This window comes from Streptomyces sp. NPDC001822, from assembly GCF_042892135.1.
Lineage (GTDB): Bacteria > Actinomycetota > Actinomycetes > Streptomycetales > Streptomycetaceae > Streptomyces.
Window position 1 is genome coordinate 1 of record NZ_JBIATW010000009.1, and the last position, 54240, is coordinate 54240.

Below are 54240 nucleotides of genomic sequence, written 5' to 3' on the forward strand. Positions count from 1 at the left end.
TTCCGACTCTATCAGACTCTTTCGTGTCCGATTCCCGGTCGAAGCGGGATAATACTTTTCCGCTTTCCAGTTCTTCGCTTTCGCGTTTCCCTTTCGGCGTGCCACTACGTTAACCGATTTCCGCTGCGACTCATAATCGAGCCGTTGGGCACATTCCGGCATGCCGAAAATGCACCCGCCAGGGGTGAATCGTAGGTAGTGGTTGGCCCTCTCACGATGCTGCGACCCGGTCCGATGGACCGTGCCGACACCTGCATCCGTTCAAGCGGCTCGGACTACATTAGGGAAACAGTGGGGGCGAGTCAAGTCGCGTCGCCCTGACGGGCATCACGCACCCCCGCCGGCTCACCGGCGCGCGTAGTCCCGGGCAGTGGCCGCAGCGGCTCAGGTTCCGCCGGACGGCTTGGCTCTCGGGCTCAGACGATAGGCGGAGACCGTCGGATCACCGGCCAGGTAGAAGCGGTGCTGCCAGTCGTGGGCCTTGCTCACGCCCACCCGTGGACCGGCCCGGACGAGCGCCGCGGGTACCGGCTCGCCCTCGGACAGCGCGACGGGGCCGCCTGCCAGCAGGTCCGCACCGTCGTGCTCCGCCGTGATGCCGAGCGCCCGGCAGAAGTTCCCCGGACCCCGCGCGAGACGTGCGCTCTCGACCTTGTCCCCTCGCCGCTCGCGGGCGAGGTCCTCCCCCTCGACGACCCTGCCCGCCCGGATGAGGACGGCGGTGGCGGTCCCCTCCGTGCCGGTGACGACGTTGGCGCACCAGTGGAGTCCGTGGGACCGGTACACGTACAGGTGTCCGGCGGGTCCGAACATGACCGCGTTCCGGGGTGTCCTGCCCCGGTAGGCGTGGGAAGCGGGGTCGGCCGAACCGGAGTAAGCCTCGGTCTCCGTGACGGCGATGCTCACGGTTCCCTCGGGTGTCTCGTGGGTGAGGACGGCGCCGAGCAGTCTGGGGGCGACTTCCTCCGCGGGGTGTGCGAGCTTCCCGACGTTCATGGTGACCTGCCTGACGTGCCTGGGTGAAGCGGAGGTGCGCATGCCCGGCTCGGGGGCCTGGCATCGTGCCGGCGCGGGCGGTACCGCCCATGGCGTCCCGAGGGTACCGGGGTCGCCGTCCCGGGAACCGGCTACGGTCGTGGCGCGTATGTACGGGTCAGGACCTAGGAGGAAAAACATGGGCTTCAAGCGGCTGCTCGCGAGCATGGGTGCCGGCGGTGCTTCGGTGGAGACCGAACTGACCGAGGTCAACGTCGTGCCCGGCGGGGTCGTCCAGGGCGAGGTGCGGATCCAGGGCGGGTCCGTGGACCAGCAGATCGAGGGACTCTCGGTCGGTCTGCAGGCCCGGGTCGAGGTCGAGGGCGGGGACCAGGAGACCAAGCAGGACATCGAGTTCGCCAAGCTGCGTCTGGGCGGTGCCTTCGAGGCGCGGGCGGGCGCGGTGCACGTGGTGCCGTTCGGCCTGGAGATCCCGTGGGAGACCCCGGTCACCATGTTCGGCGGGCAGCAGCTGCGCGGCATGAACATCGGTGTGACGACCGAGCTGGAGATCGCCCGGGCCCTGGACTCCGGTGACCTCGACCCGATCAACGTGCACCCGCTGCCCGCGCAGCAGGCGATCCTGGACGCCTTCGGGCAGCTGGGCTTCGGTTTCCGGAGCGCCGACATGGAGCGCGGGCACATCCGCGGTACGCGCCAGCGCCTGCCGTTCTACCAGGAGATCGAGTTCTTCCCGCCGCAGCAGTACCGGGGCCTGCACCAGGTCGAGCTGACCTTCGTCGCGGACGACCGTGAGATGGACGTCGTGCTGGAGATGGACAAGAAGCCGGGGCTCTTCAGCGAGGGCAGCGACTCCTACCGCGCGTTCAAGGTCGGGCTGAACGACTACCAGGGCACCGACTGGGCGGCGTACCTCAACCAGTGGCTCGCGCAGGTCGGTGGACAGCGCAACTGGCTCTGACACCCCCTAGGGTCGGTGGGAGGACACCGCACAGACGATCAGGAGAGGTGCTGACGTGAGCCAGCCGAAGAGGGCCCCGCTGCCGCACGACTTCCATCCCGAGGTCCCTTCGTTCACCGTGGTGAGCGAGGATCTGGCGCCCGGCGCGGTACTGGCCGACGCCCAGGTGCACGCGGCGGGGAACACCTCGCCGCAGTTGCGGTGGGAGGGGTTCCCCGAAGGGACGAAGAGCTTCGCCGTGACGTGCTTCGATCCGGACGCCCCGACGGGCAGCGGATTCTGGCACTGGGTGCTCTTCGACATCCCGGTCTCCGTCACGGAACTCCCGGCGGGCGCGGGGAGCGGTGACTTCGCGGGGCTGCCCGCGGGCGCCGTCCAGGCCCGTAACGACTACGGGTCCAAGGACTTCGGCGGCGCGGCCCCGCCGGCCGGCGAGAGCCACCGCTATGTGTTCACCGTCTACGCGGTGGACACGGAGAAGCTCGGGCCGGACAGTGACACGCCGCCCGCGGCCGTCGGATTCAACCTGCGCTTCCACACGTTGGGACGCGCCCAGTTGATCGGGGAGTACACCGCTCCCACGAGCTGATGTTTCACCCGCTGTTTGCCCTGCCCCGGTCTTGGAGAGACCAGGGCAGGGCATTTTTTTATTGCGTTGTCCCTCACGGCTCGCCCGGCCAGAGTTGATCCGGGCCCGCGGACAGGCGGGCGGCACACGGGAGGTGGGCAGGATGCGGGACACACTGGTGCTCAACGCGAGCTTCGAACCGCTGTCGACGGTGACGCTCAACCGTGCGGTGGTCCTGATCCTGCAGGACAAGGCCGTCGTCGAGCAGTCGCACCCCGGGCTCCGCATGCGAGGAGCCGCCGTCGACATCCCGGTGCCCCAGGTGATCAGGCTCTGCCGGTACGTACGGGTGCCGTTCCGAAGACACGCGCCCTGGTCCAGACGGGGTGTGCTCATACGGGACCAGCACCGGTGCGCGTACTGCGGGCGGCGGGCCAGCACCGTGGACCACGTCGTGCCGCGCGCCCAGGGCGGTCAGGACACCTGGCTGAACACCGTGGCGTCGTGCGCGGAGGACAATCACCGCAAAGCGGCCAGGACTCCGGAGGAGGCGGGTATGCCCCTGCTGCGGGAGCCGTTCGTCCCGTCGCCCGCCGATGCGATGCTGCTGGCGCTGGGTGCCGGCGACCGTTCCGCACTGCCGGACTGGCTGGCGCGGACCGCGGCATGACGGCCCGGCGGTTCGTGGCCCGCGCGCGCTGACCGGGGCCCGTCCCCTCGTACGGGAGGGACGGGCCGCCGTGGTTCAGCGGAGCAGCAGCTGGACGATGGCGGCGCTGCCCACGACGACGATGAATGCCCGGAGGAACCGCGGGCTGAGACGGCGTCCGGTCTTGGCCCCGATCTGGCCGCCGATCGCCGATCCGGCCGCGATGAGCACGACGGCCGTCCAGTCGAAGTCCGCGACGAACAGGAAGAACAGTGCGGCGACGCTGTTGACGACCGCGGCGAGGACGTTCTTGACGGCGTTGAGGCGCTGCATCGTGTCGTCGAGCAGCATGCCCATCAGGGACAGGTAGATGATGCCCTGCGCGGCGGTGAAGTAGCCCCCGTAGACACTGGCGAGCGTCAGGCCGGCGAAGAGCACCGGCCCGCCGTCGGGCCTGGCCGGCGTGCCGGCCCTCTCGCGCCTGCGCTGCACCGCCTTGCTGATGCGGGGCTGCAGGACGACCAGGACGAGGGCGAGGCCCACCAGGACGGGGACGATCGTCTCGAACGCCGTGGAGGGCAGGGAGAGCAGGAGGGTGGCTCCGGTGAGGCCGCCCATCAGTGCGCCGATGCTCAGCTTGAGGATGCGGCGGCGTTGGCCGGCGAGCTCCTTGCGGTAGCCGATGGCTCCGCTGACGGAACCGGGGATCAGGCCGAGCGCGTTGGAGACGGTGGCGGTGACGGGCGGCAGGCCCGTGGCGAGGAGTACGGGGAAGGTGATCAACGTGCCGGAGCCGACGATGGTGTTGATCGTGCCGGCGCCCACCCCGGCCGCGAAGACCGCGAGCATTTCCCAGATGGACAAGGCCATCTCCTTCGATGGTCAGTGACGCCTCCCCGCCATGAAGGTCGAGGGGCCTCACTGATCATGCACGAAGGTGCCGCCCGGTCATTCGACCGGGGGCTGCTCCCGCCGCTGCTCGCCGATGTTGAAGCCGGGGGCGCCGCCTCCGAGGTTGCCGAACGCGCCGCTGAGTCCCTTGAGCGCGTCGCCGATCTCGCTGGGCACGATCCAGAGCTTGTTGGCGTCGCCCTCGGCGATCTTGGGGAGCATCTGGAGGTACTGGTACGACAGGAGCTTCTGGTCCGGGTCCCCGGCGTGGATGGACTCGAAGACGGTGCGGATGGCCTGGGCCTCGCCCTCGGCGCGCAGGGCCGACGCCTTGGCCTCACCTTCGGCGCGCAGGATCGCGGACTGCTTCTCGCCCTCCGCGGTGAGGATCGCGGACTGCCTGATGCCCTCGGCGGTGAGGATCGCGGCGCGCTTGTCGCGGTCGGCGCGCATCTGCTTCTCCATCGAGTCCTGGATGGAGGTGGGCGGTTCGATCGCCTTGAGTTCGACGCGGTTGACGCGGATGCCCCACTTGCCGGTTGCCTCGTCGAGGACTCCGCGCAGCGCGGCGTTGATCTCCTCGCGGGAGGTCAGGGTCCGTTCGAGGTCCATGCCGCCGATGATGTTGCGGAGCGTGGTGACGGTGAGCTGTTCGATCGCCTGGATGTAGCTGGCGACCTCGTAGGTCGCCGCCCTCGCGTCGGTCACCTGGTAGTAGATGACGGTGTCGATGTTGACGACGAGGTTGTCCTGGGTGATCACCGGCTGCGGCGGGAACGGGACGACCTGTTCGCGGAGGTCGATCCTGTTGCGGATCGAGTCGATGAACGGGACGACGATGTTCAGTCCGGCGTTGAGCGTGCGGGTGTAGCGGCCGAAGCGCTCCACGATGGCGGCACTGGCCTGCGGGATGACCTGGATCGTCTTGATCAGGGCGATGAAGACGAGCACCACCAGAATGATCAGGACGATGATGATCGGTTGCATCGTGTGCCTCGTGCCCTTCGGTTGCCGACGGATCGCGGTGATCGAGGTCGAACACTCATGACGGTCGCATTCTCATGATGATCGACTTCGAGTGTGGCAGACTGCGGCCTGCCGTGTGACCGGTTCGCTCACATGACGACGGCGGTCGCGCCGTCGATGTCCACGACGTCCACCTGCCGGCCCGGTTCGAATATCTGGTCACCGTCGAGCGGGCGGACCAGACCTCGCCGGCGAGCTTGATGCGTCCGCCGCTGCCGTCCACCTGTTCCAGGACGACGGCTTGACGGCCTTTCAGGGCGTCGATGCCGGTGGCGTGCGTGGAGCGTCCCACCCGCTGGCGCGCGGCGATCGAGCGTACGACCGCGATGAGCGCGACCGACACCACGACGAACACGAGCACTTGGGCGACGATGCCGCCACCGAGTGCCGCGACCACGGAGGCCGCCACCGCCCCGACGGCGAACATGCCGAACTCGGGCATCGCGGTCAGGACGAGGGGGATGCCCAGTCCCACCGCGCCGATCAGCCACCACACCCACGCGTCGATGTCCACATGGTCATCGTAGGACCGCGAGTGCCCTCCCCGACAGGGCGCCGGGGAGGTTGGCTGTGGTGCGACTACTGGCCGAGAGGCAGTCCGCGGGCGGTGTAGCGGTCGCCGTGGTGTTCGACGACGAGCGGGAGGCCGAAACAGAGGGAGAGGTTCCGGGAGCTGAGCTCGGTCTCCATGGGGCCGGCGGCCAGCACCCTGCCCTGACGGATCATCAGGACGTGCGTGAAGCCGGGCGCGATCTCCTCGACGTGGTGGGTGACCATGATCATGGAGGGGGCGTACGGGTCGCGCGCCAGCCGGCCGAGGCGGCGGACCAGGTCCTCGCGGCCGCCCAGGTCGAGCCCGGCGGCGGGTTCGTCGAGGAGGAGCAGCTCGGGGTCGGTCATCATGGCGCGGGCGATGAGGGTGCGCTTGCGCTCGCCCTCGGAGAGGGTGCCGAACTTCCGGTCGAGGTACTCGGTCATGCCGAGGCGGTCGAGGAAGGCGCGGGCGCGCTCCTCGTCGACGGCTTCGTAGTCCTCGTGCCAGGTGGCCGTCATGCCGTAGGCGGCGGTGAGCACCGTCTGCAGCACGGTCTGGCGCCTGGGGAGCTTTTCGGCCATGGCCACACCGGCGATGCCGATGCGGGGGCGGAGCTCGAACACGTCGGTGCCGACCCCGCCGAGCCGCTCACCGAGGATCTTGGCGGTGCCGGTGCTCGGGAAGAGGTAGCTGGAGGCGATGTTGAGGAGGGTGGTCTTGCCGGCGCCGTTGGGCCCGAGGATGACCCAGCGCTCACCCTCCTTGACCGACCACGAGACGTCGTCCACCAGAGCGCGTCCGTCGCGGACCACGGATACGTCCACCAGCTCCAGTACATCGCTCATGGCGCGTTGTCTCCCCATACAGTGTCGAGATCGTCGCGTGCCTGTGGGCACAGCTCCCAGGGAAAACCTACGCCACCCGGGGAGTGCTCAGGCCCGGGGGCTGTTCCCTAGGCTGTTCCCATGCTTTCGGAACCACGCTCAGGGCGGCTCGCCGCATGGGGAAACGCGCTTCTGGCCGGGCTGGCGTCGCCGGACGACGCCGCGCTCGCGATCGTCGGCGAGGACGCGGTGCACCGCGTCGAGGGGCTGCCGGGTGAGGCGGGGCCCGTCGGGCTCACGCTGGCACTCGGCCGGCTGAGGGGGCTGGGTGCGACCGGTTTCCGGGTGGCGCTGCCGGTCCCCGGGCACCCGCTGGGGCTCAGCGGGCCACCGGACTTCAACGCGCGTGCGCTGGAGGCGGAGGAGGCGGTCGTCACCTTCGGGGCCCCGTACGGCCTGGTGCCGGAGGTGACCGAGGCCGGGCCCCCGGGGGACCTGCACATCGAGGTGGTGTGGCGCTGTCTTCCCGTGCGGGAGGCGCCGCCGGCGGACGTGCCGTCGCTGGGCGAGGCCGAACGGGAGCTCGCCGAGGCGCTGCGGGACGCGACCGCGGTGCTGTCGCGGCTGGACGTGGCGGGCTCCGGGCCGGTCGCGGAGGCCGCGGTGGACGCCTACCGCGCGCGGGCGGAGCGCGGGCGCGAGGTGCTGGCGCCCGGGTATCCGCCGCGGGCGGTCCGGGTGCTGGAGCTGGCGCAGCGGGTGGGGCTGCTGATCTCGGTGGCCCACGAGAACGGGCACGGAGGTGCGGTGAGCGCCTCGGAGATGGCGGCGCGGGGCGAGGCCCTGCGTCCGGTCGAGCGGGTGGCCCGGCGCGCGCAGGTCGCGGCGTACAACGCGTACGTGGAGGAACGGGGCCGGTGAGGCGCCGCCCGCCGTGCCGGGCTCGGGTCGAGCCGGCACGGCGGGCGGGTGCGAGGCGTCGGTCAGTGGTTCAGGCCGAGGTTGCCGAAGGCCGGGTTGAGCAGGCCCACCACGTTGACCGTGTTGCCGACCACGTTCACCGGGACGCTCACCGGGACCTGGACGAGGTTGCCCGAGACGACACCCGGGGAGCCCACGGCCTGGCCGTGCGCACCGGCGCCTCCGTGGCCGTGGCCCGTGGCGGAGGCGGCTCCGGCACCGGCGGCGATGAGTCCGCCCGCGATCATGGTGACGGCGGCGGCCTTCTTCAGGTTCTTCACTTCAGGATCCTCCTCGCATCGCCGCGACCGATCGCCGCGGCACACAGGGAGAACGCCGTCACGCCGCCGGGGATACGCCGTACGGGTGACATACACCCGACAGTATGAATCTCGGATCGGAGTGGAACCGTCCGCTTGTATGACCGGGAGGGCGGGGTTCCGCACACCGGAGACCGTCCGGCGTGCCTGTGCGGGACGCCCGGGCAGGCCCGCCGGTCCTGGACACCCGGGAGAGGGCGCCGACGTCCCCGCACCCGGGGAGGCGCCGTCAGCCCGCCGCCCCGTGCCGCACCGCCCACAGTGCGGCCTGGGTCCTGTCCGAGACGTCGAGCTTCATCAGGATGTTCGACACGTGCGTCTTGACCGTCTTCTCCGACAGGACCAGCGCACGGGCGATCTCCCGGTTGGACCTGCCGTCGGCGATGAGGCCCAGGACCTCCCGTTCCCGCTCGGTCAGGGTGCTCCCCCGGCCCGTGCCGGCCCCGCCGTCGTCCTGGGCCAGCAGCGCCCCGGCCACCTCCGGCTGGAGCAGGATGTGACCGGCGTGGACCGAGCGGATGGCGCCGGCGAGAGCGTCCGGGTCCACGTCCTTGTACACATAGCCCGACGCTCCGGCCCGCAGGGCGGGCACGACCGTGCGCTGCTCGGTGAAGCTCGTGACGATGAGCACCCTGGCCGGGTTCTGCAGCTCCCTGAGCCTGCGCAGCGCCTCGATGCCGTCCGTGCCCGGCATCTTGATGTCCATCAGGACGACGTCGGGCCTCAGCTCCTCGGTCCGGGCGACGCCCTCCTCACCGTCCGACGCCTCACCGACCACCTCTATGTCGTCCTGGACCTCCAGGAACGTCCGCAGCCCCCGGCGGACCACCTGGTGGTCGTCCACCAGCAGCACCTTGATGATCCTGTCAGGCACAGGGGACCTCCATCCGGATCGTGGTGCCCTCACCGGGCTCCGATGCGACGGTGAGCCGGCCCCCCACGCTGCCGGCCCGGTGGCGCATGGAGACGAGTCCGAGGTGCCGGCCCGCGCTCCGGGTCAGGTGGGGGTCGAAGCCCCGGCCGTCGTCGGTGATCCGCAGCACGGTGGCCGAACCGTGCCGGGCGAGGCTGACGCCCACGTGCCCGGCGCCGGAGTGGCGCAGGGCGTTGTGCAGCGCCTCCTGCGCGACCCGGAGCATGGCCTCCTCCTGGGCGGAGGGCAGCGCGCGTACGCCGGCGCTGTCGAAGGTGACCCTGGCACTGTGCGCCCGGTCCATGACCTGGATCTGGGTACGGAGTGTGGCGACGAGGCCGTCCTCGTCCAGCGCGGCGGGACGCAGCTCGACGACGGCGGCACGCAGTTCGTCCACGGCTTCCCCCGCCAGTGCGGCGACCTGCTGGAGTTCGCCCTTGGCGCGCGCCGGGTCGCGGTCGACCAGGGCCGCCGCGGCCTGGGCGGTGAGCCGGAGCGAGAAGAGCTTCTGGCTGACGGCGTCGTGCAGCTCGTGGGCGAGCCGGGAGCGCTCCTCGGCGATCGTGAGCTCGCGGCTGCGTTCGTAGAGCCGGGCGTTGGTGAGGGCGATCGCCGCGTGCTGGGCGAGGATCCCGAGGAGTTCCTCGTCCTCCTCGGTGAAACCGCAGCCCCCGGTCGGCCTGGGGCAGCGCTTGTTGGCGAGGAAGAGCGCGCCGATGGTCTCGTCGCCGTCCTGGATGGGGAGTCCGAGGAAGTCGGACATCTCCGGGTGGGCGTCGGGCCACCCCTCGAAACGGGGGTCCTCGCGGACGTCGGCCAGGCGCTGGGGCTGTGGCTCGTGGAGCATCGCCGCGAGGATGCCGTGCTGCCGGGGCAGCGGCCCGATGGCCTTCCACTGCTCGTCGCTCACCCCGTCGACGACGAACTGGGCGAAGCCCCCGTGATCGTCCGGTACGCCCAGCGCGGCGTACTCGGCGTCGAGCAGCTCGCGGGCGGAGGCCACGATCGTCTTGAGGACGTCGCGCATGTCGAGGTGCCGGTTCATGGCGAGCAGCGCTGCGCTGACCGCCGCGAGGCCGGACGGAGGGCGATGGCTCATGTGCTCACGGTACCGGCGGGGCGGGAGGGGTCGTATCGGTCTCTGGACCGCTTCGGCACGGGGCTCCGGTCCTAGGCCGAAGTGCCGTCCGGCGCCGGGGCCGATGGACGAGGCGGCGGGCGGGGGCGGATTCCTAGGTTGGTGGCGACGGAGCACCACGGAGTTCGAAGGGGATGACTGTCATGCCGATCGCGATGATCACGGGTGGGTCGAGAGGGCTGGGCCGGGCGCTGGCCGGGGCTCTGGCGCGGGAGGGCTGGGACCTGGTGCTCGGCGCCAGGTCGCCGGAGGCCCTCGGGGCGGCGGCGCACGAGGTGAGCGGGCGGTACGGGACGAGGGTGGTGGCCGTGGCCGGGGACGTCACGGACGCGGGGCACCGCGAGGCGCTGGTGGCCGCAGCCGGGCAGCTGGGCGGGCTCGACGTGCTGGTGAGCAACGCGAGCGCGCTGGGCTGCGAACCTCTCGTACGGCTGGATGCACTGCCACTGGACGGGCTGCGGCAGGCGCTGGAGACCAATGTGGTGGCGGCGCTCGGGCTCGTGCAGGAGGCGTTGCCGCTGCTGCGGGCCTCGCGGGCCGGTGCCGTCATCGCCGTGAGCTCGGACGCGGCGGCCGAGCCGTATCCGACGTGGGGCGGGTACGGGGCCTCGAAGGCGGCGCTCGACCGGCTCGCGGCGGTGCTCGGGGAAGAGGAGCCCGGGCTGCGGGTGTGGGCGGTGGATCCGGGCGACATGGAGACGGACCTCTATACGGCGGCCGTGCCCGGGGACACGGAGCCCAGGCCGCGGCCGGACGCCGTCGCACCCGCCTTCGTCCGGCTGCTCGGACTGCGGCCTGCGAGTGGCCGGTACGTGGCCGCCGCGCTGCTGGACTCGGACGTCCGGGAGGGGCGATGACCGCGCTGGAGGCACTGCGGGTGCCGCCCGAGCTGTCGGCGCGGGTGCCGGCCGAGCGGCGGGGGGCCGGGCGGGACGACGTGCGGCTGCTGGTCTCCCGGGGCTCGGCGGTCTCGCACCGCGGGTTCCGGGAGCTGCCCGGGGAGCTGCGGGCCGGTGACGTGCTGGTGGTGAACACGTCGATGACGCTGGCGGCCGCGGTGAACGGCCGTCTGGGCGGCGAGCCCGTCGTCGTGCACTTCTCCACCCGGGGCGAGGACGGCCGGTGGGCGGTGGAGCTGCGACGGCCGGACGGGACGGGGACCACTCTGCCGCGGCCCGGGGGGCCAGCGGGGGCGGAGGTGCGGCTGCCCGGCGGGCGGTGGCTCGTCCTGGAGGACCCGCTGGGTCCTCCGGAGGGGGCACGGCTGTGGTGGGCGCGGGCGCCGCTGGACGTGCCCGCGCTCCTGGACGGGTACGGCCGGCCGATCCGGTACGCGTACACGGAGCGGGACCAGCCGCTGTCGGCGTACCGGACGGTGTTCGCCGTGCCGTCGCAGGACGGGAGCGGCTCGGCGGAGATGCCGAGTGCGGCGAGACCGTTCACGGCGGGGCTGGTGGCGGAGCTGGTGAGCCGGGGGGTGCAGTTCGCTCCGCTGACGCTCCACACGGGGGTGGCCTCGGCCGAGGCGCACGAGCCGCCCTATCCGGAACGCTTCGAGGTGCCCCTCACGACGGCGCGGCTCGTCGAGGCCGCGCGGGCGGGCGGGGGCCGGGTGATCGCGGTGGGGACCACGGCGGTGCGGGCGCTGGAGTCCGCGGTGGGTCCGGACGGCAGGCTGCGGGGCGCCGCCGGCTGGACGGATCTGGTGGTGACGCCCGAGCGGGGGGTGCGTGTGGTGGACGGGCTGATCACGGGGCTGCACGAGCCGGAGGCCTCGCACCTGCTGATGCTGGAGGCGATCGCGGGGCGCCGGGCGTTGCGCCACGGCTATGACGAGGCCTTGCGGCACCGCTATCTGTGGCATGAGTTCGGGGACGTGCACCTGCTCCTGCCGGGGGCCGCAAACCCCGCGAAATCCCCTCACGCTCTGCATCGCACAAGCAACGTTTCGTGAGCCCGGGGGGTACCCCGTGTGAGCCCAGGCATAGGACCCACGTCACTTACGAAGGAGGATAGTTGGCGTAAATCGGGCAACTCGCCTGGGCTCAAAACGGACAAGAAGGCACTAACGCGACCCTGAGCAACTACCCGGCTTCGTACGTCACACCTTTGCCAGGGCATTTTGCTGGCGCTAAGAATTGCAGCTGTCCCCGACGGGATGCGCTCCGGCGCTTCCGTCCGCGTCCTCGCCGAGGACCCCTGCTATTCGAAGAGGTACGACTGTATGTCCGTGTCCCGCATCTCCAGCCGTAACCGTCGCCTGAACAAGGCGCAGAAGCTCTCCGTCGCGGGGGTCTCGACCCTGGCCGCCGCCGCTGTCGCTCTCTCGCTCGCCCCGCACGACGCTTCGGCGACGACCGAGCCGCAGGCCGCAGCCGCGTCCGCGCCCGTCGCGTTCACCGGTGCGCAGACGAAGGCCGTCCAGGCCAGCTACATAGAGCAGAACTCGACCGCCGCTCAGCTGGTGAAGGCCGCCGACGCTGCCAAGGCCGCCGACACCGCCGAGAAGAAGAAGGACGCCGCGAAGGCCGAGGCGAAGGCCAAGGCCGTCGCCGAGGCCAAGAGCAAGGCCGCGGCGAAGAAGAAGGCCAGGGCCGAGGCGAAGAAGCGTGCCGCCAAGAAGGCCAGCCGCGCCGCCCACCGCAAGCCGGTCTACAAGAACAACCTGGACGGCTGGATCCGCGAGGCTCTCAGCATCATGCACAAGAAGCACATCCCCGGCACGTACGAGGGCCTGCACCGCAACATCATGCGCGAGTCCAGCGGTAACCCCCGTGCGATCAACAACTGGGACATCAACGCGATCAACGGCATCCCCTCGAAGGGTCTGCTGCAGGTCATCAAGCCGACCTTCGACTTCTACCACGTCAAGGGCACCAAGCACGACCAGTACGACCCGGTCGCCAACATCACCGCAGCCGCCAACTACGCGGCCGACAAGTACGGCTCGATCGACAACGTCGACAGCGCGTACTGAGCCGACGGCACACACCGAGCCGGAGGAACCAGCACGGCCCGGCATGGCGAAGAAGGCCGACCGGAGCGACGGCGCTCCGGTCACCACATGCCGAAGGGCGGCACCCCGCGGGGTGCCGCCCTCGGGCGTTTCCGGGACCGGACGGCCCCGGCGGGTCACTTGCGCATGACCTCCGGCTCGTGGCGCCGGAGCATCCGCGAGACCGCGACGAAGAGGATGGCGCTCATGAACAGCATCACCGTGATGTTGGCGCCCCACTGGCCGGCCGAGTGCTCCCAGAGCGGGTCCAGGTCGGTCGGGTTCTCGGGATCCCACGGCGGCATGAGGCGGGCGAGGTCCAGCGTGGTCCCGGCCGCGGCCACGGCCCAGCGCGACGGCATCAGCCAGGCGAACTGCTCCAGGCCCGGCGAACCGTAGACCTGGAAGAGCACGCCGGTGAAGACGACCTGGACGATGGCGAACATGACGAGCAGCGGCATCGTCTTCTCGGCGGTCTTCACCAGTGCGGAGATCAGCAGGCCGACCATCATCGAGGTGAAGCCGAGCACGATGATCGACAGGCAGATCTCCACGGCCGGGGACATGAAGAGGCCCTCCGCCGGCAGCTCACGGGTGGAGAAGCCGATCCCGCAGATGATCACGCCCTGGAAGGCGGTGATCACACCGAGGACGATCACCTTCGACAGGAGGTAGGCGGAGCGCGAGAGACCGGTGGCCCTTTCCCGCTCGTAGATCACCCGCTCCTTGATCAGTTCTCGTACGGAGTTGGCCGCGGCCGCGAAGCACATGCCGACCGCGAGGATCAGCATGATCGTTCCGGCCTTGCCGTTGAACCGGTGCGGCGGCTCGGGCTCCGCCAGGCCGAACTCGGCGGGGATGACCACGCTGACCACACCGAGCACCGCCGGCAGGAGCACCATCAGCAGCAGGAAACCCTTGTCGGACGCGATCACCGACACGTAGCGGCGCATCAGCGTCCACAGCTGGGCGGCCCAGCCCGAGGGCTTCGGGGGCCGGATCGACTGCGGCGGCGGCATGTGCACGGGCTGGACGGCGACGGCGTCGATGTCCGCCGCGTACATCTGGTAGTGCTGCGAACCGCGCCAGCGGCCCGACCAGTCGTAGTCGCGGTAGTTCTCGAAGGCGGAGAAGACGTCGGCCCAGCTGGAGTAGCCGAAGAAGTTCAGGGCCTCCTCGGGCGGGCCGAAGTAGGCCACGGATCCGCCGGGCGCCATGACCAGGAGCTTGTCGCAGATCGCCAGCTCGGCGACCGAGTGCGTGACGACCAGGACCGTGCGCCCGTCGTCGGCGAGTCCGCGCAGCAGCTGCATGACGTCGCGGTCCATGCCCGGGTCGAGGCCCGAGGTCGGCTCGTCCAGGAAGATCAGCGACGGCTTGGTCAGCAGCTCCAGGGCGACCGAGACGCGCTTGCGCTGGCCGCCGGAGAGTGAGGTGATCTTCTTGTCCCGGTGGATGTCGAGCTTGAGCTCGGCGAGGACCTCGTGGATCCGGGCGGTGCGCTCGGCCTCGGTGGTGTCCGCGGGGAAGCGCAGCTTGGCCGCGTAGCGCAGAGCCCGGGTGACCGTGAGCTCCTTGTGCAGGATGTCGTCCTGCGGTACCAGGCCGATGCGCTGGCGGAGCTCCGCGAACTGCTTGTAGAGGTTCCTGTTGTCGTAGAGGACGTCGCCCTGGTTGGCGGGCCGGTAGCCGGTGAGCGCCTTGAGCAGAGTGGACTTGCCGGACCCCGAGGGGCCGATGACGGCGATCAGGGACTTCTCGGGGACGCCGAAGGAGACGTCCTTGAGGATGTCCTTGCCGCCGTCGACGGTCACCGTGAGATGGCGGGCCGAGAAGGACACCTCTCCGGTGTCGACGAACTCCTCGAGCCGGTCCCCGACCAGCCGGAAGGTCGAGTGGCCGACGCCGACGATGTCGTTCGGGCCGATGAGCGCGGAGCCGGACTTGTGGAGCGGCTGGCCGTTGACGTACGTGCCGTTGTGGGATCCGAGGTCCCGGATCTCGAAGCGGCCGTCGGGCGTCGCCCGGAATTCGGCGTGCAGACGTGAGACCTGGAGGTCGGAGACGACCAGCTCGTTCTCCAGGGCACGGCCGATGCGCATGACGCGGCCGAGGTCCAGCCGGTGGAAGGTGGTGGGGCTCCGGTCACCGTAGACCGGCGGCGCCCCCGCCGCGCCGCCGTGACCACGCGCCGCGGAGGGGTCCGCGGGGCCCTGCTGGTGCGGAACCCTGGGCTGCCCCGCCTGCTGCGGACCCGGCTGCTGTGCGGGGGCGGCCGGCGGGCCGGCGGCTCCCTGCTGGGCCTGGTGCGGCGGCTGTACGGGATGAGCGGGCGCCTGCTGCGCCCCCGCGGCCCGCCCGCTGTGGACACCGGCCGCGGCCGCGGCGGTGAAGTTCAGCCTCGGCCCGTCGTTCGCGTTGCCCAGGTTCACCGGTGTTCCGGGGCCGATCTCCGTCTGCTGGACCCTGTGGCCCTGCACGTAGGTCCCGTTGGTGCTGCCGTGGTCCTCGATCTGCCAGCCGCGGCCGTTCCAGCTGATCGTGGCGTGCCGCCACGAGACCCTTGCGTCGTCGATCGTCACGTCGCCCTGCGGATCACGTCCGAGGGTGTACGGCCTGGACGGATCGAGCGTCCAGGTCCTGCCATTCAATTCCAGTACGAGTTCCGGCATTCCGCGCCCCACTAGTCGTCCCCCGAATCACCCCTGTCGCAAGGGGTCTAGGGATGCTGAACATCGTGGGGAACTATTCCAGGACCGGTCCCCCCACGGAAAGCCGGGCGGCGTGAAGACGGCGCGGAGGCTCCGCGTCCCGTCGGCCGTCCGGGGAGGAATGGGGATGGAGCGTGCCATCCGCGGCGCCGCCCGGAGTGCGCGGATCCGGCCGTCGTCCTGTCCGCCACTCGGGACGGGCTTCGGGGCCGCCCGGGTGCCCTATACGGTGGGAACACCATGAGCGCACCTCAGCAGCCACCTCGGTCACCCCGGTCTCCTGAGTCACCCGAGTCTCCTCCGGGCAGGGACACCCCCACGCTTCTCGTCAAGATCTTCGGGAAGGACCGCCCGGGTATCACCGCCGGGCTCTTCGACACCCTGGCGGCGTATGCCGTGGACGTCGTGGACATCGAGCAGGTCGTCACCCGTGGGCGCATCGTGCTGTGCGCGCTGGTGACCTCCCCCGCGCCCGGCGGCACCACGGAGGGCGACCTGCGGGCGACCGTGCACAGCTGGGCGGAGTCGCTGAAGCTCCAGGCCGAGATCATCTCGGGTACGGGCGACAACCGGCCTCGTGGCGACGGCCGTTCCCATGTCACGGTGCTGGGACATCCGCTCACCGCGGAGTCCACGGCGGCCATAGCGGCCATGATCACCTCCACCGGCGGCAACATCGACCGGATCTTCCGTCTGGCGAAGTACCCCGTCACCGCGGTCGAGTTCGCGGTCTCCGGCGCCGGGACCGAAGTGCTGCGGACCGCGCTGGCCACCGAGGCGGCGGGGATCGGCGTGGACATCGCCGTCGTCTCGGCCGGGCTCAGCCGCCGGGCGCAGCGCCTCGTCGTCATGGACGTGGACTCGACCCTCATCCAGGACGAGGTCATCGAGCTGTTCGCGGCCCACGCCGGCTGCGAGGCCGAGGTCGCGGCCGTGACCGAGCAGGCGATGCGCGGCGAGCTCGACTTCGAGCAGTCCCTGCACGCCCGTGTGGCGCTGCTGGCGGGACTCGACGTGTCGGTGGTGGAGAAGGTCCGTGCGGAGGTACGGCTGACGCCCGGCGCCCGCACGTTGATCCGTACGCTGAAGCGGCTCGGTTACCAGGTGGGTGTGGTCTCGGGCGGTTTCACCCAGGTCACGGACGACCTGAAGGAGCGCCTCGGCCTCGACTTCGCCTCCGCCAACACGCTGGAGGTCGTCGACGGCAGGCTGACCGGCCGGGTCGTGGGCGACATCGTCGACCGGGCGGGCAAGGCCCGGCTGCTGCGCAGCTTCGCGGCGCAGGCCGGGGTTCCGCTCGCGCAGACGGTGGCGATCGGCGACGGCGCGAACGATCTGGACATGCTGAACACGGCCGGCCTGGGCGTCGCGTTCAACGCCAAGCCCGTCGTCCGCCGGGCCGCGCACACGGCGGTGAACGTCCCGTTCCTGGACACGGTGCTCTACCTGCTCGGCATCACCCGCGAGGAGGTCGAGGCCGCCGACGGCCTCGTCGACTGACCGCGCGGGGCCCGTCCGTACGGGCCTCGGCAACACGGAGAAGGGCGCCGGCACATCGCGTGTGCCGGCGCCCTCGTGCGTGCGCGCTCAGTCGTTCGGTGTCCAGTACTCGACGAGCCTGCCCACCCCGTGCTCGAGGTCCTTCCAGGGGCCGGTGAACTCGACGACGGCGTAGGCGGCGGTCGGGAAGCCGTCCCGGGTCATACGGGCGAGCGTGTCGCCCTCGGCTCCGCCCGCGAGTGCGTCCGCGGCACCGTGCATGCCGGGATTGTGGCCGATGACCAGCAGGTTGTTCACATCGTCGGGGGTCTCGTTGAACAGGGCGATGAGTTCCCCGAGGGAGGCATCGTAGAGCCTCTCCTCGTACACGGTCCTGGGGCGCTGCGCGAACTCGTGGACCGCGAGCTTCCAGGTCTCCCGGGTCCTGGTGGCGGTCGAGCACAGTGCCAGATCGATGACGGTGCCCGAATCGGCCAGTTTGCGGCCGGCGACGGGGGCGTCCTTCCTGCCCCGTTCGGCCAGTGGCCGCTCGTGGTCGGACTCCTGCGACCATTCCGCCTTTGCGTGCCTGAGAAGGACGATCCTGCGAGGTGTATCGGCGCTCATACACCTCAGCTTCGCACGAATTGCACGTCCGGGCGCAGGGAGTTGACGTGCCGGCCCTGGACGGGTGGATGGCGTTCCGCGGGGTGTTCCGCCGCCCGTCAGAGGGCCAGGAACGCCAGGATGCGGCCGAGCAGACGCCCGAGTGCGGGGTCGCCGGCCGCCGCGTGCGCCTGGCCGGGCTCCAGGATCAGCAGGAGGAGCGCCGCGAACGCCAGGGCGGGCAGCGCGACCGCCCACCACGGCAGGGTGACCTCGATGGGCTCCTGTGCGGGGCGGTGGGTCCGGGTGTGGGTTCGGGCCGGCATGTCCGCCTCCGTGGGTCCTCGGCTGTCTCACCCAGAACCTACGGGCCGGGCGGTGGCCGTCCCATCCGGTGACCCACCCACTCGACCCTGAACCTGGCCCCCTAGGGGACAGGGGGGCTGGCCCCACCCCCCGGGGGTCAGGGCGAGGCGATCGTGGCGATCACTGCGATGACCAGGGAGATGAGCACCATCGCCCCGAACACGAGGAGGAGCTTCTTCTGACCGTTCTGGGGATTCGGATCGAGCACTGGCATGGGCACAGTCTCGCACCTCAGCATTCGTCCTCGATCGTCCGGTCCCTGCCGGCGAGCACCCCGGCCACCGTCTGCGGCACGAGGAGGCCGGCCATGAGGGCGATCGGCAGGCCCCAGCCGCCACTGTGCTGGTACAGCACGCCGACGAGCAGCGGGCCGGGGATCGACAGCAGATAGCCCGTGGACTGGGCGAAGGCGGAGAGCCTGACCACGCCGGCGCCGGTCCTGGACCGCATTCCGATCATGGTGAGGGCGAGCGGGAAGGCGCAGTTCGCGATGCCGAGGAGCAGAGCCCACAGCCAGGCGCCGCCTGCCGGGGCGAGGTAGAGGCCCGCGTAACCGAGAAGGCCGCAGCCGCTCAGGACGAGGACGATCGGTCCCTGGGTGCGCAGCCGGGTGGCGACCCGGGGGATGACGAAGGCGAGGGGGACGCCCATGGCCATGGTCACGGCCAGCAGCACGCCCGCGGTGCCCGCCGGGATCCCGGCGTCGCGGAAGATCTGGGGCATCCAGCCCATGGTGATGTAGGCGGCGGTGGCCTGGAGGCCGAAGAAGCAGGCGAGCGCCCAGGACGTCCGGCTCCGGGTGATCCGCAGCGCGGGGGGCGGCGGGGTCCCGGCGCCGGGTCCGGCGGTGTGGCCCCGGTCCTTACGGTCCCTGAGGAACGGGACCCAGGGCACGACCGCGACGGCGGCCAGCGCCGCCCAGACGGCCAGCCCGGTCTTCCAGCCGCCGCCCAGGGCGTCGGTCATGGGGACGGTGAGGGCGGCCGCGAGGGCGGTGCCGAGGGCCAGGGCCATCGAGTAGAGCCCGGTCATGGTCCCGACCCGGTCGGGGAACCAGCGCTTGACGATGACGGGCATCAGCACGTTGCTGACGGCGATGCCCATCAGGGCGAGGGCGCTGGCGGCGAGGAAGCCGGCGGTTCCTCCCACGAAGGGGCGGATCAGCAGCCCCGCGGCGATGGCCGCCATACCCGCGCAGACGACGGCGCTGGGGCCGAACCGGCGGGCGAGCCGGGGTGCGGTGAATCCGAAGACCGCGAAGCAGAGCGGCGGCACCGAGGTGAGGACACCGGCCACGCTGCCGCTCATGTGCAGCCCGTCCCTGACCTCTTCGAGGAGGGGGCCGAGGCTGGTGATGGCGGGGCGGAGATTGAGGGCGGTGAGCACGAGGCCGACGACGAGGATCCGCAGCACCCACGGGGACGGCCCGTCGGCGGACGGGGTCCGGAGGGGGGTGGCGGCCGGGCTCAGGGTCGGGGACTCGTCGTGACGCATGGGACCCATCATAGAATCATGGGATGATTGACTGTCCAGTCGGTCCCTTCCCTTCCCCGCCTGGAACAATGTGCGGGGACGACCGGGCTCTTCGCACCGATCGCGCCTCCCGGGCCGCCGGGCCCACGGCCCGGACCGGTCCGGGCCGGATCGCGGGGCCGGATCACCGCCCGCCACACGAGCAAGGAGCACCATGGCGCTGACGTCCCCCCGGCGTTCGGCACTCGCCGACCAGGTGATCGCCCAGCTGAGGAATCAGATCACCTCGGGCGAATGGCCCGTGGGGTCCCGGATTCCCACCGAGCCGGAGCTGGTCGAGCAGCTGGGCGTGGCCCGCAACACGGTGCGCGAGGCGGTGCGCGCCCTGGCGCACAACGGGCTGCTGGACATCCGCCAGGGCTCCGGGACGTACGTCGTGGCGACCAGCGAGCTGGCCGGGGTGATGCACCGGCGCTTCGCGGACGCCGACCCCATGCACGTCGCGGAACTGCGCTCCACGCTGGAGTCCTCGGCGGCCCGCCTCGCAGCCCTTCGGCGCACGGAGCGGGACATGCGGCAGCTGGACGCTCTCATGGCGCGGCGCGGGGCGACCTGGGCGGCGGGGGACGCGGAGGCCTTCGTCGCAGCCGACGCGACGCTGCACCTCGCGGTGGTCGCCGCCTCGCACAACGACGTGCTGACGGAGCTCTACGCCGACCTGAACGACGTGCTGCGCGACTGTCTCCGGGAGGACGTGGGTCCGGAGCTGCGTCCGGAGGAACTCATGGACCACTCGCGGCTGGTCGAGGCGATCCGGGCCGGTGACGCGGAGACCGCCGCCGCGGAGGCCGCCGCCCACGCGCTGGACTGCCTGCGCGAGCGGGCGCGCTGAGCGGGGTGCCGGACGCGGACCCTGCGCGTCCGGCGGTGACGGCGCGACCGAGCGCGGGTCGAGGTCCTAAGGGGTCACCGAGTGGCTGACCCAGGCCGAGCCGACCTCTTTCCAGCAGCGGTCCTCCAGCTTGACCGTCCGGCCCGGCTGCACCGCGACCGCCTCGCCGTCCGCGTCGACGTCCCACCAGCGGGCGCACTCGGTGTGGAGCCGGACGAGATCCGTGGTGGCGTGCGGGTTGTGGCAGTAGGCGGTCACCCGTGAGCCCTCGACCGCCGTACGGCATTCGGAGCCCGACGGCTCGGGGTCCGGCGTTCGCTGGGCCGAGGCACCGGCCGGCTCACCGCCGGCGCGACCGGACGCGCTGACGGCCACGGGGGCCAGGAGACCGAGGCCTACGGCAGCCGCGGCCATCAGGGCCCAGGACCTGCGACGTGTGGAGCGCACGGCGACCTCCTCCCCGCAGCCTGACCAGAAGTCCGGTTCACCACAGTCTGCGGTGGGGCGGCCATCTTTTCGACTCGAGCGCGGGACGGCCCGTGGGCCCGGCGGTCCGCGCGCTCACCCGAACGCGCGACGGCCGCGTGACGCCGCCGGGGAGGCGGGTACGCGGCCGTGGTCGGGCGTGTGCGAGGGGCGTGCGGGTCAGGCGCCCATCATGTGCACGCCGCCGTCGACGTGGATGATCTCGCCCGTCGTCTTCGGGAAGAAGTCCGAGAGGAGGGCGACGACACCGAGGCCGGCCGGCTCCGGGTCGGCCATGTTCCACTCCAGCGGGGAGCGGTGGTTCCAGACGTCCGCCAGCTCGCCGAAGCCCGGGATGGACTTGGCGGCCATGGAGCCGATCGGTCCGGCCGAGATCAGGTTGCAGCGGATGCTGTCCTTGCCCAGGTCGCGGGCGAGGTAGCGGGACGTGGCCTCCAGCGCGGCCTTGGCCGGGCCCATCCAGTCGTACTGGGGCCAGGCGAACTGCGCGTCGAAGGTGAGGCCGACGATGGAACCGCCGTCGGCCATCAGCGGCTTGCAGGCCATGGCGAGCGACTTCAGCGAGAACGCCGAGACGTGCATCGCCGTGGCCACCGACTCGAAGGGCGTGTTCAGGAAGTTGCCGCCCAGGGCGTCCTGGGGCGCGAAGCCGATGGAGTGCACGACGCCGTCCAGCGAGCCGAGCTCGTCCTTGACGAGTCCGGCGAGGCGGTCCAGGTGCTCGTCGTTGGTCACGTCGAGCTCGATGACCTTGGCGGGCTTCGGGAGCTTCTTGGCGATGCGCTCGGTCAGCGTCGGCCGGGGGAAGGCCGTCAGGATGACCTCGGCGCCCTGTTCCTGTGCCACCTTCGCCGTGTGGAAAGCGATGGACGACTCCATCAGCACACCCGTGATGAGGATGCGCTTGCCGTCGAGAATTCCGCTCATGGTGATCAGTGACCCATGCCCAATCCGCCGTCAACGGGGATGACGGCTCCAGTGATGTACGACGCGTCGTCGGACGCGAGGAAGCGCACCGCGGCCGCGATCTCGGCGGGCTGCGCGTAGCGGCCGAGCGGCACCTGGGCCACGATGCCCTTGCGCTGCTCGTCGGTGAGCACCTGGGTCATGTCGGTGTCGACGAACCCGGGCGCGACGACGTTGAACGTGATGTTCCGCGAACCGAGCTCGCGGGCCAGCGACCGGGCGAAGCCGACCAGGCCCGCCTTGGACGCCGCGTAGTTGGCCTGGCCCCCGGAGCCGAGGAGGCCCACGACGGAGGAGATCAGGACGACACGGCCCTTCTTGGCGCGCAGCATCGCGCGGTTGGCCCGCTTGACGACGCGGAAGGTGCCGGTGAGGTTGGTGTCGAGCACGGACGTGAAGTCCTCCTCCGACATCCGCATCAGCAACTGGTCCTTGGTGATACCGGCGTTGGCGACCAGCACCTCCACAGGACCGTGCTTCTCCTCGATCTCCTTGTAGGCCTGCTCCACCTGCTCGGTGTCGGTGATGTCGCACCGGACCGCGAGGACACCCGCGTCGGTGAGCTCCTGCGGCGGCTGCCCCGAGCGGTACGTGACGGCGACCTTGTCGCCGTTGTCGGCGAAGGCGCGGGCGATGGCGAGGCCGATGCCCCGGTTTCCTCCGGTGACGAGAACCGAGCGGCTCAACGGATCACCCTTTCCTTGGCGGTCTGGTACACCGAAAACCTATCGGTACGCCTGCTCAACCAGGGAATCGGCCTCTGACAGCGCCGCCGGGCCGCGACTGTGGGGTTCCCACAGTCGCCGGGGTCGCCCCCATCGCGACACGCCCGACGCGTCCGGGATCGGCAGCCGGACACCAGGAATGTCGAAACCCGACGTGCGCGGGGCGCGACTTCTTTCCGTGGAGCCTCGGGGTGTTCAGTCCAGGGCGACGGGCGTGGTGGGCTCCACGGCTCCGTTCTCCGTGACCAGCAGCAGGTCACCGACGGTCGCGTCATCCCCGAGTCCCAGTTCCGATACGGGCCGTGACCCCGGCATCTCCCGGGTGGCGATCGGCATGAGCCGAAGCTCGTCCTTCGTCCCCTGGAAGGCGAGCAGCACGCAGGTCTCGTCCTCGCGGGTCCTCGAAACCACGGCGCTCAGCCGGTCCGGCAGCACGGCGCAGACCACGGTCAGCCGCTGCCGCTGGGCCCGGGGAAACGCAGAGATCATCTGCAGCAGGCCAGGGGCGGAGAGAGTGCCTTCCAGCAGGCGCGCCACGCCCGCCCGGTCGGCTGACCGCTCGTCCTCCCGGGCGTGCACGAACCGCACGATCGGCAAGCCGTCGTCCAGCACCTGTTGCCAGCGGGGCAGCATGAAGTCGATGTGCAGGGCGTCCTCACGAGTCGCTCCGGCGTCGCCGACCCGCTCACCGAGACCGGCCAGCCAGGCGTTGACCTCGGCCCAGCGCCAGACGAGCGAGCGTCCGACCGTGCCCTCGGAGTCCGGGAACACGTCGGCGGCGCCCGCTCGCCGCTCGCCGTTCACCCATTGGAGGACGTTCTGCCGGCTGCGGCCCGTCCGCTCGGCGATGTCCGACACGCCCACCAGATCCGGGTCCAGACGCAGCAGCCGCAGCTGGGGCAGGGCGCTCCTCAGTCGTACGACCAAGCGGTGCGCGGCATCGATGGCGCTGTCGCCCGACTCGGACAGGTCCAGCAAGTGCTTGCCCCTGTGCTGAGTGAGCAGTCCGTCGAACTCGTCGAAAATGACACCGACCGCCTGGTCGTCGTCCACGCCGATGCCGTCCACAACGAAAAGGAACTCGTACTCCATCTCGCCCTCGCCCCCTTTGGCCGTGTTGTCACATGCCTGCGCGCCAGGGTTCGCCACCCTTGTGAAAGCAGGCTTACCCACGACCCCTGCGTTGTCAAACGACAACACCGGCGACGGGGGCACGGCGCGGGTCGCCCTCCGGGAGCGGGCAGAGTTTTGCGCGCCGCGCGAGATTGCGGGCCGCGCGCCCCGGGTTCTTCGGCGTGCCCGGGACCGGGATGGTGAGGCAGCCCCCTCCGGGACAGGAGCAGTAGAGGCGGCCCCAATGCCCCTCTTTACGCAGAGTCCAGCCGTCAGCCACGAGCTGCTTGAGGACCTGGCGGACCTCTTTGTCATGGTGGTCCGCCGGCGACAACTCTGACCCGACCATGCACCGTCTCCCCAACGCTCGGCGCCAGCAACACAGTTGAACGTCAACCCGGCGTGACGGAGAGACTACCCCCAGAGACCGACAACCGACGAAATCGCACGTCAATACGGCAATTGAACTGAGGTTCGATCAATTGCGGCCGGGCGGAAGCATCCAACGGGGCTGCTCGGCACGGGCGTCAGGGCGGGATTACGTGGGGCCGAAGGAGCGCCATGAGCGAGAGCGCGCGGCCTGGCCACGCTCGGGTTCCGCCGAGTGGTGGCCCCGCGGTGCGCGACGGCCGGAATCGTGAAGCCGCACCCGGTATCCGGCCGGACCCGGTCTCACCCTCGGCGGAGAGTGGTTCAGCAGGACAGGGCGCTCCCCTGCTCGGCGCATCGGGCGCAGAGGCGCGGCACCCGCGGACTCGGGAAACGTGTAGCCGCCCGGACGCCGTCCGGTGCATGGTTCACTCCGGAGTAGTCCAAGAGAAGAGGAGCCTTCGTGCCCCACGAGGTAGACCAATCGTTCCTGGCGCTGCCGTTGCGCGCCCTCGCCGACGCGGCGCTCGCCCGGGCCCGCGCGCTGGGCGCCGTCCACGCGGACTTCCGGTTCGAGCGGGTGCGGGGCGCCTCCTGGCGGCTGCGGGACGCCCGGCTCTCCGGGACGTCGGACAGCACCGACATCGGGTACGCGGTCCGGGTCGTGCACGGCGGGGCGTGGGGTTTCGCGTCCGGGGTGGACCTGACGATGGACGCGGCGGCGAAGGTGGCCTCGCAGGCCGTCGCCATGGCGAAGCTGTCGGCCAAGGTGATCGCCGCGGCGGGCTCCGACGAGCGGGTGGAGCTGGCCGACGAGCCGGTGCACGGTGAGCGGACCTGGGTGTCGGCGTACGAACGGGACCCCTTCGATGTGCCGGACACCGAGAAGGCCGGGCTGCTCGCGGAGTGGAGCTCCCGGCTGCTGGCGGCCGACGGGGTCGCGCACGTGGACGCCTCCCTGATGACGGTCCACGAGAACAAGTTCTACGCGGACACGGCCGGCACCGTCACCACCCAGCAGCGGGTGCGGGTGCATCCCCAGCTGACCGCGGTCGCCGTGGACGGCACGACGGGTGAGTTCGACTCGATGCGGACGATCGCGCCGCCGGCGGGCCGGGGCTGGGAGTACCTCACCGGCACCGGCTGGGACTGGGACTCCGAACTGGAGCGCATCCCGGGGCTGCTGGCCGAGAAGATGCGGGCACCGAGCGTCGAGGCGGGGACGTACGACCTGGTCGTCGACCCGTCCAACCTCTGGCTGACGATCCACGAGTCCATCGGTCACGCGACGGAACTGGACCGGGCGCTGGGCTACGAGGCGGCGTACGCGGGCACGTCGTTCGCGACCTTCGACCAGCTGGGCAAGCTGGCGTACGGCTCCCCCGTGATGAACGTGACCGGTGACCGCACCGCCGAGCACGGGCTCGCGACGATCGGTTACGACGACGAGGGCGTCGAGGCGCAGTCCTGGGACCTGGTGAAGGACGGGACGCTGGTCGGCTACCAGACGGACCGGCGCATCGCGAAGCTGACGGGCCTGGGCCGGTCCAACGGGTGCGCGTACGCGGATTCGCCGGAGCACGTGCCCGTGCAGCGCATGGCGAACGTGTCGCTCAAGCCGGATCCGGGCGGGCTGTCGACGGAGGACCTGATCGGCGGGGTGGAGCGCGGCATCTACGTCGTCGGCGACCGGTCCTGGTCCATCGACATGCAGCGATACAATTTTCAGTTCACCGGACAGCGGTTCTTCCGGATCGAGAACGGCAGGCTCGCGGGCCAGCTGCGGGACGTGGCCTACCAGGCGACGACGACGGACTTCTGGGGCTCGATGGAGAAGGTCGGCGGCCCGCAGACGTATGTCCTCGGGGGCGCGTTCAACTGCGGCAAGGCCCAGCCGGGTCAGGTCGCGGCCGTGTCGCACGGCTGCCCGTCCGCGCTCTTCCGAGGCGTGAACATCCTCAACACGACGCAGGAGGGCGGGCGATGAGCCGCGTCAGCAAGCCGTACGAGATCGTCGAGCGCGCGCTGGAGCTGTCCACCGCCGACGGCTGCGTGGTCATCGCGGACGAGAGCTCCTCCGCGAATCTGCGCTGGGCCGGCAACGCGCTCACCACGAACGGGGTGACGCGGGGCCGGAGCCTCACCGTGATCGCGACCGTCGACGGGGCCGAGGGGACGGCGTCCGGTGTGGTGTCGCGCTCCGCCGTCACCGCCGGCGACCTGGAGCCGCTCGTGCGGGCCGCCGAGGCCGCCGCCCGCGGCGCGGGGCCCGCGGAGGACGCCCGGCAGCTGGTCTCCGGCGTCCCGGCGTCCGCGGACTTCACCGAGGCGCCGGCCGAGACCGGCTCCGACGTCTTCGCCGGCTTCGCCCCGGCCCTCGGCGACGCCTTCGCCCGTGCCCGCGCGGGCGGCCGTGAGCTGTACGGCTTCGCCCACCACCAGCAGACGTCCACCTATCTCGGCACGTCGACGGGCCTCCGGCTGCGCCACGACCAGCCGAACGGGACCCTGGAGCTCAACGCCAAGTCACCGGACCGCACGCGGTCCGCCTGGGCGGGCAGGGCCACCCGCGACTTCAAGGACGTCGACCCGGCGGCCCTGGACGCGGAGCTCGCCAAGCGCCTCGGCTGGGCCGAGCGACGTATCGAGCTGCCCGCGGGGCGTTACGAGACGCTGCTGCCGCCGACCGCGGTGGCCGACCTGCTGATCTACCAGTACTGGTCGGCGGGGGCCCGGGACGCCGTGGAGGGCCGGACGGTCTTCTCCCGGCCGGGCGGCGGCACACGGCTCGGCGAGCGGCTGTCCGAGCTGCCGCTGACGCTGCGCAGCGATCCGCACGCGCCGGGTCTGGAGTCCGCGCCGTTCGTGATCGCGCACGCGTCGGGGGACGACTCCTCGGTCTTCGACAACGGGCTGCCGCTGGAACCGACCGACTGGATCAGGGACGGCAGGCTGGAGCGGCTGGCCACGACCCGTCACTCCGCGGATCTCACCGGCCTGCCGGCCGCCCCCGCCGTCGACAACCTCGTCCTGGACGGTGGCGGCGAGCGGTCGCTGGAGGAGATGGTGGCCGCGACGACCGGCCGGGCCCTGCTGCTGACCTGCCTCTGGTACATCCGGGAGGTGGATCCGGCGACGCTGCTGCTGACCGGCCTGACCCGTGACGGGGTCTATCTCGTCGAGGACGGAGAGGTCGTCGGCGAGGTGAACAACTTCCGGTTCAACGAGTCCCCCGTGGGGCTGCTGTCCCGGGCGTCGGAGGCGGGCCGTACGGAGAGGACGCTGCCGCGTGAGTGGGGCGACTACTTCACCCGGGCGGCGATGCCCGCGCTGCGCATCCCCGATTTCCACATGAGCTCGGTGAGCCGGGGCGTCTGATGTCCTGAGGGCTGTCCCGGGACAGCCCTTAGACTGAACCGCGCATTACCGCCGAACCCCCCGAGGAGAGAATCGACCGTGACGGACATCGTCGACGAGCTGAAGTGGCGCGGGCTGTTCGCCCAGTCCACCGACGAGGACGCATTGCGCAAGGCTCTCGCGGACGGCCCGGTCACGTTCTATTGCGGGTTCGACCCGACCGCCGCGAGTCTTCACGTCGGCCACCTGGTGCAGGTGCTCACCATGCGCCGGCTCCAGCAGGCCGGCCTGAGGCCGCTCGCCCTGGTCGGCGGGGCGACGGGTCAGATCGGTGACCCCCGCCCGACCGCCGAGCGCACGCTGAACGACCCGGAGACCATCGCCGCGTGGGTCCAGCGGCTGCGCGGGCAGATCGAGCCCTTCCTCACCTTCGACGGCCCGAACGCCGCCACGATGGTGAACAACCTGGACTGGACGGCGGGCCTCTCCGCGATCGAGTTCCTGCGGGACATCGGCAAGCACTTCCGGGTCAACAAGATGCTCACCAAGGACTCGGTGGCCCGCCGGCTGGAGTCCCAGGAGGGCATCAGCTACACGGAGTTCAGCTACCAGCTGCTCCAGGGCATGGACTACCTGGAGCTGTACCGGCGCTACGGCTGCACCCTCCAGCAGGGCGGCAGCGACCAGTGGGGCAACCTCACGGCGGGCATCGACCTGATCCACCGCCTGGAGCCGGGTGCCGCCGTGCACGCGCTGGCGACGCCGCTGATGGTGAAGGCCGACGGCACCAAGTTCGGCAAGTCCGAGAGCGGGGCCGTCTGGCTCGACCCGGAGATGACGACGCCGTACGCGTTCTACCAGTTCTGGCTGAACGTGGACGACCGGGACATCTCGACCTACATGCGCATCCTCAGCTTCAAGAGCCGCGAGGAGCTGGAGGAGCTGGAGCAGCTCACCGAGGAGCGTCCGCAGGCGCGCTCGGCGCAGCGGGCGCTGGCCGAGGAGCTGACGACGCTGGTGCACGGCGGCGCCCAGTGCGCGGCGGTCATCGCCGCGTCGAAGGCGCTGTTCGGCCAGGGTGAGCTGGGTGAGCTGGACGAGGCCACGCTGAGCGCCGCGCTGTCCGAGGTCCCGCACGCCAGGGTCGGCGAGCTCGGCCCGGTGGTGGACCTGCTGGTCGAAGTCGGGCTGTCCGCCAGCAAGTCGGCCGCCCGCCGCACCGTCAAGGAGGGCGGGGCCTACGTGAACAACGCGAAGGTCACGGACGGCGAGAGCGCCCCGGCGGTCTCGGAGCTGCTGCACGGCCGGTGGCTGGTGCTGCGCCGGGGCAAGAAGAATCTGGCGGCCGTCGAGGTCACGACCGGCTGAGGCCGCCCGCGCACACGACTGCGGCCGGCCACGCGTGACGCGTGGCCGGCCGCAGTCGTGTCCGGTCGGGTCAGGTGCTCTGCTTCTTGCCGCGGTCGCCCTTGACGGACTGCCAGATCATGTCCCCCACCCCCACGACGGCCACGGCACCGATCAGCTGAAGCACGTGCCGCGTCCAGTCGATGCCCTTGGTGTCGTTGACGCCGATCCAGGTGGCGACGGCGTTGCCGAGAATGCTGCCGAGGATGCCGAACACGACCGTCAGCCAGAGCGGGATGTCCTGTTTGCCGGGCAGGATCGCCCGAGCGATCACACCGAGCACCAGACCTACGATGATCGCCCACAGCCAGCCCATGTCGCCTCCTCGCGCGGCGCGGTGTGCGCACGCCCACCAGTCTCGGCTCGGCGGACGTACGCCGCATGCCGGACACGGCCGTACGTGGACCGGGGGTCCGGACCCGCACACGCCGGGCGCGCCCCGGTCTCGAAGCGCGTGCGGGGCGGGCGTACCGTGGGACCGGTCGCCCGGGTAGGTCCGGCACGGAGATCTGGTGGTGGAATCACGATGCGGAAGCAGAGCGGCGCGGAGGTCTTCCGTATCACGGGTGCCCGGCAGGGACTGGCCGAGGACGTGCGCGGCAGGCAGCGGCGTTACATCATCTCGATGTCCGTCCGCACCGTGTCCGTGGTGCTGGCCGCGACTCTGTGGAACGTGGAGAGGCATGTGGCCGTGGTGGCGCTCGCCCTGGGCGTTCTGCTCCCTTATGTCGCGGTCGTCATCGCCAACGCGGGCCGGGAGAACGCGCCTTCGCTCCCCACGACGTTCGTGCCCGCACCGATGCGGCCCGCGATCGGCGACTCCCGTACGGCGGGTCACGCGGAGCACTTCACGGGACCGGCCGCGGAGCCGGGACCGGCCTCACGCGCCGGGGACGCACGCACGGCGGACTGAGCGGGAACGGCGCGGAAAGCTCAAGAAGAGCTCAGATCAATCATGACGATCCGGTGCAACCGATCATGGTCGCCGTGCCATACTTCGGGTGCGCTCCGCATCCCCCGTCGGAGCGACGGACCGACGCCGGGCAGCTCCCCCCGTGGCTGCTCGGCGTCGCCCTTTCTCCGGCGGGGATGCGCCGAGAAGAGGCCGGAGTGCAGCCCTTAGGGTTGAGGTCGTGAAGCTCCCCGACACTCCCGCCGACAGCGCCACCGGCGCCCCCGTCTGCTCCGCCAAGGGTTGCCGCGCCGACGCCGTGTGGGTGCTGGCCTGGAACAACCCGAAGCTGCATACCCCCGAGCGCCGCAAGACCTGGCTCGCCTGCGACGAACACCGGGAGCACCTGTCCTCGTTCCTCGGGGTGCGCGGCTTCCTCAAGGACGTCGTGACGCTGCGGGAGTGGGAGTCCTCAGCCGCCGATGGCTGACATCGGGCGGTCGGGCTGCAGGAACGCGGGGTCGTCGAGGCCGGAACCCGCCTTCTTGCCCCACATCGCGAGCCGCCAGATCCGGGCGATCTCCTCGTCCGGGGCGTCGGAGCGCAGCGCGGCGCGCAGGTCCGTCTCCTCGCGGGCGAAGAGGCAGGTGCGGACCTGCCCGTCGGCGGTGAGCCGCGTCCGGTCGCAGGCACCGCAGAACGGTCTGGTCACGGAGGCGATCACGCCGACGCGATGGGGACCGCCGTCGACGGTCCAGCGCTCGGCGGGGGCGGATCCGCGCTCGTCGTCGCCCTCGGCGGTGAGCGAGAAGCGCGTGCGCAGCGAGGCGAGGATGTCGCCCGCCGTGATCATCCCGTCGCGCTTCCAGCCGTGCTGGGCGTCCAGCGGCATCTGCTCGATGAAGCGGAGTTCGTAGGCGTTCTCCACGGCCCAGGCGAGCAGCTCGGGGGCCTCGTCCTCGTTGAGCCCCGGCATGAGGACGGAGTTGACCTTGACCGGGGTGAGGCCCGCTTCCCGGGCGGCCCGGAGTCCGTCGAGCACGTCCTGGTGGCGGTCGCGGCGGGTCAGCGTCTTGAAGACCTCGGGCCGCAGGGTGTCCAGGGACACGTTGACCCGGTCCAGGCCCGCCGCCTTCAGTGCGGAGGCGGTGCGCTTCAGCCCGATGCCGTTGGTCGTGAGCGACATCTTGGGGCGGGGCTCCAGCGCGGCGCACTGCTCGACGATGGAGACGAGTCCGGGGCGCAGCAGCGGCTCGCCGCCGGTGAACCGGACCTCGGTGATCCCGAGGGCGGTGACGGCGATACGGACGAGCCGGACGATCTCGTCGTCGCTGAGCAGCTCCGTCTTGCCCAGCCACTGCAGGCCTTCCTCGGGCATGCAGTAGGTGCAGCGCAGATTGCACTTGTCGGTCAGTGACACACGCAGGTCGGTGGCGACCCTGCCGTAGGTGTCGACGAGCACTGTGGGCCCCCTCCCGCTGGTGTCCGCGGTTGCGGCTCTGACTCTTCCGAGGGTACGCGAGACCGGTGACATCCATGGTGCTCGGTTGACACGAGGTGTGACGGGGCCCCGTCGTAGGACTCTACGACGGGGCCCCGGGGCGGTGCGCCGGACGGGTCAGTGGGCTCCCGTGCCGGTGAGGGACTTGACCTCGAGTTCCGCGTACTTGCCCTCGTCCGGTTCCTCCTTGGAGAGGACGGAGCCCACCCAGCCGAGCAGGAAGCCCAGCGGGATGGAGATGAGGCCCGGGTTCTCCAGCGGGAACCAGGCGAAGTCGGCGTCCGGGAACATCGAGGTGACCTTGCCGGAGACGACCGGCGAGAAGAGCACCAGCAGGACGGACGAGGCGAGGCCGCCGTAGATCGACCAGAGGGCGCCCTGGGTCGTGAAGCGCTTCCAGAAGAGGCTGTAGAGGATGGTCGGCAGATTGGCCGAGGCGGCGACGGCGAAGGCCAGCGCGACGAGTCCCGCGACGTTCAGGTCGCGGGCGAGCGCGCCCAGGGCGATGGAGACGACGCCGATCGCGACGGTCGCCCACTTGGCGGCGCGCATCTCCTCCTTCTCGGTCGCGGTCCCCTTGCGGATGACGTTGGCGTAGATGTCGTGGGCGAACGACGACGAGGAGGCCAGGGTGAGGCCGGCGACGACGGCGAGGATGGTGGCGAAGGCGACGGCGGAGATGACCGCCAGCAGGATCGCGCCCCATGTGGTGCCGACCCCGCCGAGGTACTCGGCCAGCTGGGGTGCGGCGGCGTTGCCCGCCGGGTTCTTCGCCTTGATCTCGTCCGGCCCGATCAGGGCGGCCGCGCCGAAGCCGAGGGCGATGGTCATCAGGTAGAAGGAGCCGATGATCCCGATGGCCCAGTTCACGGACTTGCGGGCGGCCTTGGCGGTCGGCACGGTGTAGAAGCGGATGAGGATGTGCGGCAGGCCCGCGGTGCCGAGGACCAGCGCGAGGCCCAGCGAGATGAAGTCCAGCTTCGAGACGTCGGTGCTGCCGTACTTGAGTCCCGGCTCCAGGAACGCGGCCCCGTGGCCGCTCTTCTCCGCCGCGGTGCCGAGCAGGTCGGACACGTTGAAGTCGAACTTCCACAGCACCAGGAAGGTCATGAGCAGCGCGCCCGCGATGAGCAGCACGGCCTTGACCATCTGGACCCAGGTGGTCCCCTTCATGCCGCCGATGGTGACGTAGAGGATCATCAGCACGCCGACCAGCGCGACGATGAGGACCTTGCCCGCGTCGCTGGTGATGCCGAGCAGCAGGGACACCAGGACGCCCGCGCCGGCCATCTGGGCGAGCAGGTAGAAGATCGAGACGACGATGGTGGAGGTGCCCGCGGCGGTGCGCACCGGCCGCTGGCGCATGCGGTAGGCGAGGACGTCGCCCATGGTGTAGCGGCCGGAGTTCCGCAGCGGCTCGGCGACGAGCAGCAGCGCGACGAGCCAGGCCACGAGGAAGCCGATGGAGTAGAGGAAGCCGTCGTATCCGAAGAGCGCGATGGCTCCGGCGATGCCGAGGAAGCTCGCGGCCGACATGTAGTCGCCGGAGACCGCGAGACCGTTCTGGAAGGCGGTGAACTGGCGCCCGCCCGCGTAGAAGTCGGACGCGCTCTTGGTCTGCCGGCCGGCCCAGACGGTGATGCCCAGGGTCGCGGCGACGAAGACCGCGAAGAGGGTGATGATCAGCGGCCGGTGCTCGGCGGTCGACGAGGCGGCGAGCTGGATCACGGCGTGCGAGTCGTACGCGGCGCTCATGCGTCGGCCTCCATACGGGACTTGATGGCCGCCGCCTGCGGGTCGAGCTTGTTCGTGGCGTGGCGCGAGTAGAACCAGGCGATCAGGAACGTGGTGGCGAACTGGGCGAGGCCGAAGACGAAGGCCACGTTGAAGTTGGCGAAGACGATGGTGCCCATGAAGTCGCCGGCGTAACTGGACAGCAGCACGTACAGCAGGTACCAGGCGATGAAGCCGACGGTGAGCGGGAAGGCGAAGGAGCGGTGGGAGCGGCGCAGGGCGGCGAACTCCGCGCTGTTCTGCGCCTCGAGGAATGCCTCGGTGGTGGGCTGGACGGGGCCGTCGTCCTTACGGCCCTGGGGCGGCGGTGCTTCGGTGGCCACGGATTCTCCTCGCGACGCGGATGCGGTGGTCGGGGCGTTGGATTTCACGGGGAGTCCTCTGTGTGTGGGGGATGGTGCACGACTCCCTGTGCAACGGCACGGGGGCCGCGGCGAAGCGGTTCACCGGAGGTTCGGCCTGTTTCCGGACGTCCGCCCTCCGGCACGGAAAGCCTGTAAACCTGACTCCCATAGGTCACACCTCGAACTCACTTGCCCGTATTCGTTGATGCGCCGGGAAGATCAGCGATAGCTTCCTTGGTCATGTACCGGACCGGACACACCTGTGTCCGGTCCACTGGCACGGATGATGTGGAGAACCCATGGCTCATCTGGCATCCAGACGGACACGCGTCCTCACGCTGCCCGTCGGACTCGCGCTCACGGCCTCGCTCGGCTTCCTCCCGACGGGGACCGCGGCCGCGGCACCCGCGGACGAGCCGGCGGCGGCGGTTCCGGCGGACGGCCCCCAGCTGTCGTACGTCGTGAACACACGAGGGGGACACGGCACCGTCAAGCAGGTACGCAAGGCGATATCCAAGGCCGGCGGGACGGTCGTGACGTCCTACGACCGCATAGGCGTCATCGTCGTCCACTCGAAGAACCCGGACTTCGGCGCGACGATCCGCAAGGCCAGGGGCGTCCAGTCCGCGGGCGCCACACGCACCAGCCCGATCGTCCCGCAGGCGACGAAGGACATCGGGGTCCAGCAGCCCCTCGCCGCCGCGCAGGCGCGCACCGCAGCCGGGAAGGCGACCGCCGGCCAGGACCCGCTCGAACCGCTGCAGTGGGACCTGCCCGCCATCAAGGCGGACAAGGCACACCAGAAGTCGCTCGGCAGCAGCAAGGTCACGGTCGCCGTCATCGACACGGGTGTGGACGACACGCACCCCGACCTGGCCCCGAACTTCGACCGCAAGGCCTCGGTGAACTGCGTGTCCGGCGCCCCGGACACCACGGACGGCGCCTGGCGGCCCGCGGCCGGCGAGAGCCCCCACGGCACGCACGTCGCGGGCACCATAGCCGCGGCGAAGAACGGCGTGGGCGTCACCGGCGTGGCCCCCGGCGTGAAGGTGGCCGGCATCAAGGTGTCGACCCCGGCGGGCTACTTCTACACCGAGGCCGTCGTCTGCGGCTTCGTGTGGGCGGCCGAGCACGGCGTGGACGTCACGAACAACAGCTATTACACGGACCCGTGGCTGTTCAACTGCAAGAACGACCCGGACCAGGGCGCCCTGGTCGAGGCGGTCACTCGCGCGACCCGTTACGCGGAGGGCAGGGGCGTCGTCAACGTCGCCGCGGCCGGCAACTCCGACCACGACCTGGCCCTCGACGCCATCGAGGACACCACGAGCCCCAACGACGGCACGACGGTCACCCGCACGGTCGACCCGAGCGAGTGCCCGGACATCCCGACCATGCTCCCGGGCGTCGTGACGGTCGCCGCGACCGGTGCGAAGGGCCTCAAGTCCTCGTACTCGAACTACGGTCTCGGGGTCATCGACGTCGCGGCCCCCGGCGGCGACTCGACCGTCTACCAGACCCCGGCGCCGCCGGCGACCAGCGGCCTGATCCTCTCGACGCTGCCCGGCGGCGGATTCGGCTACATGGCCGGGACGTCCATGGCCTCCCCGCACGTGGCGGGCGTCGCGGCGCTCGTCAAGTCGACGCACCCGCACGCCTCGGCGGGCGTGGTGAAGGCGCTGCTGACGCACCAGGCCGACGAGACCGCCTGTGGCGCGCCGTACGACATCAACGGTGACGGCACCGTCGACGCCGTCTGCGAGGGCGGCAAGCACTACAACGGCTTCTACGGAGCCGGTGTCGTGGACGCGCTGGACGCGGTCCGCAGGTAGCACGCCCGCACGGCACGGGGCAGGGGTGGGGGACCGCGGTCCCCCACCCCTGCCGTGTCCATGGCCCGGTGTGCCGCGCTACGGCTTGATGAGGACCTTGAGCGCCGTGCGCTCGTCCATGGCCTTGTAGCCGCCCGGCACCCCGTCCAGCCCGACGGACAGGTCGAAGACGGGCGAGGGGTCGATCGTGCCGTCGAGCACGTCGGGGAGCAGTTCCGGGATGTACGTGCGCACGGGGGCGACGCCGCCGCGCAGGGCGATGTTCCGGTCGAACATGACGTCGAGGTCGACACCGGTGCCGCTGCCGTGCGGGACTCCGACGTAGCCGATGGAGCCGCCGTCACGGATGATGCCGATGGCCGTGCGCATGGACTGCTCGGTCCCGACGGCCTCGATCACTCCGTGGGCGCCCTCGCCCAGGGTCAGTTCCCGTACGGCCGCGAGGGCCGCCTCGCCGCGCTCGGCGACGACGTCCGTGGCACCGAAAGCGCGGGCGATGTCGGTGCGGGCGCTGTGGCGGCCGAGAGCGATGATCCGCTCCGCGCCGAGCCGCTTGGCGGCCATGACGCCGCACAGGCCCACCGCGCCGTCGCCGACGACCGCGACGGTGCTGCCGGGACCCACGCCCGCGCCGAGGGCGGCGTGGTGTCCGGTGCCGAGGACGTCGGAGAGCGCGAGGAGCGCGGTGAGCAGCCGGTCGTCGGACGCGGCGGCGGCCGGGAGCCGCACGAGGGTGCCGTCGGCGAACGGGACGCGGACGGCCTCGCCCTGACCGCCGTCCGAGCCCGCCGATCCCCAGAACCCGCCCTGCCGGCAGGAGGTCGTCAGTCCTTCGGCGCAGTAGGTGCAGGTGCCGTCGGACCAGACGAACGGCGCCACGACGAGGTCGCCGACGGCGAAGCCCTCGACGCCGGAGCCGGCCTCCTCGACGACGCCGAGGAACTCGTGGCCGATGCGCTGGCCGGGCTGCCGGGCGGACACTCCGCGGTAGGCCCAGAGGTCACTGCCGCAGATACAGGCGCGCAGGACCCGGAGCACCACATCCGTGGGCTGCTGGATCGTGGGGTCGGGCACGTCCTCGACGCGTATGTCGTGGGCGGCATGGATCACGGTGGCGCGCATGCGTCGAAGTCCTCGCTCGTCTCAGATTCTGATACCCCTCTCACGGTACGCCCCGGGGGCGGCGCCGGTGGAATCCTCGTCCGGACCGAGCGCTCCCCGGGTGAGCAGGTACTGCGCCGCGATGTAGGTCAGCATGATCACGAAGTTGTGCGCGGGCAGCTGCGGCAGGTCCGCGAGGCCGGTGGCGATCAGCGCGTCGGAGATCAGGAAGAGGGCCCCGCCGGCCGCCGCGTGCCGCCCGAGGACACCGGCCCGCCAGGCCATGGCCGTGAGCAGCACGCTGTAGCCGGTGAGCGGGATCCGCAGCCCGGCCGGGAGTCCGGGCCACAGGACCACGACGAACGCCACGAGGACGACGGCGTACACGAGGCCGGTGACCGGGCGCAGGGGGGCGCGTCCGAAGAGCACGAGGTAGCAGACGTGGCCCACGGCGAAGAAGCCCATCCCGGCGAGGAACGCGGCGTCCGCGTCGAGCATGAGCAGCACGTCGCCCGCCCAGCCGCACAGCAGAGCGGCGATCAGCAGGCGGGGTCCGCCGCGGGCGGCGGCGTAGGCGGCGAGCAGGAGGACCAGCAGCGGTTTGGTGGCCACGTGGGCGGCCTGGACCCCGGCGAGGAGACCCGCGAGGTGGACCGCCGCCGCGGCCGCGAAGGCCGTGAGCAGCGGGCGTACGAGCCGGGGCGCACCGGCGCCGCGGGTCATCCGGTGTGCTCGGTGGCTGCGCGGGGCTGCACCTGAGCGGGGGCGGTCACGCCGGAGGCGGCCGCCGGGGGCTGCCAGCCCGGTCCGCGGAAGACCCGGCCGGCCCGTTCGCTCCAGGTGTCCGCCGCGCGCACGTCGCGGGCGATGGCGGCGTACTCGTGGGTGGCGACGCGGAACGGGTTGTGCGTGGCGATGTTCTTGGTCAGGCCGAAGACGGGCCGCTCGGTCTCCGCGGCGAAGGAGCCGAAGAGGCGGTCCCAGACGATGAGGATCCCGCCGAAGTTGCGGTCGAGGTAGCCGCCCTGCGAGGCGTGGTGCACCCGGTGGTGGGAGGGGGTGTTGAGCGCGTACTCGAAGGGCCGGGGCAGCTTGTCGATCCGCTCGGTGTGCACCCAGAACTGGTAGACGAGGTTCGCCGAGGAGCAGAAGGCGAGCGCGGCCGGGTGGACGCCGAGGGCGATGAGCGGGAGGTAGAACGGCCAGGACGTGAGCGAGGTCCACGGCTGGCGAAGGGCGGTGCTGAGGTTGAACTTCCGGCTGGAGTGGTGGACCACGTGGCAGGCCCAGAGGAGCCGGATGACGTGGTGGCCCCGGTGGGACCAGTAGTAGAAGAAGTCCTGGGCGAGGAGCATCAGCAGGACCGTCCACCACAGCACGGGGACGCGCAGCGGCGTCAGTTCGTACAGGGCCGCGTAGATCGCGACGACGGGTATCTTCCACAGCAGGTCGAAGACCAGACTGCCCAGCCCCATGGTGATGCTGGTGGCGGCGTCCTTGGCGTCGTACCCGGCGGCGTCGTCGTCCGGGTGCAGCCGGTAGGACACCATCTCGAGGACGGTGAGCAGGACGAAGGCCGGGATGGACCACAGCACGACATCGGGCAGGTTCGGCTCCATGCGAGCACCGTAGGGCCGCGGGCCGACGGGCGATAGATGTTGTTACCGACAAGTATGCGAGACGTGACGTCATCAGCGTTTGGCGGGTTCCGCCAACGGGCCCGTCGCGGGATTTCCGGCCGGCGCGTTCACGTGGAGGAAGAACTCCCGTCCCCCCGGGCGTGGTTGCGCCGATCCGCTCGGCGGACGGCCCGCGCCAGGCTCCGCACCCTGGGGCGTGTGTCTACACCCCCGCCGCCCCGAGCAGCGCACCCGCCCCGTACGTCACCGCCATGGCCACCGCTCCGCCGGCCATGTTGCGCAGCACCGCGCGCCCGGCGGCCGCCTCCCCCAGCCGGGCACTCCACCAGCCGGTGAGGGCCAGCGCGGCGAGCACGGACAGCACGGTGACGGGGAGCCGCGCCGAGGCGGGTGGCAGCACGATCGCCAGCAGGGGAAGCATCGCTCCCACCGTGAAGGCGAGGAAGCTCGCTCCCGCCGCGTGCCAGGGATTCGTCAGCTCGTCCGGGTCGATGCCGAGCTCGACCTCGGCGTGGGCGCGCAGCGCGTCGCGCCGCGTGAGCTGGACGGCGGCCTCTCGGGCGAGCCGTGCGCTCAGCCCCTTCTCCTCCAGCAGTCCGGTCAGTTCGGCGAGCTCGGCCTCCGGGGTCTCCTCCAGCTCCCGTCTCTCGGTCTCCAGCGCCGCCTTCTCCGAGTCGCGCTGGGTGGACACCGACACGTATTCGCCCGCGGCCATCGACATGGAGCCCGCGAGCAGCCCGGCGAGTCCGGCCGTCAGGAGCGCGGTCCGGTTCCCGGTCGCGCCGGCGACCCCGACGACGAGGCCGGCGGTCGAGACCACACCGTCGTTGGCACCCAGCACCGCGGCCCGCAGCCAGTTGAGCCGGGTGCCGAGCCCGCCCCCGTGGGGTTCGTCGTGCGTCTGCGCCTGCGTGTCCGTCATCCCGGGAGCGTCTCACCGCAGGCGCCGCGGCCGCATCCGGAACGGCGTTTCCGGGGGCGCGGCCAACTGCTCGGCATCGCCTCCGGGTTCACGGCGGGCACCGCCCGGATAGGTCACTGTCGGCCCCGGCCCGTATTCTCTGTGACCATGCTCGACGACCGTCAGACCGCAGCGCCGTGGCCGGCCGCGTATCCCCAGGGGTACGCGGTCGTCGACGTGGAGACCACCGGACTCGCCCGCGACGACCGGATAGTGTCCGCTGCCGTGTACCGCCTCGACGCCCGCGGCGAGGTCGAGGACCACTGGTACACGCTGGTGAACCCCGAGCGGGACCCCGGTCCCGTCTGGATCCACGGGCTGACCAGCGACGTCCTGGAAGGGGCGCCGCTCTTCCCCGAGGTGGCCGGCGAGCTGTCCGAGCGGCTCGCGGGCCGTGTACTCGTCGCCCACAACGCCGCGTTCGACTGGTCGATGATCGCCCGCGAGTACGCCCGCGCCGCGGTGACCGCGCCCGTCGAGCAGCGCCTGTGCACCATCGCGCTCTCCAAGGAACTGCGGCTCCCCCTGCCCAACCACAAGCTGGAGTCGCTGGCCGCGCACTTCGGCGTGGTGCAGCAGCGCGCGCACCACGCCCTGGACGACGCCCGGGTGCTGGCGGAGGCCTTCCGGCCGAGTCTGCTGGCCGCGGCCAGGGACGGGGTGCGGCTGCCCCTGCTGGAGTGCCGGCCGCTGACCGAGTGGTACGACTCGCCGGTCGCCCCGCGCGCCGGCTACCGGCCGTCTCCGGCGCAGAGCTGGCGCCCCTCGCGCAAGCGTCCCGCGTGCCCGTATCCCAACCCGGGGCGCTACGAGTCGGACAAACCGCTCATGCAGGGCATGCGTGTGGCGTTCTCCGGCGACACCTCCGTCGACCGGGAGCTCCTGGAGGACCGCGCGGTGGAGGCGGGCCTGCACGTGGCGACCAGTGTGTCGCGGCTGACGAGTCTGCTCGTCACCAACGACCCGGACTCGGCGACGTCCAAGACGGTGAAGGCCAAGTCCTTCGGCACACCCGTCCTGGAGGAGAGCGCCTTCACCCACCTGCTGAGGGATGTGGCCCCCGCCGCGACGGTCGCCGTGCCGAAGCCGTCACCGTCATCGGAGTGAACCGGGGGCGACTCGCCCCGCATCGGCTCGCCCGCCGCCCCGGGGCGTCCCACCCTGTGGCGCATGGCACGTTGTGAGGTCTGCGGAAACGACTACGGGATGTCCTTCGAGGTGCACGCGCAGGGCGCGGTGCACGTCTTCGACTGCTTCTCCTGCGCCATCCACCGCATGGCGCCCATCTGCGAGCACTGCCGGGTCCAGGTCATCGGCCAGGGCGTCGAGGTCGACGGCCACTGGTACTGCGGCGGCCACTGCGCCCGGGCCGAGGGAAGGGCGGGCATCGTGGACAAAGTATGACGGGCCGCCCCGTCCGCACGGGGACCCCTCCGTGCCGCACCCCATGGCCCCGGCTGTACGGTCATGGGGTGTACCGCTTCCTGTTGACCCGGCAGTGGGTGATCGTCACCCTCATCGTCCTCGCCATGATTCCCACGATGATCGAGCTCGGTTTCTGGCAGCTGCACCGGCATGAACACCGGGTCGCGCAGAACGCGCTGATCTCCCGGAACCTCGAGTCGGCCCCGGTCCCCGTCGACCGCCTGACCGCTCCCGGACACACCGTTCCCCGCTCCGACTACTGGCGTGCGGTGACGGCCACCGGAACGTTCGACACCCGGCACGAGGTCGTCGTACGGCGGCGCACCTCGCAGGACGAGCGCATCGGCGTCCTCGTGCTGACCCCGTTCGACCTGAAGGGCGGTGGCACCGTCCTGGTCAACCGCGGCTGGGTCGAGGCGGCGACCGCCCAGCAGGAGTTTCCCGAGGTCCCGGCCCCGCCCCGCGGCCAGGTCACCGTCACCGGGCGGCTCAAGGCGGACGAGACGACGGGCACGAGCGGGATCAAGGACCTGAAGGGTCTGCCGGACCGCCAGGTGATGCTGATCAACAGCGCCCAGCAGGCGCAGCTCCTGGGCCGGCCGGTCCTCGGCGGATATCTGGAGCTGACCGCGCCGGAACCCGCCGGCGGCCGCCCGGAGGTGATCGCGGCTCCGGACGACGGCTCCATCGGCCCCCATATGGCGTACGCCGTCCAGTGGTGGCTCTTCGCCGCCGGGGTCCCCGTCGGCTGGGTCATCCTCGTACGCCGTGAGAAGCGCGACCTCGACCAGGCCGCGAGGGACCGCGAGGCCGCGGAGCAGCCCGAGCCCGCGACCGCCTGAGCGGCGTCGTTCCCTGCCTGTTCACACCGGTTTCGCTGCTTAACGGGCCCCGGGTTCGGGAAGACGCCAGAGCGTGACTCCACGCATCGAGGACTACGCTCTCATCGGCGATCTCCAGACGGCCGCCCTGGTGGGCAGGAACGGTTCTGTCGACTGGCTGTGCCTGCCCCGCTTCGACTCGGGCGCCTGCTTCGCCGCGCTGCTCGGCGACGAGGACAACGGCCACTGGCGGATCGCCCCGCAGGGCACGGACACCGGCGAGACCTGCACCCGGCGCGCCTACGTGGACGACTCGCTGGTCCTGGAGACCTACTGGGAGACCAGGACCGGGACCGTCAAGGTCATCGACTTCATGCCCCAGCGCGACAAGGCGCCCGACGTGATGCGCATCGTCGAGGGCGTCAGCGGCAGCGTCGACATGAGCTCCGTCCTGCGCCTGCGGTTCGACTTCGGCTCCGTCGTGCCGTGGATGCGGCGCTCGGACGGCCACCGGGTGGCCGTGGCCGGCCCCGACTCGGCCTGGCTGCGCAGCGAGCCGCAGGTCAAGACCTGGGGGCAGCAGTTCAGCACCTGCTCGTCCTTCACGGTCTCCGAGGGGGAGTCCGTGGCGTTCGTCCTGACGTGGCACCCCTCGCACTCCCCCCGACCCAAGCTGATCGATCCCCACAAGGCCCTGAAGCACACCCTCGCGGACTGGGCGAAGTGGTCGGCCAGGTGCACGTACGAGGGCCCGCACCGGGAGGCGGTACTCCGCTCGCTGATCACCCTCAAGGCGCTCACCTACGCGCCGACCGGCGGCATCGTGGCGGCGCTCACCACCTCGCTGCCGGAGGAGATCGGCGGCGTACGCAACTGGGACTACCGCTTCTGCTGGCTGCGGGACTCCACCCTCACCCTCGGCGCCATGATCGCGTGCGGATACCTGGAGGAGGCGGCGGCGTGGCGGGACTGGCTGCTGCGGGCCGTCGCCGGTGACCCGGCGGACCTGCAGATCATGTACGGACTCGCGGGCGAACGCAGGCTCCCCGAGACGGAGCTGCCCTGGCTGGCCGGTTACGAGGGCTCGCTGCCGGTGCGCGCGGGCAACGCGGCCGTGCGGCAGAGGCAGCTCGACGTCTACGGCGAGGTCATCGACTCGCTCCGGGTGGCCCGCGAGGCCGGGCTCGACGACAAGTCGCACGCCTGGAACCTGCAGCTCAGCCTGCTGGGCTTCCTGGAGTCCACCTGGCGCGAGCCCGACGAGGGCCTGTGGGAGGTCCGCGGGCCACGCCGCCACTTCGTGCACTCCAAGGTGATGGCGTGGGTCGCCGCCGACCGCGCGGTGCGGACCCTGGAGGAGGACCCGAACCTGCCCGGCGACGCCGACCGCTGGCGCGCGATGCGGGACGCCGTGCACGCGGAGGTCTGCGAGAAGGGCTACGACCCCGTGCGCAACACCTTCACCCAGTCCTACGGCTCCCAGGAGCTGGACGCCGCGACACTGCTCATCGTGCGCGCGGGCTTCCTGCCGCCCGAGGACCCGCGGGTCACCGGGACGGTCGACGCGGTGCGGGACGAGCTCGCCCACGACGGTCTGATCCGCCGCTACAGCACCCGGGGCGGGTCGGTGGACGGGCTTCCCGGCGAGGAGGGGGCGTTCCTGGCCTGTTCGTTCTGGCTGGTCGACGCCCTGGTCCGGACGGGCCGCAGGCAGGAGGCCGAGGCACTCTTCGAGCGGCTGCTGGAACTGCGCAACGACGTGGGGCTTCTGGCCGAGGAGTACGACCCGGCGGCGGGACGGCAGCTCGGCAACTACCCGCAGGCCTTCAGCCACATCGGTCTGGTGAACAGCGCGGTCGACCTCGCGCGTGACGACGCGGCAGGATAGGGGCATGGATCTTGGACTGAAGGACCGCGTCTACATCGTCACCGGCGCGACACGTGGGCTGGGCAACGCCACCGCACAGGCACTGGCCGCAGACGGCGCGAAGCTGGTCATCTCCGGCCGGGAGGAGAAGAGCGTCGCCGGGGCGGCCGCCGCACTCGGGCCCGACGTGGCCGGGGTCGTCGCCGACAACGCCGAGCCGGACGCGGCACGGCGCCTGGTGGAGACGGCGAAGGAACGCTTCGGCAGGCTGGACGGCATACTCATCAGCGTCGGCGGCCCCGCGCCCGGCTTCGTCGCCGACAACACGGACGACCAGTGGCAGACCGCCTTCGAGTCCGTCTTCCTCGGTGCCGTGCGCCTGGCGCGCACCGCGGCCGAGGCGCTCGGCGAGGGCGGTGTCATCGGCTTCGTCCTGTCCGGATCGGTGCACGAACCGATCGCCGGCCTGACCATCTCGAACGGACTGCGCCCCGGCCTCGCCGGATTCGCCAAGTCCCTGGCCGACGAGCTGGGCCCGCGCGGCATCCGGGTCGTCGGTGTGCTGCCGTCCCGGATCGACACGGACCGGGTGCGCGAGCTGGACGCCCTGTCGGGCGACGCGGAGGCCGCCCGCACGGCCAACGAGGCGCGCATCCCCCTGCGCCGCTACGGCACCCCGGAGGAGTTCGGAAGGACCTCGGCCTTCCTGCTCTCCCCCGCCGCCTCCTATCTGACGGGCATCATGGTGCCCGTCGACGGCGGCGCCCGGCACGGCTTCTGACGCCGCCCGCCCGTGGGTCCGGCCTCCGCCGGGCCCACGCCGGCGGCACGTCAGCTGACCCGTTCCGCACGGTGTTTGACGGCCTTGAGCCGGACCTCGGCGGGGAGTTCGCCCAGTCCGGCGGAGGCCCGGGCGTGGGCGAGGGCTCCTTCGGAGATGCTCCGCAGCGTCGGCCCCGGAGCCGCGTGCGGCTCCAGCAGCAGCCGGAGCCGGGCCCGCGGGGCGGTCCGCCGGCCGGTCAGCGTCACCTTGGCGTCGGACACCCCGTCCAGCGATGCCGCCTCGCCGCCCAGGACGCCTTCCAGCGCCCTGCCGCGCAGCAGCGCGCCCTCGCCGTCACCGCTGTCCACGAGGATCTCGGCGAGGCGTCCGCGGCGCAGCTGGGCCAGCAGCCACCACAGGGCGAGGAGCACCAGGACGGCGAGGACCGCGATCACGGTCGGCCACCACCACCCCTCGTCCCGCCACCGGTAGCGGTCCTCCCGGCTCAGCAGTACGTCGTTCCTGCCGTCGTACGGCCACCAGGACGGCAGCGAGAGGCCGAGCCCCGCGACGAGGACACCCCCGCCGACGACGACGAGGACGAGTCCGGCCAGGCCGGTCAGGACGCGGTTGGTCTTCCCGATCACGCGCTTCACCCCTTCTTCGCGGGCCGGCGGACACGGACGGACAGACCGGGCTCCCGGGACAGGCCGAGGTCATGGACGGCCCGGCCCAGGACGATGTCGAGGTCGGCCCGGACGTCGTCGAGTTCGCGGAAGTGCGACAGCGCGCGCACGGCGGCCTTGCGGCGCTTCATCCTCACCCGCACGGACTGGACACCGGCCACCTCGACGGCCCGGTCGCGCAGCACCAGCGCGGCGGCCTTCCGGTCGAGCCCGGCCCGGACGCCCTCGTGCTCGCGGCGCATCGGCAGCAGCCCGCGGAGACCGGGTGTGAGGGCCAGGAGGAGCAGCCATAGCCCCAGGGCGGCCGCGAGGGCGGAGCCCGCCAGCACCCATACGTCGTCGAGGTGACGGCTCGCCAGGTCGTCTGCCACCGTGCGCCGCCACTGCATGGCCGGATGGCCGGCCCGTACCGCCGCGATGTCGTAGAGCAGGATTCCGGCGCCTCCGAGGACGACCAGCGCCACGAGGACGGCGGGGACCCTGCGCTGGGCCCAGAAACGGCCCGCCCGGCCGCCCTGCCGTTCGGGTCCGGCGGCGGGTTCGTAGGAGGAGCCGGAGGCGGACTGGTCCATGGCGAGCACGCCGCCGTCCCGCCCCTGCTCGACCGTGGGCAGGCGCTGCGTGCTGTTCTCCGGGTCCTGGGGCTCGCTCATCGGGTGCTCCCCTCCGGTGCGGTGCCCGCTCCCTGCAGATGCAGCCGCTCGACCTGCACCGCCACTTCGGGCACCTCCATTCCCGCCAGTGCTCTTACCCGCTCGGCCACCCGCCGACGCACCGCGCCGCACTGGCGGCCGATGTCGCAGGGGTAACCGAGGTCGAGGCTCACCCGCACCCGGGCGGTGTCGCGGTGCACCGTGACGGTGGCGCGTGGCCCGGCCGCGCCCGTGGGGCGCACGTCCACGGCCTCCTTCGCCGCCTGCGCGGCGATCTTCGCGACGACCCGGTCGGCGACCCGGGTCTCCCCACGCTCGGCGGCGGCGACCCGGCCTGTCACCGCCGTCACCGTCGCCGGTCGCCGCGATCGCGACTCCGGAAGAAGTCGCCGGGTTCCAGGTCGCCGTCCGCGAAGCGACCGGCGATGAAACCGATCGCCCCGAGGGCCGCCACCAGCAGAAAGGCCCCGAAACCGCCGAAGTATCCGGCGAACCCGAGAGCCATGCCGGCCAGGAGGCCGGCCACAGCCATGCTCATCGTGTGCTCCTCAACTGCCGCGCGGGAGGTCTACTGGAGTCGTGGCTCGGGCTCGTCCTCGTCCTCCTCGTCCGGCAGCTTGACGTCGCTGACGGCGATGTTGACCTCGACGACCTCCAGGCCGGTCATCCGCTCGACCGCCGCGATGACGTTCTCCCGCACCTCACGGGCCACGTCCCTGATCGACACGCCGTAGTCGACGACGATCTCCAGGTCGAGCGCGGTCTGCGACTCCCCGACCTCGGCCTTCACGCCGCGGGTGACCGACTTGCCGCCGCCGGGGACGCGGTCGCGCATGGCGCCGAACGTCCGGGAGAGGCCGCTTCCCATCGCGTGGACGCCGACCACGTCCCGTGCCGCCAGACCGGCGATCTTCTCGACCACACCGTCGGCGATCGTGGTGCGGCCCCGGGTGGCCGGGGCCCCTCCGCCGCGCTTGGCGAACTGGCTCTGCCCTCCCTCGTCCCCGCCGGACGTGCTTCCGGGGCTGTCGGGCCGGTTCCGCTGTGGGGTCTCGGTCATCGCCGCTCTTCCCTTCGGGACAGGGGGTGAACTTCCGTGGCCCACAGTAAGTGCGCTTACGCCGTCCCGCGCCATGGATGGGGCAGGGTGGAGCAATGACAACGGCTGACAGCCCCCGAAGGGCCGAAGGATGGACCGCCGCGGTACGCCAGCGGCTCGGCCTGGGCCGGTTGCTCCCTCTGGGCGGGCCCGCCGACGGTTCGTGGATCGCCGAGCGCGCGGCGGCGGCGGTGCTCCGGGACGCCTCGTCCGGTTCGGGAGCGGTGCTGGGGGTGCTGAGGATCGACTCCGCCGGCCCGGAGGAACCGCACCGCCCGTCCCCGGTACCCGGTCCCCCCGGCGCCCTGCCGCACGGCCCTCTGCGGATCGAGGCCGGGTTCTCCGCCACGGCCGGGCGGCCGCTCACCGCGACCGCGGACACCTTGCGCGAGGCGCTGCTGTCGGCTGCCGCCCGGCGCCTCGGGCTCGTCGTGGACCAGGTCGACCTGCGCGTGACGGACCTGCTGGAGGAGGAACCGGGACCGGCGGTCGCGCCCCCCGTCGATCTGCACGCGGCGGAAGCGGAGGGGGCCGCCGGGACAGCCGCCGCCGGGGTCCCCGGGGTCGTCTCGCTGACGCGGGTCCTGGGCCCGCCCGTGCAGACCGGCGCCGGGCACGTCCGCGTGGAGCTGGCGACGGCGGGTGAGCACCGGGCGCTGGACGTGGCTCGTGTGGTGCGCGGGGCGGTGGCCGAGGCCGTGGAGGGCAACCCGGCCGTGTCGGTGCTGGTCACCGCGGTCGTGGAGCGGAAATGAGCGTGCCCCGGCCCGGGCGGACCGCCCGGGCCGGGGCACACCGGTGGCTCAGTCCGAGAGGCCGGCGAGGTCGCGCAGCCGGCGGCCCTGCGCCGCACGTTCGGCGACGCGCTGCTCCTCGTAGGTCCGCGTGACGGCGCCGCTCAGCAGCGCCTTGGTCTCGACGACGGCGTCGCGCGGCGCGGCGAGCAGCGCCGCGGCGAGGTCGTTCGCGGCGGCCTCCAACTGGTCGGAGGGGGCCACGTAGTTGGCGAGGCCGATGCGCTCGGCCTCCTCGGCGTGGACGAAGCGGCCCGTCGCGCAGATCTCGAGCGCGCGGGCGTATCCCACGAGGTGCACCAGGGGGTGCGAACCCGTGAGGTCGGGGACGAGTCCCAGGCTGGTCTCACGCATGGCGAACTGCACGTCCTCGGCGACGATCCGCAGATCACAGGCGAGGGCGAGCTGGAAGCCGGCACCGATGGAATGGCCCTGGACGGCCGCGATCGACACGATGTCGTTGCGGCGCCACCAGGTGAACGCCTCCTGGTACTCGGCGATGGTCGCGTCGAGTTCCGCCTCCGGGCCTCGCGCCATGTCGAGGAAGGACGGCTCGCCGTCGAAGCCCTCGGGCGTGAACGCCTGCCGGTCGAGGCCCGCGGAGAAGGACTTGCCCTCGCCTCGGAGCACCACGACCCGCACGCTGCCGGGGAGCGCTCGTCCGGCCTCTGCCAACGCCCGCCACAGAGCGGGAGACTGGGCGTTGCGCTTGGCCGGGTTGGTGAGCGTCACGGTGGCAACCGCGTCATCGACGGTGAGCCGTACGCCGTCCTTGTCGAACACAGGGTCGAGCGAGGTCATGGAAGGCCTCCGGATCGGGTGCAGTCAGCACTTACTGGCAAGTAACTGAACAGTAACCACCCGGCCGACCCGCTGGCCGGCCGGGTGGTCACCCGATGTTCCGGTGAAGCTCCGGGGCGGGCGCGTGCCCGCCCCCCGAACCGCCGACGGCCCTCAGGCCGAAGCGGCCTTCTTGCCTCGTGTCGCGCCGCCGCGTCCCCGCAGCGTCACTCCGGACTCACTCAGCATCCGGTGGACGAACCCGTAGGAGCGGCCGGTTTCCTCGGCCAGCGCCCTGATGCTCGCACCGGAGTCGTACTTCTTCTTCAGGTCTGCCGCGAGCTTGTCACGCGCGGCGCCGGTAACCCGGCTGCCCTTCTTCAGAGTCTCGGCCACCCGTGCCTCCTCAAGGAAGTGCGCTCTGGACTTCTCATGATCACCCCTACCGCGCTTCCTGGCCACCCATTCGGCAAGGTCCGTGCGCGGGATTCCGCGCCCGGGCGCGCGCGACCACAAGCGGATTTCAGCATTCCAGCGGGGTTCCCGGCCTGCCGTGACCGGAAATCCGAGAAACGGGCAGGTCAGGGCCGTACGGGGTGAATGGCCGAAAACCAGTGCGCCCGGCAGCTATCTGCCGGGCGCCGCGCCGGGGTATGAGACGCGCTCATCCAGATGATGGATCACCGATGGGCCGAATGATCGATACGGGTTGGATCACCGGGTACCGAGGGGGCTTCGGGGTGGTCAGGCGAGGGCGACCAGGTCCCGGTAGTCGGCGCCCCAGAGGTCCTCGACCCCGTCGGGCAGCAGGATGATCCGCTCCGGCTGGAGCGCCTCGACGGCGCCCTCGTCGTGGGTGACGAGGACGACGGCGCCCTTGTAGGTGCGCAGCGCCCCGAGGATCTCCTCGCGGCTGGCGGGGTCGAGGTTGTTCGTGGGCTCGTCGAGCAGCAGCACGTTGGCGGACGAGACGACCAGCGTCGCCAGGGCGAGCCGGGTCTTCTCACCACCGGAGAGCACGCCGGCGGGCTTGTCCACGTCGTCGCCCGAGAACAGGAACGAACCGAGCGTCTTGCGGACGTCGACGAGGTCGAGGTCGGGTGCCGCGGAGCGCATGTTCTCCAGGACGGTGCGCTCGGGGTCGAGGGTCTCGTGCTCCTGCGCGTAGTAGCCGAGCTTGAGGCCGTGCCCCTCGATGATCTCGCCGGTGTCGGGCTTCTCCGCGCCGCCGAGGAGACGCAGCAGGGTGGTCTTGCCCGCACCGTTGAGGCCGAGGATGACGACCCGGGAGCCCTTGTCGATGGCGAGGTCCACATCGGTGAAGATCTCGAGCGACCCGTAGGACTTGGACAGGCCCTCCGCCATCAGCGGGGTCTTGCCGCAGGGGGAGGGATCGGGGAAGCGCAGCTTGGCGACCTTGTCCGAGACCCGCACGGCCTCCAGGCCGGCGAGCAGGCGGTCCGCCCGCTTGGCCATGTTCTGGGCGGCGACGGTCTTGGTCGCCTTCGCGCGCATCTTGTCGGCCTGGGCGTTGAGGGTCGCGGCCTTCTTCTCGGCGTTCTGGCGCTCGCGCTTGCGGCGCTTCTCGTCGGCCTCGCGCTGCTGCTGGTAGAGCTTCCAGCCCATGTTGTAGATGTCGATCTGGGCGCGGTTGGCGTCCAGGTAGAACACCTTGTTGACCACCGTCTCGACGAGTTCGACGTCGTGGGAGATCACGACGAAGCCGCCGCGGTAGGTCTTGAGGTAGTCGCGCAGCCAGACGATCGAGTCCGCGTCCAAGTGGTTGGTGGGCTCGTCGAGGAGCAGGGTGTCGGCGTCCGAGAAGAGGATCCGGGCGAGCTCGACACGGCGGCGCTGACCACCGGACAGGGTGTGCAGGGGCTGGCCGAGCACCCGGTCGGGCAGGCTGAGCGCGGCGGCGATGGTGGCGGCCTCGGCCTCGGCGGCGTATCCGCCCTTGGTGAGGAACTCCGTCTCCAGGCGCTCGTACCGCTTCATGGCCTTCTCGCGGGTGGCGCCCTTGCCGGTCGACATCCGCTCCTCGTTCTCCCGCATCTTGCGCAGGATCTCGTCGAGCCCGCGGGCCGAGAGGATGCGGTCGCGGGCCAGGACGTCGAGGTCGCCGGTGCGGGGGTCCTGCGGGAGGTAGCCGACCTCGCCGCCCCTCGTGATGGTGCCGCCGGCCGGGGTCCCCTCCCCCGCCAGGCACTTGGTCAGGGTGGTCTTGCCGGCGCCGTTGCGCCCGACGAGGCCGATGCGGTCGCCCTTGGCGATACGGAAGGAGGCGGACTCGATGAGGATGCGGGCGCCGGCGCGCAGCTCGATGCCGGAGGCGGTGATCACGGAAATACTCCAGGGCGGTATGGACGGCGGAGGGACAGCGGGCTCACGACTCGACGCCGTCTAATGCACAAGGAGAATTGCCATGGGACTCAGTCTACTGGCGGTGCCGGCCTGGTTCTCCGCATGCTCCCGGCCCCTCCCGGCTCCGTCCGGGAGCGGTTCCGGGGCGGCGTGGACCCGGAGTCCTGGACGGGCACGTGTCGTCGGCACAGCGGCGGCAGTGGTTCACCACGGGTTTCCGCACGCGGGACCCGGGCCGGTGCGACACCTTCGGCCGACGCGGACGCCCGCCGACGGCCGGTTGTCGGTGCCGGGTGGAAGACTGAGACGCAGATCACATCGATACGGTGCGGACGAGCAGGAGGAGGGCGAGCCGAATGGCACGCGCGGACGGTGTTCCCACGGTGTACCCGACGATTCTCTACGACGACGCGAAGGCTGCGATCGAGGTGCTCATCACGGCCTTGGGATTCACGGCCGAGGCGGTGTACGAGGGCGAGGACGGGAGCGTGGTCCACGCCGAGCTGGCCTGCGGCAACGGCAGGGTGATGCTCGGCTCCAAGGGGCGGGAGGGCGTCTTCGCCTCGGCGATGGCCGGCGCCGGCCCCGCCGGGGTGTACGTCGTGCTCGACGAGGTGGACGAGCACCACGCGCGGGCGGTGGAGCACGGTGTGGAGATCCTGATGCCGCCCACCGACCAGGACTACGGATCGCGGGACTACATGGCCCGGGATCCGGAGGGCAACGTCTGGAGCTTCGGCACCTACGCCCCGGGGCCGGCCGGCTGACCGCCCCCGGAGCGCTCTCCCGCCGCCGTCATACCCCGCCCGTGTGCACCTGGAACGCCGCGCGGCGCACGGCCTTGGCGAGGGCCGGGTCGGGATGGGCGGCCGCCAGGGCGACCAGCACCTGGACGGTGCGCGGGTGTCCCACGGCCCGCACCTCGTCCAGCAGCGCCGGGACCGTGCCCTGGACGGCGGAGTCGAGGTGGCGGACGAGCAGGCCCGTCTCACCGTGGTCGGCCACGGCGGCGGCGGTGTCGACCCAGAGCCAGGTGGCCTCCTCGCGGCTCAGCACGTCCTGGGCGTCGTCCGGGTCGCAGCCCTCGTACTCGGCGAGCCACAGGAGCGCGTAGGGACGCAGCGGCGCCTCGGTGACGACGGAGCGCACGACGGGCTCGGCGGGGGCCCCGACCACGCGCAGCGCCTCGAAGGCGAGGCCCCGGAGCAGGGCGTCCTCGCCCCGGGCGACGGCCAGGAGTTCGGTGACGGCGCTGCCGACCGTCCGCGCGGCGAGCCAGGCCCTGTACTCGGCGCGGGCCGGTCCGGGAGTGAGCCGCGCGCAGCCGAGCAGCATGTCGGCGGCGGACTGCTCGATGTTGCCGGCCGGGCTCTGGGCGGCGACGCAGATCTGCTCCAGCTTCACCCAGACCGCCCAGTTGCCCAGGGGGGTCAGGGTGGCGTGTCCGGCGCCGAGGGTGAGCGCGCCGACGGAGGCGAGCCCTTCCAGGGCCCAGTCGAGCAGCAGTGCGTTCAGCTCGGTCGGGCTCCCGTCGGCGGGGGCGGGCTGCTCCGGCGGGCCGGACGGCACCTCGCACCGTTCGTCGTGGAGTTCGGCGACCCGCTGGCCCAGCAGGTCGAGGAGCGCGGGCACGGTGACGGGGCCGGCCGAGAGCTGGAGGAGGGAGAGGACCTGGGGCACGGCCTCGACGGCCTCCGCCACGGCGGTGGCCTCGATGCCGTCGGGCGAGGCGTGGACGAGCGACCATGCGTCGAAGAGCGCGACCCAGCCGCGCAGCACGGCGGAGTCGTCACGGTCCCACGCGCGCAGCCGCCAGCCGGGGCGCGCGGTGTCGCCGTGGAGCTCGATGAGTCCGGCGAGCCTCGCACGGTCCCATCCGGCCCGCACGTGGTCCGGGGAGAGCTCCAGCGCGGCCGAGGCGCGTTCGAGGGCGCCCGGGGCGAGCGGAGCGGTTCCGGGGCTCGCGCCGCCGGCCGCCCACAGGGCGATCCGTACGGCGTCGGCGAGCACGGCCCGGGCCTGCCGCGCCAGCTCCGCCGGGGGCGGTGTGCCCTCGGGCGGGCGGGGGGCCGGCCTGGTGCGCCGGGTCGTCACTGCCTTGCGGGCGGTCGCCTGGGGTCGCGGGCGGACAAGTCGCAGCCTGGAGTCGCGCGGGGTACGGGACGTCACGGGAGCAGTCTTGCCTCTGACGGGCCGAAAGCCCAAACGGAAGCCGCACGGCCGGGGTTCGGGAGGCTTTGCGACGGGGTCACCAACCGGGCCGTTCCGGCCCATCAGCTCACATCAGGGGCGTGAGGAAGCGCCGGAGCGCCTCCTCGTAACCGGCCGGGTCCGCGTTCCACATCGCCGCATGCGGAGCCTGCGCCACGGAGTGCAGGGTCACCAGGTCGGGGCGGCGGGCGGCGAGCTCCCGCGACGGCCGCCAGGGCGCGAGGGTGTCGTCGGGGCCGTGCACGACGAGGGCCGGGCAGTGCAGGGCGGAGGGCACCGAGGTGTGCAGCAGCGGGGCCCCGCGGAGGCCGGTCTGGCCCTGGGCCGCCCGGACGGCGAGCGGCAGCAGCGCGGCGGGGACGCCCCGGGAGGTCGCGAGGGCGCGCAGGGTGGTCCGCCAGTCCAGCACCGGGGAGTCGAGCACGAGGCCGCGGATCCGGTCGCGGAGGGCGGAGTTGACGGCCGCGTGCAGGGCCATCGAGGCGCCCGAGGACCAGCCGTGCAGGATGACGCTCTCGGCCCCGTAGCGCACGGCGTAGCGGATGGCGGCGTCGAGGTCGCGCCACTCGGATTCGCCGAGGTGCCCGAGGCCGTCGGGGGAGCGTGGGGCCCCGGGGTCGCCCCGGTAGGCGAGGTCGAGCACGGGCAGCTGCTGGGCGTGGAGGAAGCCCAGGACGTTCAGCGGGTGCTCCCGCGTGGTGCCGAGGCCGTGGACCGTGATGACCCAGGTGTCGCGGGCGCCGGGGACGAACCAGGCCGGCAGGGCGCCGAGCTCTCCGGGGACCTCGACCTCCTTGAAGGCGAGGCCGAGGGCGGCGAGCGGATCACCGCGGTGGATCTCGGGGGTGAGGCGGACCCGGGCGCCCGGTTTCAGGCTGCCGAGGTTCACACGTTCGAGCCGCCGTACGACGGTGTCCGCCGAGCCGTCGGCCGTCTGGCCGACGACCGGGCCCACGACCGCGTGGACGTCGCGTGCGGTCAGGCCGTAGACACCGGGACGCAGCGCCGCGAAGGACCGGGTCAGTGTCACCTGCCCGGCCGCCGTGGCGTGCACGGTCATCCGGCGGTCGGCGGGGAACGGACGCGGCTGCGACGGGGCCCCGAGGGCGGTGTCGCTCGCGTACCGGCCGGCGGCGACCGCTGCCGCGCCGACTCCGAGGATCGTGGTGGCGGCCGCTGCCGCTGCTGTTGCCGGGCGCACGGCTTCAGTCTCCCGGGCCTCGGGGAGTGCTGCCAGTGGGCGGCGTCCGTACGGTGCGCGGTCCGGGGTCAGCCCGGCTGGCCGTATCCCTCCAGGGCGGTGCGCACGTCGTCCAGCTGGGCGGGGGTGAGCAGGCTCGGGCGGCGGCCGGGCACGGAGCTCGCGGTGAGCCAGAGCCTGCACATCCATTCGAGCTGGGCGGTGCGGTCGTAGGCCTGGTCCAGGGTGTCCCCGTACGTCACGGTCCCGTGGTTGCGCAGCAGGCAGCCCGTACGGTCACGCAGGGCCTCCAGCATGTGACCGGCCAGTTCCGGCGTGCCGTAGCGCGCGTAGGGGGCCGTGCGGACCGGGCCGCCGAGCATGGCCGCGGCGTAGTGGACGAGCGGCACCTCGGTCACGAGCGTGGAGACCGCGGTCGCGTGCACGGCGTGGGTGTGGACGACGGCGGCCGCGGCGGTCTCGCGGTACACGGCGAGGTGCAGGGGGAGTTCGCTGGTCGGGACGAGGTCCCCGAGGACCTGGCGTCCCGCGAGGTCGACGCCGACCGCGTCCCCCGGTCCCAGCCGGTCGTAGGGCACTCCGCTGGGGGTGACCAGGACGATGTCGCCGACCCGCGCCGACACGTTGCCCGAGGTGCCGACGACCAGCCCCTCGGCCGCCGTCCTGCGCGCCGTCGCGACGACGCCGCCCCATGCCTGTCCGATCGCGTCCTGATGGCCGTCGTTCATGCGCAGATCCTAGGACCCGCGGGGTGCGCGTGACCGATGTCTCCTCTACGGGGCAAA

Annotated in this window: 57 protein-coding genes and 2 pseudogenes; 23 read left to right on the top strand and 36 right to left on the bottom strand. The window is 71.6% G+C overall.

Going from position 1 to position 54240, the window contains the following annotated elements; genetic code table 11:
* Window positions 1-384: 384 nt before the first annotated feature.
* The gene (locus ACFYY2_RS21190; protein WP_388745103.1) at window positions 385-996 is read right to left on the bottom strand and encodes a DNA-3-methyladenine glycosylase; all 612 of its coding nucleotides are present in this window, start codon (window positions 994-996) and stop codon (window positions 385-387) included.
* A gap of 178 nt (window positions 997-1174) precedes the next feature.
* Between ACFYY2_RS21190 and ACFYY2_RS21195 the strand changes: the two genes are divergently transcribed.
* The 3 genes from ACFYY2_RS21195 (at window position 1175) to ACFYY2_RS21205 (ending at window position 3195) form a co-directional block, all read left to right on the top strand.
* Entirely contained in the window at window positions 1175-1957 is a 783-nt protein-coding gene (locus ACFYY2_RS21195; protein WP_388745106.1) for a sporulation protein, read from the top strand.
* Between the two features lie 55 nt (window positions 1958-2012).
* Complete coding sequence (locus tag ACFYY2_RS21200; RefSeq protein WP_388745108.1) at window positions 2013-2546, top strand: YbhB/YbcL family Raf kinase inhibitor-like protein; 534 nt, start codon at window positions 2013-2015, stop codon at window positions 2544-2546.
* A gap of 142 nt (window positions 2547-2688) precedes the next feature.
* Window positions 2689-3195, top strand: coding sequence for an HNH endonuclease (locus ACFYY2_RS21205; RefSeq protein WP_388745111.1), 507 nt, complete (start codon window positions 2689-2691; stop codon window positions 3193-3195).
* Window positions 3196-3270: 75 nt separating this feature from the next.
* Here ACFYY2_RS21205 and ACFYY2_RS21210 read toward each other — a convergent pair whose 3' ends face one another.
* From ACFYY2_RS21210 to ACFYY2_RS21225, 4 genes and pseudogenes are all read right to left on the bottom strand, one after another.
* Entirely contained in the window at window positions 3271-4044 is a 774-nt protein-coding gene (locus ACFYY2_RS21210) for a sulfite exporter TauE/SafE family protein (protein ID WP_388745113.1), read from the bottom strand.
* A 78-nt stretch (window positions 4045-4122) separates the two neighbouring features.
* On the bottom strand, window positions 4123-5052 hold the full coding sequence (locus ACFYY2_RS21215; RefSeq protein ID WP_388745115.1) for an SPFH domain-containing protein: 930 nt from the start codon (window positions 5050-5052) through the stop codon (window positions 4123-4125).
* A gap of 128 nt (window positions 5053-5180) precedes the next feature.
* Window positions 5181-5605, bottom strand: a pseudogene (locus tag ACFYY2_RS21220) (NfeD family protein).
* Window positions 5606-5670: 65 nt separating this feature from the next.
* Window positions 5671-6471: an ABC transporter ATP-binding protein gene (locus tag ACFYY2_RS21225; RefSeq protein ID WP_388745118.1), complete on the bottom strand. Its 801-nt coding sequence runs from the start codon at window positions 6469-6471 to the stop codon at window positions 5671-5673.
* A gap of 120 nt (window positions 6472-6591) precedes the next feature.
* Between ACFYY2_RS21225 and ACFYY2_RS21230 the strand changes: the two genes are divergently transcribed.
* A complete protein-coding gene (locus tag ACFYY2_RS21230; RefSeq protein ID WP_388745120.1) occupies window positions 6592-7371 on the top strand; it encodes a hypothetical protein in 780 nt (259 codons plus the stop codon).
* 62 nt (window positions 7372-7433) lie between these two features.
* Here ACFYY2_RS21230 and ACFYY2_RS21235 read toward each other — a convergent pair whose 3' ends face one another.
* The 3 genes from ACFYY2_RS21235 to ACFYY2_RS21245 all read right to left on the bottom strand — a co-directional run bounded on the left by ACFYY2_RS21235 (window position 7434) and on the right by ACFYY2_RS21245 (window position 9742).
* The gene (locus tag ACFYY2_RS21235; protein WP_329036065.1) at window positions 7434-7691 is read right to left on the bottom strand and encodes a chaplin family protein; all 258 of its coding nucleotides are present in this window, start codon (window positions 7689-7691) and stop codon (window positions 7434-7436) included.
* A 268-nt stretch (window positions 7692-7959) separates the two neighbouring features.
* Window positions 7960-8604, bottom strand: a complete 645-nt coding sequence (locus tag ACFYY2_RS21240; RefSeq protein WP_388745123.1) for a response regulator — start codon at window positions 8602-8604, stop codon at window positions 7960-7962.
* Entirely contained in the window at window positions 8597-9742 is a 1146-nt protein-coding gene (locus ACFYY2_RS21245) for a GAF domain-containing sensor histidine kinase (protein ID WP_388745125.1), read from the bottom strand. Before ACFYY2_RS21245 ends, ACFYY2_RS21240 begins: the two co-directional genes overlap by 8 nt.
* Window positions 9743-9924: 182 nt before the next feature.
* Here ACFYY2_RS21245 and ACFYY2_RS21250 point away from each other — a divergent pair, with 182 nt between their 5' ends.
* The 3 genes from ACFYY2_RS21250 to ACFYY2_RS21260 all read left to right on the top strand — a co-directional run bounded on the left by ACFYY2_RS21250 (window position 9925) and on the right by ACFYY2_RS21260 (window position 12758).
* Window positions 9925-10638 (top strand): SDR family NAD(P)-dependent oxidoreductase, encoded by a 714-nt coding sequence (locus ACFYY2_RS21250; RefSeq protein ID WP_388745563.1) that lies wholly within the window; start codon window positions 9925-9927, stop codon window positions 10636-10638.
* Window positions 10635-11735, top strand: coding sequence for an S-adenosylmethionine:tRNA ribosyltransferase-isomerase (locus ACFYY2_RS21255; protein WP_388745127.1), 1101 nt, complete (start codon window positions 10635-10637; stop codon window positions 11733-11735). The genes ACFYY2_RS21250 and ACFYY2_RS21255 overlap by 4 nt, the downstream gene beginning before the upstream one ends.
* 270 nt (window positions 11736-12005) lie before the next feature.
* Window positions 12006-12758 carry a transglycosylase SLT domain-containing protein gene (locus ACFYY2_RS21260; protein ID WP_388745129.1) on the top strand — a complete coding sequence of 251 codons (753 nt, stop codon included), beginning with the start codon at window positions 12006-12008 and terminating at the stop codon, window positions 12756-12758.
* A gap of 155 nt (window positions 12759-12913) precedes the next feature.
* Here ACFYY2_RS21260 and ACFYY2_RS21265 read toward each other — a convergent pair whose 3' ends face one another.
* Window positions 12914-15448: an FHA domain-containing protein gene (locus tag ACFYY2_RS21265; RefSeq protein WP_388745131.1), complete on the bottom strand. Its 2535-nt coding sequence runs from the start codon at window positions 15446-15448 to the stop codon at window positions 12914-12916.
* Between the two features lie 279 nt (window positions 15449-15727).
* On the opposite strand from ACFYY2_RS21265, the gene serB reads away from it, so the two are divergent.
* Entirely contained in the window at window positions 15728-16987 is a 1260-nt protein-coding gene (gene serB / locus ACFYY2_RS21270; RefSeq protein ID WP_388745133.1) for a phosphoserine phosphatase SerB, read from the top strand.
* Window positions 16988-17074: 87 nt separating this feature from the next.
* Here serB and ACFYY2_RS21275 read toward each other — a convergent pair whose 3' ends face one another.
* The 4 genes from ACFYY2_RS21275 to ACFYY2_RS21290 all read right to left on the bottom strand — a co-directional run bounded on the left by ACFYY2_RS21275 (window position 17075) and on the right by ACFYY2_RS21290 (window position 19432).
* Window positions 17075-17593: a SixA phosphatase family protein gene (locus ACFYY2_RS21275; RefSeq protein WP_388745135.1), complete on the bottom strand. Its 519-nt coding sequence runs from the start codon at window positions 17591-17593 to the stop codon at window positions 17075-17077.
* Window positions 17594-17691: 98 nt separating this feature from the next.
* Window positions 17692-17898, bottom strand: coding sequence for a hypothetical protein (locus tag ACFYY2_RS21280; protein ID WP_388745137.1), 207 nt, complete (start codon window positions 17896-17898; stop codon window positions 17692-17694).
* Window positions 17899-18035: 137 nt separating this feature from the next.
* The gene (locus ACFYY2_RS21285) at window positions 18036-18152 is read right to left on the bottom strand and encodes an SGM_5486 family transporter-associated protein (RefSeq protein ID WP_388745139.1); all 117 of its coding nucleotides are present in this window, start codon (window positions 18150-18152) and stop codon (window positions 18036-18038) included.
* Between the two features lie 17 nt (window positions 18153-18169).
* A complete protein-coding gene (locus tag ACFYY2_RS21290) occupies window positions 18170-19432 on the bottom strand; it encodes a CynX/NimT family MFS transporter (protein WP_388745141.1) in 1263 nt (420 codons plus the stop codon).
* A gap of 193 nt (window positions 19433-19625) precedes the next feature.
* On the opposite strand from ACFYY2_RS21290, the gene ACFYY2_RS21295 reads away from it, so the two are divergent.
* Entirely contained in the window at window positions 19626-20303 is a 678-nt protein-coding gene (locus ACFYY2_RS21295; protein WP_388745143.1) for a FadR/GntR family transcriptional regulator, read from the top strand.
* A gap of 66 nt (window positions 20304-20369) precedes the next feature.
* Here the strand turns inward: ACFYY2_RS21295 and ACFYY2_RS21300 are convergent, their stop codons facing one another.
* The 4 genes from ACFYY2_RS21300 to ACFYY2_RS21315 all read right to left on the bottom strand — a co-directional run bounded on the left by ACFYY2_RS21300 (window position 20370) and on the right by ACFYY2_RS21315 (window position 23572).
* On the bottom strand, window positions 20370-20750 hold the full coding sequence (locus ACFYY2_RS21300) for a hypothetical protein (protein WP_388745145.1): 381 nt from the start codon (window positions 20748-20750) through the stop codon (window positions 20370-20372).
* A 198-nt stretch (window positions 20751-20948) separates the two neighbouring features.
* Window positions 20949-21716, bottom strand: a complete 768-nt coding sequence (gene fabI / locus ACFYY2_RS21305) for an enoyl-ACP reductase FabI (RefSeq protein WP_388745147.1) — start codon at window positions 21714-21716, stop codon at window positions 20949-20951.
* Window positions 21717-21721: 5 nt separating this feature from the next.
* Entirely contained in the window at window positions 21722-22441 is a 720-nt protein-coding gene (gene fabG, locus ACFYY2_RS21310; protein WP_388745149.1) for a 3-oxoacyl-[acyl-carrier-protein] reductase, read from the bottom strand.
* A gap of 234 nt (window positions 22442-22675) precedes the next feature.
* The gene (locus tag ACFYY2_RS21315; RefSeq protein WP_388745151.1) at window positions 22676-23572 is read right to left on the bottom strand and encodes a helix-turn-helix transcriptional regulator; all 897 of its coding nucleotides are present in this window, start codon (window positions 23570-23572) and stop codon (window positions 22676-22678) included.
* An 853-nt stretch (window positions 23573-24425) separates the two neighbouring features.
* On the opposite strand from ACFYY2_RS21315, the gene ACFYY2_RS21320 reads away from it, so the two are divergent.
* From ACFYY2_RS21320 to tyrS, 3 genes are all read left to right on the top strand, one after another.
* Entirely contained in the window at window positions 24426-25949 is a 1524-nt protein-coding gene (locus tag ACFYY2_RS21320; protein WP_388745153.1) for a TldD/PmbA family protein, read from the top strand.
* A complete protein-coding gene (locus ACFYY2_RS21325; protein ID WP_388745155.1) occupies window positions 25946-27340 on the top strand; it encodes a metallopeptidase TldD-related protein in 1395 nt (464 codons plus the stop codon). The genes ACFYY2_RS21320 and ACFYY2_RS21325 overlap by 4 nt, the downstream gene beginning before the upstream one ends.
* A 78-nt stretch (window positions 27341-27418) precedes the next feature.
* The gene (gene tyrS, locus ACFYY2_RS21330) at window positions 27419-28687 is read left to right on the top strand and encodes a tyrosine--tRNA ligase (RefSeq protein WP_388745157.1); all 1269 of its coding nucleotides are present in this window, start codon (window positions 27419-27421) and stop codon (window positions 28685-28687) included.
* A 70-nt stretch (window positions 28688-28757) separates the two neighbouring features.
* On the opposite strand, the gene ACFYY2_RS21335 is transcribed toward tyrS, so the two are convergent.
* Entirely contained in the window at window positions 28758-29042 is a 285-nt protein-coding gene (locus ACFYY2_RS21335) for a GlsB/YeaQ/YmgE family stress response membrane protein (RefSeq protein WP_388745159.1), read from the bottom strand.
* Between the two features lie 210 nt (window positions 29043-29252).
* Between ACFYY2_RS21335 and ACFYY2_RS21340 the strand changes: the two genes are divergently transcribed.
* The gene (locus ACFYY2_RS21340) at window positions 29253-29639 is read left to right on the top strand and encodes a DUF3099 domain-containing protein (RefSeq protein ID WP_388745161.1); all 387 of its coding nucleotides are present in this window, start codon (window positions 29253-29255) and stop codon (window positions 29637-29639) included.
* Between the two features lie 220 nt (window positions 29640-29859).
* Window positions 29860-30108 carry a hypothetical protein gene (locus tag ACFYY2_RS21345; protein WP_388745162.1) on the top strand — a complete coding sequence of 83 codons (249 nt, stop codon included), beginning with the start codon at window positions 29860-29862 and terminating at the stop codon, window positions 30106-30108.
* Here the strand turns inward: ACFYY2_RS21345 and moaA are convergent.
* The 3 genes from moaA to ACFYY2_RS21360 all read right to left on the bottom strand — a co-directional run bounded on the left by moaA (window position 30091) and on the right by ACFYY2_RS21360 (window position 33236).
* Window positions 30091-31080, bottom strand: coding sequence for a GTP 3',8-cyclase MoaA (gene moaA / locus ACFYY2_RS21350; RefSeq protein ID WP_388745164.1), 990 nt, complete (start codon window positions 31078-31080; stop codon window positions 30091-30093). The genes ACFYY2_RS21345 and moaA overlap by 18 nt on opposite strands.
* A 156-nt stretch (window positions 31081-31236) precedes the next feature.
* The gene (locus ACFYY2_RS21355) at window positions 31237-32874 is read right to left on the bottom strand and encodes a cation acetate symporter (RefSeq protein ID WP_388745166.1); all 1638 of its coding nucleotides are present in this window, start codon (window positions 32872-32874) and stop codon (window positions 31237-31239) included.
* Window positions 32871-33236, bottom strand: a complete 366-nt coding sequence (locus tag ACFYY2_RS21360) for a DUF485 domain-containing protein (protein ID WP_329036106.1) — start codon at window positions 33234-33236, stop codon at window positions 32871-32873. The genes ACFYY2_RS21355 and ACFYY2_RS21360 overlap by 4 nt, the downstream gene beginning before the upstream one ends.
* Window positions 33237-33556: 320 nt before the next feature.
* On the opposite strand from ACFYY2_RS21360, the gene ACFYY2_RS21365 reads away from it, so the two are divergent.
* Window positions 33557-35089, top strand: a complete 1533-nt coding sequence (locus ACFYY2_RS21365) for a S8 family serine peptidase (RefSeq protein WP_388745168.1) — start codon at window positions 33557-33559, stop codon at window positions 35087-35089.
* Window positions 35090-35167: 78 nt separating this feature from the next.
* On the opposite strand, the gene ACFYY2_RS21370 is transcribed toward ACFYY2_RS21365, so the two are convergent.
* The 4 genes from ACFYY2_RS21370 to ACFYY2_RS21385 all read right to left on the bottom strand — a co-directional run bounded on the left by ACFYY2_RS21370 (window position 35168) and on the right by ACFYY2_RS21385 (window position 38752).
* Window positions 35168-36211, bottom strand: a complete 1044-nt coding sequence (locus ACFYY2_RS21370; RefSeq protein WP_388745170.1) for a zinc-dependent alcohol dehydrogenase family protein — start codon at window positions 36209-36211, stop codon at window positions 35168-35170.
* A gap of 21 nt (window positions 36212-36232) precedes the next feature.
* Window positions 36233-36913, bottom strand: coding sequence for a lysoplasmalogenase (locus ACFYY2_RS21375; protein WP_388745172.1), 681 nt, complete (start codon window positions 36911-36913; stop codon window positions 36233-36235).
* Complete coding sequence (locus tag ACFYY2_RS21380) at window positions 36910-37809, bottom strand: sterol desaturase family protein (protein ID WP_388745174.1); 900 nt, start codon at window positions 37807-37809, stop codon at window positions 36910-36912. Before ACFYY2_RS21380 ends, ACFYY2_RS21375 begins: the two co-directional genes overlap by 4 nt.
* A gap of 223 nt (window positions 37810-38032) precedes the next feature.
* Window positions 38033-38752: a VIT family protein gene (locus ACFYY2_RS21385; RefSeq protein WP_388745176.1), complete on the bottom strand. Its 720-nt coding sequence runs from the start codon at window positions 38750-38752 to the stop codon at window positions 38033-38035.
* Window positions 38753-38893: 141 nt separating this feature from the next.
* On the opposite strand from ACFYY2_RS21385, the gene ACFYY2_RS21390 reads away from it, so the two are divergent.
* The 5 genes from ACFYY2_RS21390 to ACFYY2_RS21410 all read left to right on the top strand — a co-directional run bounded on the left by ACFYY2_RS21390 (window position 38894) and on the right by ACFYY2_RS21410 (window position 43685).
* Entirely contained in the window at window positions 38894-39898 is a 1005-nt protein-coding gene (locus ACFYY2_RS21390) for a DEDDh family exonuclease (protein WP_388745178.1), read from the top strand.
* 63 nt (window positions 39899-39961) lie between these two features.
* Window positions 39962-40195 carry a hypothetical protein gene (locus ACFYY2_RS21395; protein ID WP_073747930.1) on the top strand — a complete coding sequence of 78 codons (234 nt, stop codon included), beginning with the start codon at window positions 39962-39964 and terminating at the stop codon, window positions 40193-40195.
* Between the two features lie 68 nt (window positions 40196-40263).
* Window positions 40264-41058, top strand: a complete 795-nt coding sequence (locus ACFYY2_RS21400) for an SURF1 family protein (RefSeq protein ID WP_388745180.1) — start codon at window positions 40264-40266, stop codon at window positions 41056-41058.
* A gap of 73 nt (window positions 41059-41131) precedes the next feature.
* Window positions 41132-42925 (top strand): glycoside hydrolase family 15 protein, encoded by a 1794-nt coding sequence (locus ACFYY2_RS21405; protein ID WP_388745182.1) that lies wholly within the window; start codon window positions 41132-41134, stop codon window positions 42923-42925.
* 4 nt (window positions 42926-42929) lie between these two features.
* Window positions 42930-43685, top strand: coding sequence for an SDR family oxidoreductase (locus ACFYY2_RS21410; protein ID WP_388745184.1), 756 nt, complete (start codon window positions 42930-42932; stop codon window positions 43683-43685).
* Between the two features lie 50 nt (window positions 43686-43735).
* On the opposite strand, the gene amaP is transcribed toward ACFYY2_RS21410, so the two are convergent.
* The 5 genes from amaP to ACFYY2_RS21435 are packed head-to-tail and all read right to left on the bottom strand — an operon-like array spanning window position 43736 to window position 46066.
* Window positions 43736-44314, bottom strand: a complete 579-nt coding sequence (amaP, locus tag ACFYY2_RS21415; protein WP_388745186.1) for an alkaline shock response membrane anchor protein AmaP — start codon at window positions 44312-44314, stop codon at window positions 43736-43738.
* A gap of 5 nt (window positions 44315-44319) precedes the next feature.
* Window positions 44320-45006 (bottom strand): DUF6286 domain-containing protein, encoded by a 687-nt coding sequence (locus ACFYY2_RS21420; RefSeq protein ID WP_388745188.1) that lies wholly within the window; start codon window positions 45004-45006, stop codon window positions 44320-44322.
* Entirely contained in the window at window positions 45003-45356 is a 354-nt protein-coding gene (locus tag ACFYY2_RS21425) for a hypothetical protein (protein ID WP_388745190.1), read from the bottom strand. Before ACFYY2_RS21425 ends, ACFYY2_RS21420 begins: the two co-directional genes overlap by 4 nt.
* Window positions 45353-45544: a hypothetical protein gene (locus ACFYY2_RS21430; protein WP_329036125.1), complete on the bottom strand. Its 192-nt coding sequence runs from the start codon at window positions 45542-45544 to the stop codon at window positions 45353-45355. Before ACFYY2_RS21430 ends, ACFYY2_RS21425 begins: the two co-directional genes overlap by 4 nt.
* A 30-nt stretch (window positions 45545-45574) precedes the next feature.
* Entirely contained in the window at window positions 45575-46066 is a 492-nt protein-coding gene (locus tag ACFYY2_RS21435) for an Asp23/Gls24 family envelope stress response protein (protein WP_388745192.1), read from the bottom strand.
* Between the two features lie 95 nt (window positions 46067-46161).
* On the opposite strand from ACFYY2_RS21435, the gene ACFYY2_RS21440 reads away from it, so the two are divergent.
* Window positions 46162-46860 carry a hypothetical protein gene (locus tag ACFYY2_RS21440; protein WP_388745194.1) on the top strand — a complete coding sequence of 233 codons (699 nt, stop codon included), beginning with the start codon at window positions 46162-46164 and terminating at the stop codon, window positions 46858-46860.
* A 48-nt stretch (window positions 46861-46908) separates the two neighbouring features.
* Here the strand turns inward: ACFYY2_RS21440 and ACFYY2_RS21445 are convergent, their stop codons facing one another.
* The 3 genes from ACFYY2_RS21445 to ACFYY2_RS21455 all read right to left on the bottom strand — a co-directional run bounded on the left by ACFYY2_RS21445 (window position 46909) and on the right by ACFYY2_RS21455 (window position 50022).
* On the bottom strand, window positions 46909-47700 hold the full coding sequence (locus tag ACFYY2_RS21445; RefSeq protein WP_388745196.1) for an enoyl-CoA hydratase/isomerase family protein: 792 nt from the start codon (window positions 47698-47700) through the stop codon (window positions 46909-46911).
* Between the two features lie 153 nt (window positions 47701-47853).
* Window positions 47854-48075 carry a helix-turn-helix domain-containing protein gene (locus ACFYY2_RS21450; RefSeq protein ID WP_006123601.1) on the bottom strand — a complete coding sequence of 74 codons (222 nt, stop codon included), beginning with the start codon at window positions 48073-48075 and terminating at the stop codon, window positions 47854-47856.
* Window positions 48076-48423: 348 nt separating this feature from the next.
* Window positions 48424-50022, bottom strand: a complete 1599-nt coding sequence (locus ACFYY2_RS21455) for an ABC-F family ATP-binding cassette domain-containing protein (RefSeq protein ID WP_388745198.1) — start codon at window positions 50020-50022, stop codon at window positions 48424-48426.
* Between the two features lie 147 nt (window positions 50023-50169).
* Between ACFYY2_RS21455 and ACFYY2_RS21460 the strand changes: the two are divergent.
* Window positions 50170-50348, top strand: a pseudogene (locus tag ACFYY2_RS21460) (neutral zinc metallopeptidase); the annotation flags it as partial.
* A gap of 51 nt (window positions 50349-50399) precedes the next feature.
* A complete protein-coding gene (locus tag ACFYY2_RS21465; protein WP_388745200.1) occupies window positions 50400-50810 on the top strand; it encodes a VOC family protein in 411 nt (136 codons plus the stop codon).
* A 28-nt stretch (window positions 50811-50838) separates the two neighbouring features.
* On the opposite strand, the gene ACFYY2_RS21470 is transcribed toward ACFYY2_RS21465, so the two are convergent.
* The 3 genes from ACFYY2_RS21470 to ACFYY2_RS21480 form a co-directional block, all read right to left on the bottom strand.
* The gene (locus ACFYY2_RS21470; RefSeq protein ID WP_388745567.1) at window positions 50839-52137 is read right to left on the bottom strand and encodes a hypothetical protein; all 1299 of its coding nucleotides are present in this window, start codon (window positions 52135-52137) and stop codon (window positions 50839-50841) included.
* Window positions 52138-52321: 184 nt separating this feature from the next.
* Complete coding sequence (locus ACFYY2_RS21475) at window positions 52322-53455, bottom strand: alpha/beta hydrolase (protein ID WP_388745202.1); 1134 nt, start codon at window positions 53453-53455, stop codon at window positions 52322-52324.
* Window positions 53456-53523: 68 nt separating this feature from the next.
* The gene (locus ACFYY2_RS21480; RefSeq protein ID WP_388745204.1) at window positions 53524-54183 is read right to left on the bottom strand and encodes a class II aldolase/adducin family protein; all 660 of its coding nucleotides are present in this window, start codon (window positions 54181-54183) and stop codon (window positions 53524-53526) included.
* Window positions 54184-54240 lie beyond the last annotated feature (57 nt).

Coding starts and splice junctions, on each gene's coding strand:
- ACFYY2_RS21205 (WP_388745111.1), top strand. CDS start 2,689: ATGCGGGACACACTGGTGCTCAACGCGAGCTTCGAACCGCTGTCGACG.
- ACFYY2_RS21375 (WP_388745172.1), bottom strand. CDS start 36,913: ATGACCCGCGGCGCCGGTGCGCCCCGGCTCGTACGCCCGCTGCTCACG.
- ACFYY2_RS21385 (WP_388745176.1), bottom strand. CDS start 38,752: ATGACGGACACGCAGGCGCAGACGCACGACGAACCCCACGGGGGCGGG.
- ACFYY2_RS21380 (WP_388745174.1), bottom strand. CDS start 37,809: ATGGAGCCGAACCTGCCCGATGTCGTGCTGTGGTCCATCCCGGCCTTC.
- ACFYY2_RS21245 (WP_388745125.1), bottom strand. CDS start 9,742: ATGAGCCATCGCCCTCCGTCCGGCCTCGCGGCGGTCAGCGCAGCGCTG.
- ACFYY2_RS21215 (WP_388745115.1), bottom strand. CDS start 5,052: ATGCAACCGATCATCATCGTCCTGATCATTCTGGTGGTGCTCGTCTTC.
- ACFYY2_RS21260 (WP_388745129.1), top strand. CDS start 12,006: ATGTCCGTGTCCCGCATCTCCAGCCGTAACCGTCGCCTGAACAAGGCG.
- ACFYY2_RS21430 (WP_329036125.1), bottom strand. CDS start 45,544: ATGAGCATGGCTGTGGCCGGCCTCCTGGCCGGCATGGCTCTCGGGTTC.
- ACFYY2_RS21355 (WP_388745166.1), bottom strand. CDS start 32,874: ATGAGCGCCGCGTACGACTCGCACGCCGTGATCCAGCTCGCCGCCTCG.
- ACFYY2_RS21255 (WP_388745127.1), top strand. CDS start 10,635: ATGACCGCGCTGGAGGCACTGCGGGTGCCGCCCGAGCTGTCGGCGCGG.
- ACFYY2_RS21325 (WP_388745155.1), top strand. CDS start 25,946: ATGAGCCGCGTCAGCAAGCCGTACGAGATCGTCGAGCGCGCGCTGGAG.
- ACFYY2_RS21315 (WP_388745151.1), bottom strand. CDS start 23,572: ATGGAGTACGAGTTCCTTTTCGTTGTGGACGGCATCGGCGTGGACGAC.
- ACFYY2_RS21210 (WP_388745113.1), bottom strand. CDS start 4,044: ATGGCCTTGTCCATCTGGGAAATGCTCGCGGTCTTCGCGGCCGGGGTG.
- ACFYY2_RS21445 (WP_388745196.1), bottom strand. CDS start 47,700: ATGACCTCGCTCGACCCTGTGTTCGACAAGGACGGCGTACGGCTCACC.
- ACFYY2_RS21285 (WP_388745139.1), bottom strand. CDS start 18,152: ATGCCAGTGCTCGATCCGAATCCCCAGAACGGTCAGAAGAAGCTCCTC.
- ACFYY2_RS21480 (WP_388745204.1), bottom strand. CDS start 54,183: ATGAACGACGGCCATCAGGACGCGATCGGACAGGCATGGGGCGGCGTC.
- ACFYY2_RS21335 (WP_388745159.1), bottom strand. CDS start 29,042: ATGGGCTGGCTGTGGGCGATCATCGTAGGTCTGGTGCTCGGTGTGATC.
- ACFYY2_RS21290 (WP_388745141.1), bottom strand. CDS start 19,432: ATGCGTCACGACGAGTCCCCGACCCTGAGCCCGGCCGCCACCCCCCTC.
- ACFYY2_RS21250 (WP_388745563.1), top strand. CDS start 9,925: ATGCCGATCGCGATGATCACGGGTGGGTCGAGAGGGCTGGGCCGGGCG.
- fabI (WP_388745147.1), bottom strand. CDS start 21,716: ATGAGCGGAATTCTCGACGGCAAGCGCATCCTCATCACGGGTGTGCTG.
- ACFYY2_RS21435 (WP_388745192.1), bottom strand. CDS start 46,066: ATGACCGAGACCCCACAGCGGAACCGGCCCGACAGCCCCGGAAGCACG.
- ACFYY2_RS21275 (WP_388745135.1), bottom strand. CDS start 17,593: ATGAGCGCCGATACACCTCGCAGGATCGTCCTTCTCAGGCACGCAAAG.
- ACFYY2_RS21370 (WP_388745170.1), bottom strand. CDS start 36,211: ATGCGCGCCACCGTGATCCATGCCGCCCACGACATACGCGTCGAGGAC.
- ACFYY2_RS21410 (WP_388745184.1), top strand. CDS start 42,930: ATGGATCTTGGACTGAAGGACCGCGTCTACATCGTCACCGGCGCGACA.
- ACFYY2_RS21420 (WP_388745188.1), bottom strand. CDS start 45,006: ATGAGCGAGCCCCAGGACCCGGAGAACAGCACGCAGCGCCTGCCCACG.
- ACFYY2_RS21225 (WP_388745118.1), bottom strand. CDS start 6,471: ATGAGCGATGTACTGGAGCTGGTGGACGTATCCGTGGTCCGCGACGGA.
- ACFYY2_RS21265 (WP_388745131.1), bottom strand. CDS start 15,448: ATGCCGGAACTCGTACTGGAATTGAATGGCAGGACCTGGACGCTCGAT.
- ACFYY2_RS21230 (WP_388745120.1), top strand. CDS start 6,592: ATGCTTTCGGAACCACGCTCAGGGCGGCTCGCCGCATGGGGAAACGCG.
- ACFYY2_RS21195 (WP_388745106.1), top strand. CDS start 1,175: ATGGGCTTCAAGCGGCTGCTCGCGAGCATGGGTGCCGGCGGTGCTTCG.
- ACFYY2_RS21465 (WP_388745200.1), top strand. CDS start 50,400: ATGGCACGCGCGGACGGTGTTCCCACGGTGTACCCGACGATTCTCTAC.
- ACFYY2_RS21190 (WP_388745103.1), bottom strand. CDS start 996: ATGAACGTCGGGAAGCTCGCACACCCCGCGGAGGAAGTCGCCCCCAGA.
- ACFYY2_RS21440 (WP_388745194.1), top strand. CDS start 46,162: ATGACAACGGCTGACAGCCCCCGAAGGGCCGAAGGATGGACCGCCGCG.
- ACFYY2_RS21280 (WP_388745137.1), bottom strand. CDS start 17,898: ATGCCGGCCCGAACCCACACCCGGACCCACCGCCCCGCACAGGAGCCC.
- ACFYY2_RS21340 (WP_388745161.1), top strand. CDS start 29,253: ATGCGGAAGCAGAGCGGCGCGGAGGTCTTCCGTATCACGGGTGCCCGG.
- serB (WP_388745133.1), top strand. CDS start 15,728: ATGAGCGCACCTCAGCAGCCACCTCGGTCACCCCGGTCTCCTGAGTCA.
- ACFYY2_RS21295 (WP_388745143.1), top strand. CDS start 19,626: ATGGCGCTGACGTCCCCCCGGCGTTCGGCACTCGCCGACCAGGTGATC.
- ACFYY2_RS21365 (WP_388745168.1), top strand. CDS start 33,557: ATGGCTCATCTGGCATCCAGACGGACACGCGTCCTCACGCTGCCCGTC.
- ACFYY2_RS21395 (WP_073747930.1), top strand. CDS start 39,962: ATGGCACGTTGTGAGGTCTGCGGAAACGACTACGGGATGTCCTTCGAG.